The organism is Pseudomonas sp. Irchel s3a18, from assembly GCF_900187535.1.
Classification (GTDB): Bacteria; Pseudomonadota; Gammaproteobacteria; order Pseudomonadales; family Pseudomonadaceae; genus Aquipseudomonas.
Genome location: NZ_FYDV01000009.1, coordinates 113,432 through 170,985, shown reverse-complemented (window position 1 = coordinate 170,985; position 57,554 = coordinate 113,432). Strand labels below are relative to the sequence as shown.

The window sequence follows — 57,554 nt, the reverse complement described above, 5'->3', positions numbered from 1 at the left end:
CTGGCGCACAACGGTAACCTGACCAACGTTGAACAGCTGGCCAAGGAGATTTACGAATCTGACCTGCGCCACGTCAACACCAGCTCCGACTCGGAAGTGCTGCTTAACGTGTTCGCCCACGAACTGGCCCAGCGCGGCAAGTTACAGCCGACCGAAGAAGACGTATTCGCCGCCGTCACCGACGTGCACAACCGTTGCGTCGGTGGTTACGCCGTCGTGGCGATGGTCACCGGCTACGGCATCGTCGGTTTCCGCGACCCGCACGGCATCCGCCCGATCGTCTTCGGCCAGCGTCACACCGACGAAGGCGTGGAGTACATGATCGCCTCCGAAAGCGTGTCCCTGGACGTGCTGGGATTCACCCTGATTCGCGACCTGGCCCCAGGCGAAGCGGTCTACATCACTGAAGACGGCAAGCTGCACACCCGTCAGTGTGCGACCAATCCGTCCCTGACCCCGTGCATCTTCGAACACGTTTACCTGGCGCGTCCAGACTCGATCATCGACGGCGTATCGGTCTACAAGGCTCGCCTGCGCATGGGTGAGAAACTGGCCGAGAAGATCCTGCGCGAGCGTCCGGATCACGACATCGACGTGGTTATCCCGATTCCCGATACCAGCCGTACCGCGGCACTGGAACTGGCCAACCACCTGGGCGTGAAGTTCCGCGAAGGTTTCGTCAAGAACCGCTACATCGGCCGGACCTTCATCATGCCGGGCCAGGCCGCACGGAAAAAATCCGTACGCCAGAAGCTCAATGCCATCGAGCTGGAATTTCGCGGCAAGAACGTCATGCTGGTGGACGACTCGATCGTGCGCGGCACGACTTGCAAGCAGATCATCCAGATGGCGCGCGAAGCCGGCGCCAAGAACGTCTACTTCTGCTCCGCGGCCCCTGCCGTACGTTACCCGAACGTTTACGGCATCGACATGCCGAGCGCCCATGAACTGATCGCCCACAATCGTTCGACTCAGGACGTGGCTGACCTGATCGGCGCCGACTGGCTGATCTATCAGGACCTGCCTGACCTGATCGAAGCGGTTGGTGGCGGCAAGATCAAGATCGAGCACTTCGATTGCGCCGTGTTCGACGGCAAGTACGTTACCGGCGACGTTGACGAGGCTTACCTGAACAAGATCGAGCAGGCACGTAACGATGCCTCCAAGGTCAAGACGCAGGCTGTCAGTGCGATCATCGATCTGTACAACAACTGAGTTTCCACCGGCCCTGAGGGGCCGGTTTTGTATCTGTCAAAGACGGTTTATCTATCAAGAACGGGGCAAGGAGTGACAGCATGAGTCAGGATTGGGATGCCGGTCGGCTGGACAGCGACCTCGATGGCGTAGCGTTCGATACCCTGGCCGTACGTGCCGGCCAGCACCGCACGCCCGAAGGCGAACACGGTGATCCGATGTTCTTCACTTCAAGCTATGTGTTCCGTACCGCGGCCGATGCGGCGGCGCGTTTCGCGGGCGAAGTACCAGGCAACGTTTACTCGCGCTACACCAACCCGACCGTTCGTGCGTTTGAAGAGCGCATTGCCGCTCTGGAAGGCGCGGAGCAGGCCGTGGCGACCGCCACTGGCATGGCGGCGATCCTCGCCGTGGTGATGAGCCTGTGCAGTGCCGGCGACCATGTACTGGTGTCGCGCAGCGTATTTGGCTCGACCATCAGCCTGTTCGAAAAGTACTTCAAGCGTTTTGGCATCGAAGTCGATTACGTGCCGCTGGCGGACCTGTCCGGCTGGGATGCCGCGATCAAGGCCAACACCAAATTGCTGTTCGTCGAGTCGCCGTCCAACCCGTTGGCCGAGTTGGTGGATATCGCCGCGCTGTCTGAAGTGGCCCATGGCAAGGGCGCGATGCTGGTGGTCGACAACTGCTTCTGTACGCCTGCCTTGCAGCAACCCCTGAAGCTCGGCGCGGACGTGGTGGTGCATTCGGCCACCAAGTTCATCGACGGTCAGGGCCGTTGCATGGGTGGCGTGGTGGCGGGTCGTAGCGAGCAGATGAAAGAAATCGTCGGCTTCCTGCGTACCGCGGGCCCAACCTTGAGCCCGTTCAACGCCTGGATCTTCCTCAAGGGCCTGGAAACCCTGAGCCTGCGCATGAAGGCGCATTGTGCCAATGCCCAGCAACTGGCTGAGTGGCTGGAGCAGCAGGACGGCATCGAGAAGGTTCACTACGCCGGCCTCAAGAGCCATCCACAGCACGAACTGGCGTTGCGCCAGCAGAAAGGCTTTGGGGCGGTGGTGAGTTTTGAAGTCAAGGGCGGCAAAGAGGGCGCTTGGCGCTTTATCGATGCGACCCGCCTGATTTCCATCACTGCCAACCTGGGTGACAGCAAGACCACCATCACCCATCCGAGCACCACCTCCCATGGGCGCCTGGCGCCGCAGGAGCGTGAGGCTGCCGGTATTCGCGACAGCTTGATCCGGATCGCGGTCGGCCTGGAAGACGTGGCCGACCTGCAAGCGGATCTGGCGCGCGGGCTGGCTGCCTTGTGATCGAGTTGTCCACGTCTGTCGGTGCTACCAACGGTCGGGTCGCCCTGGTCACGGGTGCGGCACGGGGTATCGGCCTGGGGATTGCCGCCTGGTTGATCAGCGAAGGCTGGCAGGTGGTGCTGACCGATCTCGATCGTGAGCGGGGCTCCAGGGTGGCCAAGGTGCTGGGTGAACACGCGTGGTTCATCGCCATGGATGTGTCCGATGAGCAGCAAGTGACCCTGGGCGTTGCCGAGGTGCTTGGGCAATTCGGTCGTCTCGATGCGCTGGTGTGCAACGCGGCGGTCGCCGACCCTCGCAACATCACCCTGGAAAGCCTTGACCTGGGGTACTGGAACCGGGTGCTGGCGGTCAACCTCAGTGGGCCGATGCTGCTGGCCAAGCACTGTGCGCCCTATCTGCGGGCTCACGGCGGTTCCATCGTCAACCTGGCCTCGACCCGTGCGGGTCAGTCGGAACCGGACACCGAAGCCTACGCGGCGAGCAAGGGCGGTTTACTGGCCCTGACTCACGCGCTGGCCATCAGCTTGGGGCCGGAGATTCGGGTCAACGCAGTCAGTCCGGGCTGGATCGATGCCCGTGACCCTGCTGCCCGGCGTGCCGAGCCGCTAAGTGACGCCGATCACGCCCAGCATCCGGCGGGCAGGGTAGGGACGGTCGAAGACGTTGCGGCGATGGTGGCCTGGTTGCTGTCCAGGAATGCCGGGTTCGTCACGGGCCAGGAGTTTGTGGTCGACGGTGGCATGACCAAGAAGATGGTCTATCAGCAGTGAGAGGCAGCTTTAAGCTACAAGCTACAAGCGGCAAGTAAAAGCCGTTCAGTGTTGGGCCTGTCTGCGCGGCACGGCTTTTGACTTGTAGCTTGCCGCTTGAAGCTGTTTTTGAAAAAAATCCAATCCTGCTATTGACTTAGCTTCGGTATCTGCGTAAATTTCGCGGCCTCGGAGAAGCAAACGGGTGATTAGCTCAGCTGGGAGAGCGTCTGCCTTACAAGCAGAATGTCGGCGGTTCGATCCCGTCATCACCCACCACTTCTTGAGACTCTTGCGAAAGCAGGAGGGAAGCTGAAAAGCCTCCACCGACGCGCAGCGGTAGTTCAGTCGGTTAGAATACCGGCCTGTCACGCCGGGGGTCGCGGGTTCGAGTCCCGTCCGCTGCGCCATATTTTCCGAATCAGGTTTTCCTGGTTCGAGATTGAAAAGCTTCGAAGCTTGGCAATCAGACGAGTTAATTGGGCGAAAGTCCAAAGCGATACGCAGCGGTAGTTCAGTCGGTTAGAATACCGGCCTGTCACGCCGGGGGTCGCGGGTTCGAGTCCCGTCCGCTGCGCCATATCTGCCTCAAGGCCCACTGAACGCCTTGGAGCTACGAAGAAAGCCACTGGCAAAGCCAGTATCTACTTCGCGTCGATAGCAAAGACCCTGGTCGAAAGACCGGGGTTTTTTGTTTCTGGCATTTCACTTTTGTCGTGCGCGAATTCACCGACGCTTGATCATATGTCGGCCTGTCCCCGGCGATGCCTGGACCTTGTTCTATTCTCAAAGGTACACCTTCAGCTCAGGAGGAGGGTCCATGGCCACTGAAAAGCAGCATGAACATGACGACGATGGCGACGAGGAGCGGCCGGATGAGGCCACCCCGCAAGAGAATCCGCCACCGCAAACCTGGAAACACCCGGATGATGGAAAAAGCCTGTCGGACCTCGACGAGGAATGGCCGCTGAAACCCTGAGTCCATTGCGTTTTGCACACTGCCCCTGGTTAACCGCCAGGGGCAGTGTGCTGTCTGGGTCATTCCAGGGCGGTCGCCGCAGCGGATGGGCTGCGTAGCAATACGCTGTAGGGCACGCGCGGGATACCCGGCAGTCGAAGGTCCAGTAGCAGGCTCAACGACTCGTCCGCACGCAGGTAGGCATCGCCAAAGTCGCTGTCGAGCTGGGTGGGGTGGGCGATGATCTCCAGCAGTCCGTCCGTGGGGGGAGCGGCGTTGCGTAGATCCACCGGGGTGCATACATAATCGGCCGTTGCGTTGGCGAGGCGGCGCAAGCGTTGGTTGAGCAGGTGTTTGAACACCCGTTTTGGCAGGCTGAGGTTTTGTCCCAGATTGCGCGCCAGCCGAACCGGTACTCCTTGGCGGGCGGCAAACCGCGCGACGATCTCGCCGATCGGCCAGATATTGTGAACGTGTTGATGGGAATCCAGATGGCTGGGTTGCAGGCCGTTGTCCAGGCAGTGTTGCCACTGTGCCTCAAGCTCCTGCAACACCGCTTCACGTTGTTCGCGCCCGAGCCACAAGTGGTGGCGCGCAAGGTTCAGGTCGAACTCGCCAGCGGCGCTGCAGAAGGTTGACTGGCGGACGATCGCCTCGCTCAAGGGGCGGCCGTAGGTGAGGTTGAAATGCAGGCCGACGCGGCCCTTGAGCAGCGGTTGTTGCGCCAGCTGACAAGCGGCGTGGAAAGCGGGCATGTTGGCCATGGCGGTGGCGGAGCTGATCACCCCGGCCTGAAAGGCCCGCAGGATGATTGCATTCTCGTTCGGGCTGAGGCCGAAATCGTCAGCGTTGACGATGACTTGACGAGGCATGTTCGCCCTCCTTGGGGTGTGTACCGCCCACAGGGTTTTTCGCGCCGACGGGCTCGCGGGTGGCCACCCGCCAGGCGCGCCAGGCGTGCAGTCGCGGTTTGAGGTAGTGCCAGCACCGCAGGCCAAGGCCCAGGCAGATGCCACTGGGGCGCCAGGAATAGAAACTCCAGCGCCAGTGTTCGAGTTGCCCGGTCATGCGTTCATGCAGTTGATGGGTGGAGTTGTTCAGGCTCACGCGCGAGGCATCGATCCACTGCCAGCCTTCGTCCAGCCCCCAGAGAATCCATTCCTCAAGCAGTACGCGGCCACTACTCAGGTCCGCATGTTGCGGCAGGAACGCCAGGTTGTAGTCATACAGCCGGCCTTGTTCCAGCAGCCCGAGACGATAGCTGATGCAACGCCCATCGAGCTCCAGCACCACGGCCCGTACCAGGCCAAGGGCGGCGAGGTGGGTGAACGCTTCGTTCATCCATAGTCGGCGGTGCGCGTCGGAGAAGATTCCGACGCCTTCGTCACCTTTCCAGCTGGCCGCTTCGACCTCGCTGATCGCTTGCAGCAAGGGGCCGATGGTCAGCGCGTCCGGGGCCAGGCGCTTGATCTGCGCACCGCAGGCCGTGATACGGTTGCGCGCCCGACGCAGTTTGTAGCGATGATTGCCCGAGACTGCCTGGCGGTCACTGTCGCTGATCAGGAGCACCGGTACTCGACAGCTGAGGCGCCGTTCGCTGGTAGAGCTCAGCGGCATCCAGGGCGTCAGTGTGCCTGGCTGATCCGGGGGCTGCGGCAACTCATTGAGTTGCAACACGGCGTGCGGCAAGTGCTGGCGGATCGCCCTTAGCCCTTGTTGCAGGCTGTCGCTGTCCAGGCAGGCGAGCAGGGCGATCCGGTCGGCCATCGGATAGCCCAGGTGACGAACGACGCGAAATGGCAACCCGGCAAACCGTTCACGGCAGGCGATCAGCGGCAGGCACAGGCACAGTTGGTCGTCCTGCCAGCCCAGCAGGACCTGCAACGTCGTACCGTCTTGCAGGGCGTGTTCGGCCGCGCGCAACCAGGCCAGGGTATTGAAGGGTGTCGCGTCCGGCACGCGCTGGCGTAGCGCTTCGTACGCGACTTGCGGAAAGTCAGGGGCACACAGTGACATGCACCATTGCAATCGCACCGCCATAACGGTTGAACTCCCTGTGCTGCGATGGCGAGGTTGCGCGACGGCAACCGGTTCGATGGAGGGGCTCATGAAGCATTCCAGCTCAAGGCAAACAGCGTTTCGCCGGGCAGCTCGAACTTCACCCGGCCGTCCTCACAGTTGAACGTGGCCGGCCGGCTCTGGCTGTCGGCGCCGAAATACACCAGCGCGCCAGGCTGCAACGGACATGAGGCGGCGATGCCCTGCAAGGTGACATGCTGCAGGCGTGTGGTCTTGTTGACGCCCAGCACACTGCGTTGTCGATCGCTGGCCATGGCCAGCACGTCAACCTCGAACGCGTCATTGTCCAGGCGCACCACGTCCTTGAGCCAGTAGCGAGCGATGAATTGCTGAGCGTAGCCCACCGGCTTGAGTTCGAAGCGATCGCCTTCCAGCACGCGCAACATGCCCTTGCGGTGGTCGCCTTCGTCATCGATCTGGAACCAGTTGAGCATGTCGAGCAGGCCGTCCTGGGCCGAATTGATGGCTACCGAGGCCCACCACAGCGAAGCGAAATGGGTTTCCTGGTCGTAGGGGCTCAGGCTCGAACCGCTGGACATATTGGTCTGGTCCAGCAGCAGCGCCTTGCGGGGCCGACCTTGTTGATCGAGGCCAACGAGCTCGGCGGCGCGTCGCACGCCGTCGCGGTACACGCGGGTGGCCAGCAGGTCGCGGATCATCCATTCGTGCCAGGCCAGGGCGTCGATCCGCTCGCCTGATGCCTGTAGCAGGCGTCGCGCCCAGTCAATGCCACAGCGTTCGGCGGCGTTGTCGGCGAGGGGACCGTTGATCAGCCGCGAACTGGCCGGCATAGCGATGCGCACACCGGCCTGGAAGTTGGCGGGATTGCTTTGCACCTGGCGCACCATGCTGTCGAAGAGTGCTTGATAGTCGGAAAAGTCCGCGTAGCTAAGGTTCGGTTCATCGGCAAAGGCGATGTAGTGCAGGCCTTTGCCCCCCAGGGCGCGGGTCCCGGCGAGCCAGGCGTCAAGGCCGGCGTTGCTGACCGCATCGACGCGCAGGATGGAGCCCCGTTGCGTGGCGGAAAGCAGGGTGATGTCGTGGGTAATGCCCAGGCGTTCCTGGTAAAAGCGCCGGAAGGGGTCCTCGTACTGCGGCCTTTTCGCGGTCAGGTCGACAAAACTGTAGTAGCTGCCCGCGCGCGGCTTGAGTGCATCGAACAGCGAGTGGCTGTCCGGTGGCGGCAGTGTGTAGGGCAGGGCGAGGCCCAAGTCCGGGGTTCGGCCGACGATCTGGGCATGCAGGGTAAGCCGGGTCTGGCCGGCATCTTCGCGCACGGGCTGGAGCTGCTGCGGGTTTTGCGCGAACAGATTGGCGGTGCCGTCGAGCCAGAATGCGGCTTTGCCCGAGCCCTGCAGGCGCAGCCGCCAGACCTGTTCGACGCTGGCGACAGGCAGCGCCACCTGATCGAATTGCCAGTAGTAGCGATAGGGCTTGAGCGCCAGGCTCAGCGGTTTGCCATCGGCCAGTCGCTCTGCTTGCAATGCCCTGACACCGCCATGGAATTTGCCGGCCAGGATCGCCCGTTCGCCGGGTGCGACCTTGAAATACAGCTCGTCGCCATCCCGGGTTGAGGCGCTGAAGTGAACCTTGGCCGGGGCCAGCAGCGCGACGGTGTGTTCATCATGTTCGATCCGATAGTTGCGAAAGCTGTAGCCGGGAATCTCCAGTCGATAGCTGGAGGCACTCGGCGCCAGGTCCCAGCGCTGGCTGCCACGGGTTTCGCTGGCCTTGATGTGCCGTTCGCCCGCGAGCTTGCCCTGACCGTCAAGCAGGTACAGTTGCTCTTCGTTGGCATCCGCTTGCCAGGCCGGGACCCAGCTCACGGTCAGGGTGTCAGGCTGCCCGGCCTGCAGGTACAGGCTGGCGTCACGAATGTCGCCCCAGCGCATGGGCGCGGCTTGCGCGCTCAGGCCCAGGCCGAGGCTGATCAGTAGCAGTAGGTGCTTCATGCCGGTTTACGCATCAGCAGTTGACGCATCGGCACCAGATCGCTGGGCAGGATGATCAGGGTTTGCCACACCGGCACGCCGCTGAGGCGACAGTACAGCCACAGCAGGGCGACGGTCACCGCCAGGTAAGCAACGGAGGACGCCACGGCGGCGCCGACAATGCCATAGGCGGGAATCAGCAGCAGGTTCAGCGCCAGGTTGAACAGGGCGCAGAGGCCCATCACCAGCGAAATGCTGCCGGGCCGGTTCTTGCCCAGCAGATCCAGGCGCAGGATGCTCACGTAACACAGCCCAAGCAGGCCTGGCAGCAAGGCCAGCAGCGCCGGGTACGCCGGCTGGTAGGCCTCTCCGAACAGGGTGACGATCAGCCATTCGCCGACCAGTGCCATGCTCACGCAGGCGGCGATCATCACCGTGGCGGTCAGGCGCAAGGCCAGAGGGGTCAGGCGCTCGATACCTTGTTCCTGCTGCAGCAGGCGCTTCATCAACGGTGTGGTCACCGCTTCCGGTACGATAAACAGCAGTTCGCCAGCGGCGGTGGCCATGGCGTATTCACCCAGCGCGGTGCTGCCCAGCAAAGCGCCGATCAGCAGGTAATCGGAGCGCAGGATCACCTGCTGAAACAGCAGGTCGGGATGGCTTCTGGCGCTGTAGCGCAGCAGTTCATTCTGCCCCGCGCGATCCCATTGCAGGCGCAGCGGGTGATCGCGCTTGAGCCAGTACCAGCCCACGGCGACCACCAGGCAGATGCCCGCGAGCCAGCTGATCAGTGCCGCCTCCAGCGCCGCGCTCTTCCACATCCAGAACAAGGCAAGAAACAGCAGCAAGGGGGTCAGGGACTCGATCAGCCGCAAGACGTTGAAGGCGACCACGCCGCCGGAGGCATTGTGCAGGGTCAGCAAGCCGCTCTTGAGCACGGACAGCGGCACGGCCATCAGCAGCAGCCAGGCCAGCAGGCCCAGTTGGCGGGTGATGTCCAGTTCACCGCCGAACTCGCGCGTCAGCGCCACCACCAACAGCGTCAGCATCGTTGCCAGCAGGCAGCCGAACACCAGCACCTGGCTGAGCAGCAACCCCATGGGGCGTTGTTTTGCCGCCTGAAACCCGACGGCCGAATTCAGGCCGCCGCTGGTGGCGGCGCTGATCAGGTCGGGCAGGGTACTGAGCAACGCGAACAGGCCCCGTTCGCTGGGACCGAGGATGCGCGCCAGCAGCACGTTGCGCAGCAAGCGAAGGGCGATCATCAACACCGTGGTGCCCATGCTCAGCGCCAGGTGCTTGAGGTACTGGTTCAGGGTCATGCGCGGGCCCCTTGGCTGATTCGCCAGGCCAGCAGTTCCGGACGGCTGGCGTTGCGCTGGCTGACACCGAATCGCGGCAGGGCCAGGGGGTCGCCAGTGCCACGGTAAAGGCCGGCGCCGGTGCCCAGTGCAAAGGGGTAACGGTGCGCCGCCAACTGCTGGCGCACCCGTTGATCGTGGTCGCCGTTGGGGTAGCAGTACACCGGCAGGGGCTGCAGGCAGCCGTTGTCCAGGGCGTCGCGGCTGCGCCGCAGTTCCTGTTCCAGGCGCTGGTCGTCCAGCCCGGTCAGGATGGCATGGCTGGCCCCGTGGGGGCCAAAGCTGATCAGTCCTGAACTCTCCAGGGTGCGCACCTGATGCCAATCCAGCGCCTGGGGCGATGCATCCTCGGGGCAGGTCCCGGCGAGCTGGCAGAGAGTGTCCGGCGACAAGCGCTTGAGTGTTTGCAGGTAATGCGCCAGGGCCAGGCTGCGGCGCTGTTCGTCGGCCTCGCCGAGCAGGCTTTCGGGCAGCGTATGACCCGACTGTTGCAGGTGATCGATCAAGTTCTGGCGCGGCACTTCGCCGTGACTGCCCCACAGGGTTTCCCCCAGGCTTTCCCACCAGAAGCGCTGGCGGCTGCCAATAAAGTCCGTGGACAGGAAAATGCTCGCCGGTACCTGATGCTGTTGCAGCACCGCAAAGGCATTGAGCGCGTTGTCACGCCAGCCATCGTCAAAGGTCAGTGCCACCCGGGGCCGGACTGACTGGCGCAGGCGGGCGTCGGGCTGCAACAGCGACATCAGCGGCACGCAGTCGAAATGCCGCTTGAGCCAACCGAGCAGGTGATCGAAGGCCAGGGGGCCGACACACAACTCATTGCGGTGCGGCAGTGCCGCCGCCGCGTCGTCGGCCAGTACCCGGTGCAGCATCAGGATCACGCCGGTGCCGCGCAGTTGATGACGGCCCAGGGGGGAGTTCATGTACAACCAGCCGCTGGCACGCTTGATACAGGTTTTGATCGGCATGTCAGGCACTCATCGAGTCTGGTCGGGGTTCCATTGGTTGTAGCTGTGCCCGCGCAAGAACTGCCACAGGCCGATGCTCATGCCGGCCAGGGTCACCAGCACGAACGCGGCGAGGCGAAACGGCTTGGGCAAGCGGTGACGCACATCCAGCAGGCCGGCCACGGCGCAGGCGTAGCCGAGCAACTGGGCGGCCAGGGTCAGGCGGTAGAAGCCATGCTCATCGAGCAACCAGAGGTTGGCCGCGAGCAAGGGCAGTAACAGTACCGGCGCCAGCCGGCGGATCAGCTTGTGGCTGATCAACGCGATGGCGTACAGGCCATGGTGCAGCGGGTTGAGCAGCTCACGCCGGGCCGCCAGGCTGATCAGGCCGCCGACGGTGACACGCTGGCGGCGGCTGAACTGTCGGTCGGCCTCGTCCACGCCCCGATCGAGCACCTTGGCGTCGTCGACATAGATGACGCGCTTGCCCGCGACCGGTGCGCAGGTGTTGATAAAGAAATCGTCGTTGACCAGAGCTGGAATCGGTTGGTACAGCTCGCGGCGCAACGCCTGCAGGGCGCCGTCGGCCGAGACCGTGCAGCCGGTTCGGCTTTCCACCCGGCGCAGCCAGGCTTCGTAGTGGCGATACAGGCTTTCGCCCAGGCTCAGGCCTGAGCCCGGGACGGGGATGTTCATGTTGCCGACGGTACCACCGACCTCAGGGTCGGCAAACGGCGCCAGCAGCCGCTGCAAGGTGCCGTCGATCCAGTGAACGTCGGCATCGGTAAACACCAGGATATCGCCTGTGCAGTGGCTGACAGCGGCGTTGAGCACACTGTTCTTGCCTTGGCGCGGCAGGTCGAGCACCTCGATGCGCGGGTCGTTGAAGCTGCGCGCCAGGGCCACGGTCTGATCGGTGGAGCCGTCGCTGGCGACGATGATCTGCAAGCTGGCGGCGTGATAGTCCTGGGCCAGCAGATTGCGCAGTTTGTTCTCGATATTGCGTTGCTCGTTGTGCGCGGCAACCACCACACTGACCCGTTGCGCAGGCAAGGGCGCTGGCCTGTGTCGAGGAAAAAACGGCCCTGCGACTGTCAGCAGCAGCGGGTAACCCAGGTAGGCGTACACCGGCAGCAACAGGCACAACCAGAAAATGAGTTTAGCCACGAGCAGGTCTCCTGGCGGTCCAATGACAAAGGCTGAGGGCGAAGGCCGCGCCGGTCAGGTGCAGACGCAACCAGTGCAGGCCCCAGAGTTGTAGGGTCAAGCCGAGGTGGTGGTGTTTCAGGCTCTGGCGCAAGCTCAGTGCGAGCGCCGGCAGGCTGCTGATCAGCAGAAGCGCCAGGGCCAGATGCGGCATACCGTCGAGCAGTGCCGCAATGGCCAGTCCGTCCAGCCCCCAGGCGCCGATCGAGAGCAGGGGAAAGCGCAGCAAGCGCAAGCTCACACCTTGGCTGCGCAGCAGTTGCAGGTGACTGCCCTGGCGCCACAACTCCTTGCCCATCCACTCACGCCAACTGCCTTCATAGCCCCAATGCAGGGCGACACTTTCATTGACCGACAACAGTCGCGCCCCCGTCCCGCTCAGGCGCAGGGTCAGGTCCTTGTCCTCTCCGGTACGCAGGCTTTCGTTGAAGCCGCCGATGGCGACAAAGCGTTCGCGGCGCATCAGCAGGTTGGCCGAGGGCAGCCATTGCACCGGGTGCATCGTCTGGGTGGTCGGGCGCAGGGTGCGGCGTTGCCAGGCATGGGCAAACCACGGCGCCTGGAGCGGGATGTGCAGATCCAGCGCCAGCACATCGGCCTGCCCGGCCAGTTCCAGCCCTGTCAGCAAGGTCAGCCAGTTGGTCGGCATTTCGATGTCGGCATCGATAAACGCCAGCCATTCGCCGCTGGCCAGCGCTGCGCCGCGATTGCGCAAGGCGCCGATGTGCAGGCCGGGCAGGCTCAACACTTGAGCACCCAGGGTGCGGGCGATCTGCGGTCCCTGATCATGGGAGCCGTTGTCGACCACAATCAGCTCGCACTCAAGCCCTGCCGATTTCGCCGCCAGCCGGGCCGCCTGCAAGGTCCGCGCAATGTGTCGGGCCTCGTTGAACATGGGAATGATAATGCTGACGCAGCTCATGCCTGGCGCTCCGGCAAGGGGCTTTGTTCGGCCGTCTGGCGCAACACCCAGGACATTGCCAGCATGATCCACAGGTATTTATGGTTCGCGGCGCTGAGGAACAGCAGAAACAGCATCAGCGACACCAGGCTCATGGCCAGGTGCGTGACCAGGTCGGCCTGTTCCCACTCATGGCGCTTGAGCCAGGCTGCGCGGGCGCGTTGCAGGTTGAACAGGCCCGTGCCGAGCAGACCGACAAACAGCAGCCCGGCCGGAATACCCAGCTCACTGAACGTTTCCAGGTAGGTGTTGTGGGCACGACGGTACAAGTCGTTGGCTGCGCCCTTGATCGAGAATGCCTTGGCGTAGCCGGTGACCGAGTAATGCAGCGGGAAGGTGCCCGGGCCCGAGCCCAGCAGCGGGTTTTCCTGGATCATCTTGCTGCCGACCACAATGTACGACGCGCGACGGCCCAGCGACTCGTCACGGTGGGCACTGGCACCGGAACTCAGAATGCTCAGCGACTGGATCCGCGCCAGGTACCCGGCCGGCATGGCGTAGATGGCCAGTGGAATCACGATCGCCGCGCCGAGCATGGCAAACCCCAGATGACGCGGACGAACGCGTGGTAACTGGGCGCGGTAGTGGTACAGGCCTATGAGCAGGGTGATGAGCAACACCACCAGCCCGGAACGGGACTCGGTCTTGGTCATGCCGACCAACAACAACAGGCAGCAACCGCCCCAGAGCAAGCGTTGCCACAGGCCAGGACTCTTGAGCAGCAGCAACAGCGCCAGGGGAACGGCGAAAGCGATCAGCAGGGCAAAGGTGTTCGGGTCGGCCAGCAGGCCGGCGGCGCGACCCTGGTCCTGATACTGGGTGGAGAGCATCGCGAGGGCGCATGTCAGCGACACGCTGAGGGTCACCAGTCGACAGAACATCATCATGTTCATCTCGCGGCCGATCAGCAGGGTGATCACGAACAGCACCAGGGCGACGCTGATTTCATGCAGGCTCACCAGGGATCGATCCAGGTTATCGGTCAGTAGCATGCTCAGAAAGTACAGCACCATGAACCCGATCAAAAAGCGCCACAGGTTACTGCGCAAGCGCTCGGACGGAATCTGGTGCACCGCCAGTTGCAGGCACAGGATCAGCGCCAGGGACGCTCCCAGGAGTTTTGCCCCGGTCGGCGTGCTGTCCTTGAACAGGCCTTCAAGCGGAACCATTGCCACGATCCCCAGCAAGCCCCAGGCCGGCCGGCGATACAACACCGCCACGCCAACGATACCCAGCACGGCGCCGGGGGCCAGGTACGGCCAGGGACTGGCCAGCAGCACGAGAGAGACCAGCCCCAAAAGACTGACCAGCGACAGAGGGATGATCACGCGCGAGCCTCCTGTGCAGTGCGGATATACAACTGCGACCAGCGCTCGGCGAGAGCCCGCAGGTCGTAGCGGTCGAGTTGGGTGCGGCGGGCGTTTTCCGTCAGCGTGCGAGCCAACAGCGGTTCGTTGAGCAGGGTTTCCAGTTGTCGCGCCAGTGCCGGGCTGTCGGCCGGTGCGGCGAGCAACCCGTTGTGCCGGTCTTCGAGTACATCGGGAATGCCACCGACCCCGAACGCCACCACCGGTACTCCGGCTTGCATGGCCTCCAGCAGAATCATCGGTGTGCCTTCAGTGCGTGAACTGATCACCAGTGCATCGAGCTGCGTCCACCAAGGGCCCATCTCGGTCTGGTAGCCCGGCAGCGTAATGCGTTCCAGCAAGCCGGCAGCGTCGATGCGTGCCACCAGGGCGGGCCGCTCCGGGCCGTCACCGAGCATCACCGCGTGCAACTGTGGATATTGCTGGCACAGCGGGATCAAGGCATCGAGGAACAGGTCCGGGCCTTTCTCACAGCTCATGCGCCCCACGTAACCGGCCAGCCAGCGTTGCTGATCGGCGGTGCGTTGGGGCAGGGCATTGGCCGCCGGCAAACCGTTGGGAATCACCTGGAGCTTGTCCGCCCGGACACTGGCATGCCGGCACAGCACCGCAATGCTCTCGGCCACGCAAACCACCCGGTCCACCGACGCGGTGCGGCACAGTTGCAGGCTGAGCCAGGTGTAGAACTTCTGTTTGCGGCTGCGCGGGGTGAAGCCGTGCTGGGTAATCACCAGCGGCAGGCGCAGCAGGGTCGCGGCCACCCAGCCCAACACCAGGCCCTTGAAGTTGTGGGTGTTGAGCAGCGGACGTTCGTCGCGCCGTTGACGCAGGTGTCGCATCAATTCACCCAGTCCCGCGCAGGCACGGCAATCGACCCCGGCGGCGCGAAACCGGGCGATGAGTTCGGGCGGCGCATCGAGAAATAGCACCTGGTGCTGGCCGGGCGTTGCCAGGCAATGGTCCAGCAACATCCGCTCGGCACCGTAGAACCCGCCGCTGCCGAGCAGATGAATGATCGGCAGCGCAGGTGCGGTCTGCCCGTTCAATTGCGCATCCAGTGCAGGAAGCTGGGGACGGTCCAGTTCGGGTGCGGATTGTTCGGCAACGCTTTCTGGTCGTTGATCACCAGCAGCACCGGCAAGCCCAGTTCGCGGCTGATTTGTGCCGGGTGTTTGAAGCGATGGTCGAAGAACTCACGCACATAGACCAGGGCGATCGCCAGCAGCAGCCCGCTGAGCAGGCCGAACGGAATGATCAGCAACGGTTTGGGAAATGCCGCCTCGGTGGGTTCGAACGGTGGGCTCAGGACCCGTGCGTTCGACAGGTCGTTGTCGAGCAGGCGCGCGGTACTGCTTTCGGCAAAACGCTGGGCGTAGGTGGAGAACGCGGAATGCAGGGCGTTGATTTCGGTGTCCATCTGCCGCAGCTTGCTCTGGGTTTCCTGCAACTGGTGGATACGCTCCTTGTACTCAGCGATGCGCGCGATTTTCTGATCGATCACCAAGCCGATGACGGCCAGATCGTTGGTGCGTTCCTGAATCCGGTTGCCGACCACTTTCAGGAACTGCTGGCGGCCGCGGGTAATTTGTTCGCGGGTCAGCAGCATCGGTTCACTGCCAGGCTGGAACACTGCCAGGTCGTTGTTGTAGCGCGTGACCAGGTTCGTCAGCTGTTCGCCGAGCTGTTTGATTTCCCGGTCCTCGAACGCCACCTTGTCCACGGTGGTGGTGAAGGTGTAGGGGAAGGTGTAATCGCTGAACCTGGCGTTGCTGGCGTTACCCAGGTTGGCCTTCAGGTAGTCGAGCCAGCGTTGGTTTTCCAGCAGGCGGTCGCGGTACAGGTTCAGTGCCTGTTCTTCCGTGTTGATGGCATTCAGGCGGAAGGTGATTTCCTCCTTGGGGTCGGACGAACCGACGCGCTCCAGTAGCCCCAGGCGCGTACCTTCCAGGCCGTCGAGGCGGGTCTGGTATTGCAGTTTCTTGGTTTCATAGAACGTTTGTGGCAAGTCGATCGATTGCAGATCCTGACGGTTTTGCAGGTAGTTCTGCAGCAGTTGCGCGACGAAGTCGGTGCCCTGCTTGGGGTCGCCAAAACTGTAGATGATCGAGATCACATTGGAGCCGGGCAGGGTTTCAACCTTCAGTTTGTCGATGGCCTCTTGCGTCAGCCCGTCCAGGGTCGTATCGCGCACCGGGTCGACTTCCAGTCCGAACAGCTGGCGCGCCGGGTTGATCACGTACTCGCGCAGCGGGTTGATCAGCAGGTTGCGCAGCGGGTCGGTTACCACTCTGGCGAGCAGGCCCGGGGCCGGGTTGTACTCACCCTTGTCGCGCAACTGGCTGATGGTCTGGCGAATCAGCGCCGGTGAACGCAGGATGTTGGCCTCGGTTTCCATGTCCGACAGGGTCGGTGGGACGAAGGTCGCATTCTCCTGGGTCAGGGAGGTGGTGGCATCCCCCTGGGACAGTTTCTTGGACTGCACGATCACTTGCGCGGTGATATCGAAGCTCTGTTTGAGCACCAGCGGTAGCAGCAGGGTGATGACTGCAAAGACCAGGAAGACTCGTTTGACCAACTGTTTGTTGGCGAAAAAGATCCTGAAGAACTCATGCAGGTAGTTTTCCTTTGGATTCATGGCCGGTCACCTGTGAGTTAATTGTTGTTGTCGTCTTTGTCGTCCAAGCGATAGCTGAAGCTCATGCCCACGCCCTGGAAGAGCACGACATCCGCCAGCTGCCGCGCCAGTTCACCGGCGCTGGCCAGCTTGGTCTTGGGCACAAAGAGCATATCGTCCGGTTGCAGGTAGGCGATCTGCGCGGCGTCGCCGGACAGGGCCGCGTCGACGTCATAGTGGCGCGCTTCGACCTGATTGCCGTTGCGCCGCATGATCACCACCGAATCCAGGCGGGCCTTGGCGTTGGCACCACGGGCCAGGGTCAGGGCCTCGAGCACCGAGATCGGCCGCCGGACCGGGTAGGCACCCGGTTGGCCGACTTCACCGAGCACGAACACTTCGTTGCCCTGGGTGGACTTGAGCATCACGTTGACGGTCATCCGCCCCGGCAACTGCGCGTAGCGCGTGTTGAGGAAGGTTTCCAGCTGGCTGACGCTCATCCCTTGCAGGGGCACGGCGCCGACTTCCGGAAAGCTCGCGTAACCGTCGTTGCCCACGATGATTTCCCGGCTCATACCGGTGGTCGGGTGGTTCAGCGTGCTTTTGAGGTTGTTCTCGTTGCTCAGCGGGCTGATCACCTGCACGGTCAACTGGTTGCGGTTGGGCTGGAACAGCATTTTGCGTTGATAGGCACGCTGGATTTCGTCGCGCGCCTGCTCGCTGGTCAAGCCCTCGATTTTCACCGAAGTGTTGGCGCCCGGCAGCGCAATGGTGCCGTCCGGCAACACCAACTGGCTGCCGTTGAGCTGGCTGGCGGCGGTGAAATTCAGGCCGATCTGGTCACCGGATTGAATACGGTAGGCCGATGAGCCTGAGGTGCTGACGTGGAAGATCACGTCCAGTTTGTCGCCCGGGCGCAGGGTCTGTTCGACCTTGGGCATATCGGTGGCCTGGGCATTGGCCGGTGCGGCGGTGAGGATCTGCACCGGCATGCTCTGGGTTTCGGTGTGGCTGGAGCAACCTGCTAGAGGCAGCAACAGCAGGGTAAGCCATTTTGCGTTCATGAGGTCATCCTTTGGCTGCTGTCTTTACAGGTTGTTGTAGAGCCATTTGGGCATGTAGTACTTGCGGCTGTTGAAAATGCTTCCGACCAGCTTTGCCCCGGCCTGGGTCAGGCGCTGGCCGGCCGCTTGTGCGACTTCCCAACGGGTCTCCTCGGCACGCACCACCAGCACCACGCCGTCCACCAGGGTACTGATGACCAGAGTGTCGGTGGCCGAATACACCGGGTCGCCATCGATCACCACAAACCGGTACTGCTCGGCCAGTTGCTTGAGCAGGGGACGTAGCTGCTCCGGTGTGAGGTGCTCGGCACCGCGTCGATGGTGGCCGTTGGGCAGAATCAGGAACGGCAGGCCCGTCAACTGCGTGATGCAATCGTGCAGCGGTGGCGCGCTGTCGTGGTTGAACACCAGGTCGCGAAAACCTCGCTCCTTGTGCAGCCCCAACTGCTGGCTCAGGTTATTGGCGGACTGGCTGGCATCGACCAGCAGCACCTGGCCGCTGCTCATTTCCGCCAGTTGTCGGGCCAGCACCAGGGCACTGGTGCTGACGCCGTCGCCGCTGTTGGCGGCCGTCAGGAACAGGACTCGCAGGTCCTGGTCGAGTACGGTCGAGGTCAGGTTGGACTCGCTCGGATTAGCGATGGTCAAGCTTTTGGTTGAACCGTCCATCTCAACTTGCTCCGTGGCCACTGAAAACCTTGAAGGGTGTCTTGAGCAGGATCTTCAGATCCAGCAGCAGACTCTGGTTGGCGATGTAGCTCAGGTCGAGCTCGACCCGTTGATCGAAATCGATATTGCTGCGTCCGGAGATCTGCCACAGGCCGGTCATGCCAGGGTAAATGCTCAGGCGCGCGAGGTGACTGTCCTTGTAGCGATAGGCGTTGAACGAGGTAGGCCTGGGGCCGACCAGGCGCATGTCGCCCTTGAGTACATTGATCAGGTTGGGCAACTCGTCGAGGCTGCTGCGTCTGAGGAACCCGCCGATTGCGGTGATCCTCGGGTCCTTGTCGATCTTGAAGTCGATGGCATCGGCACCGTGCTTGTTCAGGTGGCGCAGCGACTCCTTGAGGTCCTCGGCGTTGGCGACCATGGTGCGGAACTTGTACATGCCGAACAGGCGCCCACGGTAGCCGGTGCGTTTCTGGACAAACAGCACCGGCCCCGGACTGTTCAACCGGATGGCCAGGGCCAGGGCCAGCAACAGCGGCGACAGCAGCACCAGCAGGATCAACGCGCCCAGTGTGGCGACGATCCGGTTGGTTCGCGACAGGGTCCAGGGTCGCCCGCCGTCACGGCCGGTTATCCAGCCACGACCTTGCATGTGGATCGCTGAATCCAGGCGCATGCGTTGCTCGGGATCGAGGCGCTTGTCACGGCGCATCGTTTGTACCGGCACCTCTTGTTCATGTCCCGTCATAAACGCCTCCGTATTGGCGAGGGCTCATCCGGGAGCGAAGCATCGCCAGCGAGCGACGTCGGGATGACGGGCAGCACGTAATACTCACGGAACCAGGCCACGAAACGCCTGAGCCCTTCATCGAGTGCGATCTGTGGGTGAAAATCGATGTCGTGTTCCAGCTCACGGACATCGGCAAACGTGTTCAGGACATCGCCGGGCTGCAGGGGCAGCAGCTCAACGTTAGCCTGGCGTCCCAGGTGTTTTTCCAGTAGCGCCAGATAATCCTTGAGCTCGACCGGGCGCTCGCCGCCGACGTTGTAGATTTTCCAGGGCGCCATGCTGCTCGAAGGGTCCGGGTGCTTACGGTCCCAGTCGACGACCACCCTGGGGGGGCGGTCAAGCAGGCGCGCAATGGTCTCGATAATGTCGTCGATGTAGGTGAAGTCGCGCTGGTGCCGGCCATGGTTGAATAACTTCAGCGGGCGACCCTGGACGATCGCCTGGGCAAAGCGGATGGGCGACATGTCCGGACGCCCCCAGGGGCCATACACGGTGAAGAAGCGCAACCCGGTGCAGGGAATGCCAAACAGGTGGCTGTAACTGTGGGCCATCAGCTCGTTGGCTTTTTTCGTGGCCGCGTACAGGGACAGCGGGTGGTTGACGCTGTCATGGGTGGAGTAGGGCGTCTGCTGGTTGGCCCCGTAGACCGAACTGGAGGAGGCGTAGATCAGGTGCTTCACCGGATGGTGCCGGCAGTTCTCGAGAATGTTCAGGAAGCCGTTGAGGTTGCTGTCCAGGTAGGCTTTTGGATTATCCAGGGAGTAACGCACCCCGGCCTGGGCAGCCAGGTGAATCACGACCTCGGGTTGCTCGCGGGTGAACAGTGCGACCAGGGCATCGCTGTCCACCAGATCGGCCCGCAGCAGGGGGAATGGGCCCACCTGTTGATGTACCCAGTGCACTCGGGCGTGCTTGAGTGCCGGGTCATAGAAGTCGTTGAAGTTGTCCAGGCCGATGACCTCATGCCCGTCGCGCAACAGCCGCAACACACAATGAGCACCAATGAAACCGGCTGCACCGGTGATCAGGATTTTCATACGGCCGGTCCTTCGGGCATGACATGCCGCAGGCCGATGCCGCGATAGTGCAGGCCTGCATCCGCGGCTTGCTGCGGGTTGTAGAGATTGCGCCCGTCGATCACGACTTTTGCGCGCAACTTGCTGGCGAGCATTTCGAAGTCGACCACGCGGAAAATCTTCCACTCGGTGCAAATCACCAGGGCGTCGGCGTCTTCCAGGGTGTCGTCGCGGGTGGCACACAGGTGCAGGTCATCGCGATAACCATAGAGGCGCCGGCATTCGGCCATCGACTCCGGGTCAAACGCACGCACCGTGGCGCCTTCCTGCCACAGTGACTCCATCAGGTAGCGGCTGGGCGCTTCGCGCATGTCGTCGGTGTTGGGTTTGAAGGCCAGGCCCCAGAGGGCGATCTTTTTTCCGGTCAGCCCTGCCGGAAAGTACGGCTTGAGCTTGCGCAAGAGGATGTGGCGCTGGTCGTCGTTGACCTCGGTAACGCTGCGCAACAGGCGCAGCGGCATGCCGTTGTGCTCGGCGATGTGCAGTAGGGCGCGCAGGTCCTTGGGCAGGCACGAGCCGCCAAAACCGCAGCCGGGGTAGATGAAGTGATAGCCGATACGTGGGTCCGAGCCGATGCCCCGGCGCACGGCCTCGATGTCGGCGCCCAACTGTTCGGTGAGGTTGGCCAGTTCGTTCATGAAACTGATGCGCGTGGCGAGCATGGCATTGGCCGCGTATTTGGTCAGCTCGGCGCTGCGGCTGTCCATGAACATCAGTTTTTCCCGGTTGCGGCAGAACGGCGCATAGAGTTCGGTCAACTGGGCGCGGGCTTCTTCGTCAGTGGTGCCGATGATGATCCGGTCCGGGCGCATGCAATCGACCAGGGCGCTGCCTTCCTTGAGAAACTCCGGGTTCGAGACCACCCGCACGCTCAAGTACGACTTGCCGCGCCGCGCCAGTTCTTCCTCGGCACAGGCCATGACCTTGTCGGCAGTGCCGACCGGAACGGTGGACTTGATGATCAGGGTGCGGTTGGCGTCCATGGCGTTGGCAATCTGCCGGGCGACGCTCAGTACATGGCTGACGTCAGCAGATCCGTCTTCATCTGCGGGGGTGCCCACCGCGATAAAGATCAGTTCGCCATGCTCGACGGCATCGCTGGCCTGGGTGCTGAACAGCAGGCGTCCAGCCTTGATGTTCTCCTCCAGCGCCGAGCTCAGGCCGGGTTCGCTAATGGGCGGTACGGCTTGTTGCAATTGACGGATCTTGCCCGGGTCTATGTCGACGCATAGCACCCGATGACCGACATCCGCCAGTGCAGCAGCTTGAATCAGGCCGACGTAACCCGTACCAAATACGCTCACGTCCATACTGGCGTGCCTCGTGAAACGGTGGATGTAACTCAAATGAGACTGTTAGAAGGGGTATAGACGAGTGCGGGGAATCCGTGCCGGCAAACTGACACGTTCTTCATGTTGAAAAACGGTCAGTATTCGGGCGATCTGCTATCAAGTGCCTCAAAGCACTGGCTTTGGTCAGTTTTTGAGCATTCACAAGGCGAATCAAGAATGCGATAAACGGTCGTATGCCTTGTATTACAAGGGGTGGGGAGAAGGATGTGTGTCAGAAATGAATCAACTTTTTTTTGACGTTTTATCAGTCAAATGACATGTATTACGTTTTTCATGTGCTGTAACGTTGTCGAAAAACGATCAGTATTCAATGGCTGTCACTCCACGACACCGCGTTGGGTGTGTCGTGAACGATAATGCCCCGGCGCACAGTCGAACCAGCGCAGGCAGGCGCGATTGAAACTCTGCACATCGCTGTAGCCGAGCTGGTCGGAAACCTGCACCAGCTCAACGGCCGGTTGCAGCAGCAGGTCTTCGGCGCGGTAACGCCGGTATTCGTCGAGCAACTCGGAAAAACTCCATCCCAGGGCCTTCAGACGGCGGGCGGCGGTACGTTCGAGCAGGTGCTGGGAGGTACAGAAGTCCTGCCAGTGGGCGCCGGGCAGATCGCCGATCAAGTGGTCGCTGACCAACTCCAGCAACGTCGACTCGCTGTTGCGCCGGGTATGTTCCAGCAACTCGACCAGGGTGTCCTCCAGCTGATGGTTGCCCGGTGTCAGCGGCTGCACGAACAACCCTGGCTCAAGGTGAATCACCGGGTTGGCCTGGCACCAACGCACGGGGACGCGAAACGCCTGTTCATGGGGCAGCGTAGTGGCCGGGGCAGGGTGGCTCAGGTCGACAGCGAGAATCGGGTCAGCCCCCAGGCCGCTGGCGAGCAGCTTGCGCCGCAACATGCTGCACACGCTGACCAGGATGTAGTCGGTCAACGGTGCGGTGGCGCGCAGGCTGCCGCAGTCTCGCAGGTGCAACTGCACCGAGCCTTCACCGCGCACGATCCGCGCCTGGAAATGACCATTGAAGAACGGGAAGAACCTGACGAAATAGGCACAGGCACTTTCCAGCGACGCGGCGACATCAAACAGGTAGGTCAAGCCATTGGTCGAGGTGGACACGAAGCGCCGGCCCGCCGCCAGACCCACCAGCGGATCATCGGTACTGGCCTGGGCAAAGGCCCAGAAACGTCGAGAGAGAAACAGCGGAACGCGCATGAACGGGGTGCGCAATTCAAACAGGCTGCGGTGAAACAACGCCTCGATCTGTTCGCGCGCAACCCCGCGGGCCAACAGTTCTTCAATGGCCGGCAGCAGGCTGGGGGCGTAGAACGCGTTGGGTATCGGCTGATCGCTTTTTGTCATTTAGGGCTCACAGCATGTTTCGGTTCACTGGTTAGGCTGCCCGACGTTAAGCGATTTGCCGGAGCAAGACCATGCTTGATTTACGCCAGCTCGACCTCAACCTGCTGCTCGCCTTTGATGCCATCTACCAGCAACGCAGCGTCACCCGCGCCGCCGAAGTCATGTGCCTGTCGCAACCGGCGATGAGCAACGCGCTGCGTCGGCTGCGTGACCTGTGTGGCGATCCGTTGTTCATCAAGAGTCGCCTGGGCGTCACCCCGACCCTGGTGGCGCACCGTCTGGCCGACTATGTGCGCAATGCCCTGGAGAGCCTGCGTGACGGTTTGAAAATGATTCCCGCCGCCCGCCAGAGCACGCCGTTGCTGCGCATCAGTTGCCTGGACTGCCTGCAGCCGGTGCTGCTCGATGCCTTGCTCCTGGCGCCCCATGCCGATTGGCAAGTGCGTTACTTCCAGCCTCGGCGGCGCGATGCCTTGCAGGAGCTGGCCTCGGGAAAGCTGGACATCCTGATCGACCTCGATCAACCGCTGGCGGGGTTGGCCGGCTTGCACAAGCAGGTCTTGCCGGCCGATCACTACGTGTTCGCGTATGGCGATGCACTCAAGGAGCCGCCGCGCACCCTGCAAGCCTATCTGGCGCAACCGCAGATCCAGGTTTCAAGCCGCCGCGACGGGTTGAGCCCGGTGGACCTGCACCTGGGGTTGAAGAGCCTGCGCCGTACGATTGCCGTGAGCACCCAAAGTACCCTGGCCGCGAAGATGATCGCCGACCGCCAGCCGTTTGGCCTGAGCCTGCCGAGCCGGGTCGCTTGCGCGCTGGGCATGCAGCAGGCGCCGCTGCCGCTGGACGAGCCGGTGCAGTTGCAACTGGCGCTGTACATCGAGTCGCGCTATCGCTTCGAGCGCAGCCGTGAAGAGGCGATGCACTGTCTGCTTCAGGCGTTGGGCGAACCACGGTCCCCCCAGGCCGTGGCGCGGCGCGCCTGACGCTGCCCTGGCGGGAACTCAGAAGGCGTACGGGATCGTGACCTTGGCCCAGAGCATCTGGCCTTCGGGGCGGTTCTCCACGTCGAACTCCTTGGCCCAGCGTAACTCGGCGCTGGCGTACTTGAGGAAGGTTACGAACATCGCAGGACCGATGGCGAACACCTCGCCACGTACACCGTCGTCCACGTCCTGGCCATTGAACTGCACGGTGTGGCCGTACTGTTTGTCGTCGGTGGTTTGCTTGAGGTAGTAACCGTTCAAACCGAGGTTCAGGTTGTCGGTCACCTTGTAGCTGGCGGAGTAGTCGAAGTGGAAAATCTGCCCGGAACGGTAGTCCGTGTCGTGGTTTTCCTGGTTGAAGCTGTAGGTGGTCTTGACTGACAGCTCGGTTTTTTCCGTCGGTAGCCAGGTGAAGGAAAACAGCGGCTTGTAGGTGTAGAAATTGTTGCTGGTGTTGGCCAGGCGAGTGGCGTCGTACTCACCGGTGGGAATGGTGATCTCCAGCGCGGCGCCCAGTGTCAGGTTTTTCCCCATGTCCCACAGAATGATCGGCGCCACGGTGGTGTCGCCCATGCTTTCGCGGTCATCCTCCAGGCCAAAGGCCGACACCTGCTGCTTGATCCAGGGTTGCGCCGCGTAGAAGCCCAGGCGACCGCCGGCAATGCGCAACGGGCTGAGGTAGTCCAGGCGTGGAACGACCGCCTCGGACTTGATTTCGACGTCCGGCACCTTGCCGCCCAGCGAGCTGATGTTCAGCTCGGTGGCCTTGTAGACGTTGTAGTAGAGGTTGAACGCGACCATGTTGTCCGGGAGGTTGTTGACGTCCAGCGGCAACATGAAGAAGCCATCGGTGCCAGGGCCGATGTTGTCGACCCCCGACTCTGTGGCGTGTGCCGATACGCACACACTCGACAGCAGGGCAACGCTTGCAGCCAGTCGCAGGGGAGAGAACGCACGGGTCGGATTCATTTTTCTGCTCGTTATTATTGTTAGCGGACGCGCCGCCGGCCATCACGCGGGCCGGACCCTAGAAATAAGCCGTCAGCTCCCGCCAGGGCAGGGTATTGGCGGACACAGAGCGGACTTCTGCGGCCAGCCTTGTCCCGTTGTCGACTGTGATCGATGTCACGCGCGCCGGGTTGGCGGTGACGCGGCCAGGCGTGCTAACGTTCTGCGACATAATCGGTTACAAAAATAAGAACTGAACCTGATCCGGAACCTGTCGTCCATGCCAATCAAAGTCATCGATCCCCACTACGAACTGGCGCTGGTTTCACCTTTTTTGCTGCAGACCCTGGCCGAGGTGGCGGGGGAAAAAGGTATCGACCCCCAGAGCCTGTGCCGTGGCCTGGGTTTCAGCCTCGATGACTTGCAGGATCCCGCGCAGCGCATTTCCTATCGTCAGGCCGTGGCGATGATTCAGCGCGCGCTCAGGGTGATTCCCAATCAGGGTCTTGGGCTCTGGGTGGGCAGCCAGAATGTGTTGGGTACCCTGGGGTTGCTGGGGCATGTGCTGTCGTTGTGCAAGACCTTGCGCGATGCGTTCGAACTGGGCATGCGTCATCAGCACACCTCGGGTGGGATTGTGGTGTCGAGTGTCCGGGAAGTGGCCGGCCAGGTGTTTGTCGACGCTGAATGTCGCCTGCCGTTTGCCGATGTGCAGAGGTTTGCCGTCGAAGAGTTTTTTGCCAGCCTGCTGGTGTACGGCCGTGCATTGGTCGGCGGCGATTTCGACTGTGTACGGGTGGAGTTCATGCACGCGGCCCCCGAGTACGTGGCCGAGTATCACCGCCTGGTAGGACCTGACGTGCGCTTTGGCTGCCTGCACAATCGCCTGGTGCTGGAGGCCCGCTGGCTCGATGTGCGGTTGCCCAATCACCATTCGCTGGCGTTACGCCAGGCGGTCACGCTGCTGGAGTTGGAAGGCGCCCAGATTCATCAGAAAGTCGACCTGATCCAGGCCGTGGAGCGGGCCATTGCGCGCGATCTGGCCCAGGGCAGCCATCTCGAGAAAATTGCCGGCGACCTGAACATGAGCGGCCGTACCTTGCGCCGTCGCCTGACCGAACATGCCCTGACCTTTGAAGCCTTGCTCGAGCAAGTGCGCCAGGCACGGACCATGAGCCTGCTGGCCAACCCCGAGATGTCCATCGAGCGTATCACCGAGGAAGTCGGTTACAGCGACGTGCGCAGCTTTCGCCGAGCCTTCCGGCGCTGGACCGGGCAGAGCCCGAGTGCGTATCGGGGCGAGAGCCATTGCAACGAGTGATACCCCGGCACCTTGCTGGGGGCCGGGGTTGGCGAATCAAGGGTTCAGGCGAGGGGCTTCAAACCCAGTTGGTAGGGTTCACAGTCCCGGCTGGCGAAGCTTCGGTAGCGGCCGAACAACCGGAACAGATAGATCGAGCCAATGTTCAGGTAGCCCAGGCGGTAGCAGGATTTCAACGAGTCGAAGTTGCCTGATTCAACGTACGAGACCAGCCCTTGATACCCTTGCTCCAGGTAGTGCTTGAGCGCAAGGTTCATGCCGATCGCGTGCAGGCGCTGGCCGCGATAGTCGTGATGGGTAAAGCCCTTGTACATGTACACGAAGGACGAGCTGAAATGCAGGAGCAGTTCCGGTGGGTCGATAGGCGTAGGTTGTCGCGAGTACCAGCCGTAGGAGGCCAGTCTCTCTCCATCGAAGATGCCAAAACACTGGTCGCCCCTGGCCATGGCTTGATCGATGAAGTGTCCGGGCAGCTCGTTCACGGGATCGAGGGCGTAGTGGCGTAGCATCTGTTCGCTGAGAAACATCGGCGTGAAGTGTGGCGGGTAGTCGAGGAACCTGGGGTCGACTTTTTTCAGGGTCAAACCGCGCAGGATCTTGAACAGGGTGAAGATGTTGATCAGTTTCAACAGCATCTGGAGCAGGGTGTTGAACAAACCGTTCTGGCGAATTTTCGTCTGGCTTTTCTGAAGCAGTTCCTGCACGACCATGCCCATGCCCTCCCGAGAGGATGCGGATGTCGATTAAGGGAAGGCGGTGATAACCAACTGCCACCTCCTTGTGTGTTGTTCCAGGATGTTAGCAAAGGAATTGATCCGGCGACCCGCGCCAGTGGCGGGAAACGACCCCGATCGCCCATCGATAGCGGCCAATGGCTAATCAACCGGCAGCTATCTTGTTGAGCCATAAGTGATTCATTTCACCGGGGCCGATGAAATTTATTTTTTCGAAGAGCACCACCGCTCATCGACTCGGTGCACACGTGGGCGCCGCGCTCGTTGACCCCCGTACTGCGGTTTTCCAGGGGCAGAGTCCGGCAACAGCACAGTTCGCCCGTGCACCGCTGTTATACCGTTCAACCGACACAAACCCCGATGTGCCGGGTAAACTGCGCAGCTTTCCAGAGGAGTTCTCATGACTTACTACCAGCCGGGCATTCTTGCCACCCCTGTTCCGCCTCAGGCACGTCATCTGTTTTTTGCACTCGAATCCGCCGAGGCTCTGCCGGCGGTACTCGAGAAACTGATGCAACAGGTGGACGGTACGTCGGCGGTGGTCGGTTTTGGCAAGTCGCTGGTCAATGCCCTGGGGGCGAAAGTGGCAGGGCTGCGGCCATTTCCGGCGATGATCGGTGTGGGCGTTGATAACCCTTCGACCCAGCACGCGCTGTGGCTTTGGTTGCACGGTGAAGACCGTGGCGAACTGCTCAACCGCAGCCACGCGTTCGAAGCAGCACTGGCTCCGGCGCTGCGCCTGGTGCAGATGAACGAAGCATTCCGCCACATGGACGGCCACGACCTGACCGGCTACGAAGACGGCACTGAAAACCCCCATGACGAAGCGGCCGTTGCCGCCGCGCTGGTGGCCGAAGGCGACGACGGCATGGTCGGTGGCAGCTTTGCCGCGATCCAGCAGTGGCAACATGACCTGAGCGGCTTCCATGGGCTGGCGTCCCATGAGCAGGACAACATCATGGGTCGTCGCAAGAGCGACAACGAAGAGCTAGACGACGCGCCGGTTTGCGCCCACGTCAAACGCACCGCGCAGGAAAGTTTCAGCCCCGAGGCCTTCATCGTGCGCCGTTCGATGCCGTGGATCGAAGGTGATCGCGCGGGCCTGATGTTCCTGGCCTTCGGTCATTCCTTCAATGCCTTCGAAGCCCAGCTGCGCCGCATGAGCGGCCTGGAAGACGGCATCACGGACGCCCTGTACCGCATCAGCCGGCCGATCACCGGCGGTTACTACTGGTGCCCGCCGCTCAAGGACGGGCATCTGGATCTGCGCGCCCTGAACATCGGTTAAGCGCTGGGCATCGGGGCAGGGAGAGGTTTATGAGGGTGGTACGCTGGGCAATGATCGGCTGCGGCAGCGTTGCCGAGCGCAAGAGTGGCCCGGCGTTCTACAAGGCGCCGGGTTCGGCGCTGGTGGCGGTGATGGGGCGCCGGCATGACGCGGTGCGCGATTATGCCGCGCGCCATGGCATCGAGCGGGTGTACACCGACGCTCAGGCACTGATTGCCGACCCCGAAGTGGATGCGGTGTATATCGCCACGCCCCCTGACAGCCACCACGCCTACAGCCTCATGGTGGCAGCGGCCGGCAAGCATTGCTGTGTCGAAAAGCCCATGGCGTTGAACCTCCGGCAAAGCCAGGCGATGCAACAGGCCTTTGCCGACGCGGGCCTGCACCTGTTCGTGTCCTACTACCGGCGTTCGCTTCCGCGTTTTCAGCAGGTGCGTCAATGGTTGCAGGACGGACGTATTGGCGAGGTTCGGCACCTGACCTGGACCCTGACCAAGGCGCCTTCGCCAGCGGACCGGGACGGCAGCGCCAACTGGCGCACCGACCCGCGGATTGCCGGTGGCGGTTATTTCGTCGACCTGGCCAGCCACGGCCTCGACCTGTTCCAGTACCTGCTGGGCGACATTGTCGAGGTCGCCGGGTTCACCGCGCGGCAGGCCGGGTTGTACGCCGCCGAGGATGCCGTGACCGCCAGCTGGCGCTTTGCCTCGGGTGCCACCGGCATGGGCTGCTGGAACTTCGTCGCCGACCGTCGTGAAGACCGTGTCGAGCTGATCGGCAGCCTGGGTCGCATCAGCTTCTCGGTGTTTGATGAGCACCCGGTGCAATTGCACGGCGAACACCCCCAGAGTCTGCACATTGCCCACCACGAACACATCCAGTGGCATCACGTGCTCGGCATGAATGCGCACATTCGCGGCGAATCGCAGCACGCTGCGACCGCGGACCAGGCGTTGAAAACCGACTGGGTGATGGACCGCATCCTCAAGCGCGACAGCCTCTGAACCGCAGTCTCCGAGCGTAGGCGGCACACACAGACTCACACAGCTACCACGGTCACCCGTTGCAGACCGCACGCCTGCTCAGCATCAACCGCAACATCGTGCGCGCTCATCTGGAGAGGCTCGGCGAGCTGAACAAGCCCGTCACGGTGGAGGATTAGCCGGATTTTTCGTCCTGGGGTACCGAAAGGTCCGGGCGATTATTGAAGAGGGTACCTGTCAACTCTGACAGTAGACGAGTCCTGCCGTTTGGAGTTTCCATTAAGACGCTTGTAGCACTTGCTCCAACGATGGATAGCAGTGCCCCCACGAGCGGGTGGCTTTGCAAGGATGAGTGTCTATCTGTTCCTGTCTCTATGGCGTTGATGCCATGTCGTGGTCATGCAGTGGAACCGTATTGGAAGACATTTCACTAAACGCCGGGTTGGCTCGTCCCTCTGTGGCCAGCTGCTCCGGGTCAGGTGGTTCGCCGCGCCATGCTCAATGAGCAGGCTGCCCGCGGTCATGAAGCGCTTGGCTGACCAACGAGGCTTGCGTCATGGATACGTCTGTCGGTGTGCGTCGTTTGCTGTGGATCATGTGTCTGGTGGCGCTCGGCGTGATCATCGCGCTGGTGGTTTTTTCCAGCGCATCCGAATCATCTCCCGTTGCGCTTCAGTCATGCACGGCGCCCGCTTATGAGAAGGGCACGGTCTATCAACCGGGACAGCAGGTTCAGCATAAAGACCAGCAATTCGAGTGCTGGAGAGACGAGGACGGGCCGCCTTTGGGGACAGGCAGTTGGGCGTGGTGCCAACTGCCCGCCTATGAGCCTTTGCTTCCGGGTGGGCCCTGGAAGGACGCCTGGAAGGAACTCGGCGAATGCGGTGGTTTCGAAGGCAATCGCCTGACCCTGAGCTTCGCCACCCTGAGTGGCAAGGCGCCCCTGAAACCGGCGGTACCCGGTGTGGCGCGGGCCGATGAGGTGGTCACCGGAATCTTGCGTTGCAACGCCGAAGAAATTCCGATCAGCGCCAAGGCCAGTGAAACGATCCATTTCGATAATTTGAAAGCCTGCGATTATCAATTGGTGATGAATGTCGCTGACGGTTTCATTCCGCTGAATACGCCACGCATCGTTTCCTTCAAGCAAGCAGAGGGTGACGAGCAAACGGTGACAGTGAAGTACCGGCCACCGGTGGAGGTCGGCAAGCTCAGCGGCTTGCCAGGGATCAAGATCGAGTTGTTTGCCCAGGGGCTGATCCAGCCTCGGCAAATGGCCATGGGCAAGAACGTGCTGTATGTCGGCTCCAGCGCCATTCCGTCGTACGTCTATGACGGCAAGATTGCCGACATGATTTATGCGTTGCCACTGGATGGGGCGGGTAAACCGACGGCCATCCATGTGATTGCCAGCGGCCTGGAAGAACCCCATGGCGTGGCCTGGCGCGACGGTGACCTGTATTACTCGACCACAGGCGGGCTGTATCGCTTGCGCGATGCCGATAACCACTACAAGGACCCCAAGCCGGAACGGGTCTTCAACTTCCCGGCCGACGACACGCTGTTTCCCTTGCCGCCCCTGGCCTCCGGCTCCAACACCCGCATCTGGCACATGAAACACCCCTTGCGCTTCAATCCGCTGGATCTGTCGGACAAATGGCTGTACACGGCGGTCGGCACTCCCTGCAACCTGTGCATGATCCCCGCCGATCAGCGCTACGGGACACTGTTGCGTTACTCCCTGGAAACCGGTGAATCACAAATCCTGGCCAAGGGCGTGCGCAATTCGGTGGGTTTTGACTGGAACCCGCAGAACGGCAGCCTCTGGTTCAGCGACAACAATCGCCAGGGGTTTCCCAACCCTGATGAGGTCAACTGGATCAGCGGCCCCGGCTTGCATTTCGGCGTGCCTTACCTGTTTGGCAAGGGCACACCCGGCTTCACCCAGGAGGAGTACCAGAACCCGGGGGTGATCCAGCCGCCACTGGTGCCTGGCGCCATTGTCTCCGACAAGGCTCCGGCCCAGGTCAGTCCGGCGGACTATGTGCCCGCCGCCTTTGAGCTGGGGACCAACACCGCGCCGCTCGGGGTCAAGTTCTGGAAGGGTTATCCGGCTGCCAATGGTACCCAGCGCCTGCTGGTGGCCGTACACGGTGCCGGCTCAGCCGCAAGCCCTGGAATGGATGTGCAGATGCTGACGATCCAGGGCGGTACGCGGGTGGTCAATCAGATCCCGCTGATCAATGGGTTTGTGCAGGACCCTGATCGTTTTGATGTGTATTGCCTGGATAATTCCTGCATTGGCCGGCCCGCAGAGTTTCTCGAGTTGGCGGATGGCAGCCTGCTGATCAGCGACGACGTTGCCGGGGTGATTTATCGCGTGCGCTACGATGCCAGCGAGTTGCTGCCCACGCAGTTGGCGTTGCGGCCCATGCTGCCGCCGCCGGGGTTTGAAAAAGAAATGATCAGCGGCTACCTGACATCCCCCGATGGCAATCGCCGGCTGGTTCAGCTGTCATGGAACCCCGAGGACAACGCGGCCGGGATAGTCCTCAACGGGCTGCCCTACGGCGACTATCAGCTCAGGCTCAATGATGTAAAAGACTGGATTCCCCAGGTTCGCAACACGGCCTTCACCCTGTCTGAAACCAACAAAAGTAAGACCATCAATCTGAGTTACCGCGAACGGCCAATAAAGATCGAGGTCAAGGTGACGATCAAGGCCCCGAGCAAACCTACGTCGGTGACCGATGCGCAGTGGCATATCAGCCTGGTCAACGAGGCACAGAGTGGCGCCGAGCCCCAGGTGATCCAGGTGCCCTGGGGCGCCAGCACCACGCAGATCCTGGACTACGGCAAGTACAAGGTCATCTACCCGTTTTATTCGAAGGCCAAGCCTGAACCTGAGTTGGAGCAGGTGGTGATTGATGAGTCCAGTGAGGACGGTCAATTACCAGCGGTCTCATACCGTACTGTCGAGAACCTTGGGGCGACGGTGCTGGCCCAGTCCTGTACCAAATGTCACGCGGTCGAGTACTTCGACAGCTTGCGAATGGCCCTGGCCTGGAGCGTGGCGGGGCAGGATGCATTGGTCAAACAGATCAAGAGCATGCCGGTGTCCGGGCATTGCGACACCACCTGTGCCACCGAAATCAGCAAGTACCTGTACAACGTCGTGTGGAAACCTTATCTGGATCCGTCCGAATCCCATGGGGTGCGGCAACTGCGCTTGCTGACCCCGGATGAATATGCCGCCAGTGTCAGGGATATCCTCGCGGTCGAGATCAATCCAGAGAAACTACCGGCCGACAAGTCTGAGAAAGACTTCAAGTACCCAGGTGAGGCGGACAAGGGCATTCTGCAGGCCGAGGACGTCAAGCAGTTTTACGACATGGCGCTGTGGGTGGCAGACAAGGTTCCGCCGTCGCGGTTGAGCGTCCTGGCGCAATCGAAGGCCGGGTCTGACCTGGTGACGTCGTTGGGTTATCAACTGTTCCGCCGTCCTGTCAGTGATGCCGAGCGTTTGCGCTATCAGGCGTTGTTCGACGAGCAAGGTGCGCCGGGACTGATCGCCGCGCTGCTGCTGTCGCCCCATTTCCTTTATCGCTCGGAGTTGGGGTTGGCGACGGCAGAGGGGGGCAGTGTGTTCAAGCTGACACCGTTCGAGTTGGCGACTGCGCTGTCCTATGGATTCCTGGGCACCACCCCGGACGCTGAACTGTTGGCCAAGGCCCAGCGCAATGAGCTGCAGACCCCACAACAAATCTCGGCAGAGATCGAGCGCATGATGCGCACGGACAAGGGGGTCGAGCAGTTCAACCGGTTTGTCAGCTACTACGCCAAGACCATTCGCGGCGTCCAGGAAAAGCCGGGGTTGAGCGCGCAAACGATTCAACTCATGGCGCAGGAGCAGTACCTGTTGAGTCGCAACCTGATCTTGAACGCAGGGACTTTCGAGGAGTTGTTCAACCCACGCTACACCTACCTCAACCAGGTCCTGGCCGCGCATTACGGGATCGGCGGAGTCTCTGGCAGTACCATGCAAAAGGTCGCGGTCGACGAGAAACGCGGAGGGTTGCTGCACCTGGGGCTGACTCAGGCCGCTACTTCGGACTACCAGAGCACCTCGTTGGTCAAGCGCGGCATCATGATTCGCGAGCAGATGTTTTGCCGTGAGTTCGGCGCCCCGGTGGAGGCGGATCCTACTGAGCCGGTTTATCCACCTCGAGCCATCACCACCCGGGAACACTGGGACCTGGTGAACGGCGAACAGGCCTCGGGCGGACGCTGCTGGCAATGCCACCAATACATGAATGACACCGGGTCCTCGATGGAGCATTACGATGCGGCCGGACGCTATCGCGTCGAGGATAAGGCCCACAACTTCAACCAGTACCCACAGATGTTGCCGATCAAGGCTTCCGGTCCCTTCATCATGGCGACCGGCACCGAGCCGATCAATGATGTTCGCGATATTGCCAAAATCATTCCGCGCAACCCGGCATCGCAGTTCTGCATGGCCGACAGTTATTTCCGGTTTGTCTTCGGTAATAAATCCGATGTGTCGACGTCAGGGACCGTCAAGGCGGTTGCCGACGGGTTGAACACCTCAGGCTCCCTGGTCGAGATGTTGAAAACCTTAGGCACGTCCAAAGCGTTCACCTACAAGACCGAGAGGAACTGAACATGGGCATTCTGAAAAGTCGTCGGCGTTTCCTGGCGGGCCTGGCTGCGGCGAGTGTCTATGGTCCGTTGACTCAATTCGGCCTGGCGCGCATGGCGTTGGCGGGGCAAGCCGAAGAATCCAGGTTGAAGGTGGTGTTCGTAGTCGTGCCCGACGGCCTGGCGGTGGATTCCTTTCAGGGCGGTAATTTTGGTGACGGCCGCGGGTTGTGGCACCCCACGGCACAGGGCATGGACACCACGGCCTTCACCTTGAATGAAGTCAGTGCAGAGCTGGCGGCCTATCGCAGTCAATCGCTGTACCTGCGCGGGATAATTCTCGGGCTAGGAAATGCGGGTCATAACGCCTGGAATTGGGTATTGCGCGACAGTCATTCTAACCATTCGTCCATCGACATCCTGTTGGGACAGGCGCTGCCGGGCACTGAACCGTCTCACCGCAGTCTGTTTGCCGGCCCGCATGCGGGTATCGACGCTTTCCCTTGGTTCGTGTCGTTTCAGGGCGGAGCGATTCGTACACCTCATCGCGATCCGGTGCTGATGGCTGAGGCACTATTCAAGGATCCTGTCCGGCTGTCCTCGGGTCCGCAGCCCAGGAGCCGTGGGTTACTGGAAACTGCCCTGGCGGATATCCAGGAAATCAAGGGCAAGCTGTCCGGTGCCGAGCGGCAAAAGCTCGATGTCCATCTGGACTCAGTGGAGCAGGTGATCAAGGATCTGGATATGACACAGCCTCCGGTGGGCGAATGCAAGCCAGTGACCCTGGAGCCCCTGGACTTCCGGTCGGCGCGGGACCGCACGCGTGTCCAGGCCAACCATCATCAGGTGGTAGCCACCGCCTTGAGTTGCGGGATCACCCGGGTCGCGACAATTCAGATCGGGCGTTCGGCGGAGTCGCTGAACATTATCGACGTTACACCTTCCAGCAATCCCCATGAGTGTGCCCATCGAAGCTCCGGCGAGGCATTCTGGAAGGGCACACGGCAATGGTATGTCCGCCAGGTCAAACTGTTCATGGACGAACTGGCCCGTTATCAGGACCCCCATGTACCCGGTGACAGCCTGCTCGACCATACCCTGGTGGTGCTGACCAGCGAGATGGCTGACGGCGCACCTGAACATACGATTGACATGCCTTTGGTGCTGATGGGTGGCGCGAGTGGATTACTGAAAAGTGGAGAGGGCGCCGGGCGCTATTTCAATATCACCGGGCAGGCTGATCATAAGCATCATGCGGGGAACCCGGTCATTGGCCGGGACTTCGTCGATATGCAGCGGATCTGGGCAACCCTTGCCAAAGCCGCCGGAACCAGTGTGCCCTATGGCGGCAATATCGAGCCGGTCACCGGGATTTTCAACAATGTGTGAATGAGCGTCCGACGGTTTTGAGCGTGAGTCAGACAGCCTGATAAGGCCTACGAGCGGCCATGAATCAAGGTTTTTGATTCGAGCAAAATGCCTGTCATGCTTGTGCTTGAGCGCTTGCCAAACATTTGTAACGGTCGCGAAACATTTGGATACATGTTGATTCTGTTGTCCGTGTAGGACTTTTGTATATTTCATAACGCTTACGTAAACGTAAACATGAAAGCAAGTGTGTCAGCAGCGCCATAACCAATAAAAACAATCAAGGTTAGAGGGCTCCACATGTCACCAGAGTTTGTGTTGGAAACACGCGGCCTGACCAAGGAGTTTCGCGGCTTTACCGCCGTGGATTCGGTTGATCTGCGTGTGCAGAAGGGACACATCCACGCATTGATCGGACCTAACGGCGCCGGCAAAACGACGGTTTTCAATCTGCTCACCAAGTTTCTCCCCCCCACCCGAGGTGAAATCCTCTACCTGGGCAAGCCCATCACCCACCTCAAACCCAACGAGATTGCCGGCCTGGGGCTGGTGCGTTCATTCCAGATCTCGGCGGTGTTCGGCCACATGAGCGTGATGGAAAACGTGCGCGTGGCGCTGCAGCGCAAGCAGGGCGACTCTTTCCATTTCTGGAAGTCCGAGCGCAGTCTCGACGCACTCAACGAACGGGCCATGCAGATGCTGGATCAGGTGGGCCTGCTCGACTATGCCCACACCCAGACCATCGAACTGCCCTACGGCCGTAAACGTGCACTGGAGCTGGCCACCACCCTGGCACTGGACCCTGGCGTGCTGCTGCTCGACGAACCGACCCAGGGCATGGGGCACGAGGACGTGAACATGGTCATTGAGCTGGTACGCCGCGCGGCAGTGGGGCGCACGGTGCTGATGGTGGAGCACAACCTCAGTGTGGTCAGTGAGCTGTCCGACCGCATTACCGTGCTGGCCCGTGGTGCGATTCTCGCCGAAGGTGACTACGCCAGTGTTTCCGCCAACCCGCAGGTGCGCGAAGCCTACCTGGGCAGCGAAGCCGCCATGCTCGAGGAGGCCCACGCATGAGCAGCCTGCAGACCCCGGAATTCGAACAACTGCGTATCGCAGACCTGCATGCCTTCTACGGCGAGTCCCACATCCTGCATGGCATCGACCTGCAAGTACGGCGCGGCGAACTGGTTACGCTACTGGGACGCAACGGTTCAGGACGCTCCACGACGCTGCGCGCAATCATGAATATGGTGGGGCGCCGGACCGGTTCCATCGTGGTCAACGGCAACGAGACCATCGGCCTTTCCGCGCACCTGATCCCGCGCCTGGGCGTCGGCTATTGCCCGGAAGAGCGGGGCATTTTCGCCAGCCTCAACGTCGAGGAGAACCTGCTACTGCCGCCGATGGTACGCAGTAACGGCATGAGTCTCGATGAGATCTACGAGATGTTCCCCAACCTGTACGAGCGCCGTTTCAGCCAGGGCACGCGCCTGTCTGGCGGTGAGCAGCAGATGCTGGCCATGGCGCGGATCCTGCGTACCGGCGCCAATCTGTTGCTGCTGGACGAGATCACCGAGGGCCTGGCGCCGGTGATCGTGCAGAAGCTCGCCGAAGTGTTGATCAAGCTCAAGCACAAGGGCCTGACCATCGTTCTGGTGGAGCAGAATTTCCGTTTCGCCGCGCCCTTGGCCGACCGTCATTACCTGATGGAACACGGCCAGATCGTGGAGCAAATCAGCGCCGCCGAACTGGGCGCCAAGCAGGAACTGCTGCACAGCTGTCTCGGCGTCTGAACCCCGTTTTACCCCGCGCACTACGCACGTCGCCGTGGCCCAGAGCCCGACGGCACGGGGCCGCTTTGCCTGGAACAATAAAAATAAACTCGGACAGTGGGTGAACTACATGAAGGTTTTTCAGCACACAGCAAGCGCCATCCTCGTCTCCAGCCTGATCGCCAGCGCGGCCCAGGCCGAGATCAGTAACGACGAAATCCGTATCGGTTACCTGGCGGACATGTCGGGGACCTACCGTGACCTGTCCGGCCCCGGTGGCCTGGAAGCGTTGAACATGGCCATTGAAGATTTCGGCGGCCAGGTCAATGGCAAGAAGATTGTCGTGTTCAGCGCCGATGACCTGAACAAGCCGGATGTCGGCGCCAACACCGTGCGCCAGTGGGTCGATGAGCGCAATGTCGACATGGTCACCGGCATGGTGGCGTCCTCGGTGGTGCTGGCGGCGAGCAAGGTGGTGGAGCAGTCCGGGAAACTGGCGCTGATTTCCGGCGCAGCGGCCTCCAGCCTGACCAATGAATACTGCTCGCCCAATCACATTCACTGGACCTACGACTCCTACGCCCTGGCCAACGGCACCGCCAAGTCGGTGCTCGCCGACGGCGGCAAGAACTGGTTCATCCTCACCGCCGACTATGCCTTCGGTCACGCGATGGAAACGGACATCAGCAAGGTCGTCGAAGCGGATGGCGGCAAGGTGGTCGGCAAGGTTCGGCACCCGTTCCCGAGCAGTGACTTCTCCTCCTACATCTTGCAGGCCCAGGGCTCGGGGGCGGATGTGATCGCCTTCGCCAATGCCGGTGCCGACACCGTCAACTCGTTGATGACCGCCAGCCAGTTCGGGGTGGCCCAGTCCGGGCAGAAACTGGCCGGCATGGTGGTGTTTCTCAACGACATCCATGCCATGGGGCTGGGCGTGACCCAGGGGTTGATGCTGACCACGGGGTGGTACTGGGACATGAATGACGAGAGCCGTGCCTGGGCCCAGCGCTACCACCAGCGTTTCGGCAAGATGCCGGGCATGGTGCCGGCGGGTATCTATTCGGCCACCATGAACTACCTCAATGCGGTCAAGGCCACGGGCAGCGACGAGGCGCAGGCCGTGCGCACGCAGATGATGGCGACGCCGGTCAATGACATGTTCGCCAAGAACGGCAAGGTCCGCGCCGATGGCCGCATGGTCCATGACATGTACCTGGTCCAGGTCAAGACCCCGGCCGAATCCAAGGGCGAGTGGGACCTGTACAAGATTGTACGCACCATCCCCGGGGACGAGGCTTACCGCCCGGTGTCCGAAAGTAAGTGCAAGCTGCTGACCAAAAGCTGATCGATGCGTGACTGAAGTTATTTGCCCGGCTGCTGGCAGCCGGGCGTCACGGACTTTTGCGAGTGGTAATTCATGACTCTGATATTCGGTATTCCTCTGAGCGTACTGTCCGGGCAGTTGCTCCTGGGGCTGATCAACGGTGCGTTCTATGCCTTGCTCAGCCTGGGCCTGGCGATCATTTTCGGCCTGTTGCGGATCATCAACTTCGCCCACGGCGCCCAGTACATGCTCGGCGCCTTCACCGCAGTGCTCGGGCTCAACTACCTGGGCGTCAACTATTGGGTGGCGCTGGTGCTGGCGCCGTTGCTGGTGGGCGTGATCGGCGTGTTGATCGAGCGCTTCCTGCTGCGGCGCATCGCCGGTGAGGATCACCTGTATGGCCTGCTGCTGACTTTCGGCCTGGCGCTGATCGTCGAAGGCTCGTTCGTCAAACTGTTCGGCGTGTCCGGATCCCCCTATCCGATGCCGGAGCAACTCAAGGGCGGCTACAACCTCGGCTTCATGTTCCTGCCGACGTACCGCGCCTGGGTCATCGTGGCCGCGCTGGCGGTGTGCCTGGTCACCTGGTTCATGATCGAGCGCACCCGCCTGGGTTCCTATCTGCGCGCCGGTACCGAGAATCCGAAGCTGATGCAGGCCTTCGGCATCAACGTGCCGTTGCTCATCACCCTGACCTATGGCTATGGCGCCGCCCTGGCGGCCTTTGCCGGTGTGCTGGCCGCGCCGATCTATTCGGTCACGCCGACCATGGGCGCCAACCTGCTGATCGTGGTGTTCGCCGTGGTGGTGATCGGTGGCATGGGGTCGATCATGGGGGCCATTGTCACCGGCCTGGCCATGGGCCTGATCGAAGGGCTGACCAAGGTCTTTTATCCAGAAGCGGCCAATACCGTGGTGTTCCTGGTCATGGTGCTCGTGCTGCTGGTACGTCCCGTGGGACTGTTCGGAAAGGAGGCATGAAGATGACAAGTCTGGAAATCAAGCAGGGTGTTGTGCACTTGCAACCGCAAGTGGTGCAGGAGCGACGGCAGGCAGCCGTTCGGCGCAAGCGCTGGTTCTATCTGGCGCTGTTCGCCGTCGCGCTGGTGGCACCCATGGCGGTGTACCCGGTGTTCCTGATGAAGTTGCTGTGTTTTGCCCTGTTCGCCTGTGCCTTCAACCTGCTGCTGGGCTACGCCGGACTGCTGTCCTTTGGTCATGCCGCGTTTCTCGCGACCGGTGGCTATGTCACCGGGTTCCTGCTCAGCCACTACAGTGGCCTGGGGACTGAACTGGGGATTCTCGCCGGGACCCTGACCTCGGCGGTTCTGGGGCTGTTGTTCGGTCTGTTGGCGATCCGTCGCCAGGGCATCTACTTCGCGATGATCACCCTGGCGCTGGCACAACTGGTGTTCTTCATCTTTGTACAGGCGCCGTTCACCGGTGGTGAGAACGGCCTGCACGGCGTGCCGCGCGGCCAGTTGTTCGGGGTGTTCGACCTGAGCAACAACCTGACGATGTACTACTTCGTGCTGGCGGTGTTCGTGTTCGGTTACGCCGTCATCCAGCGCACCATTCATTCGCCCTACGGCCAGGTACTCAAGGCGATCCGCGAGAACGAGCCACGGGCGATTTCCCTGGGTTACAACGTCGATGCCCACAAGCTGCTGGCGTTCGTGATTTCGGCGGCGCTGACCGGCCTTGCCGGTTCGACCAAGACCGTGGTGTTCCAGTTGGCGTCGTTGACGGACGCGCACTGGCACATGTCCGGCGAGGTGATTCTGATGACCCTGCTCGGGGGCGTCGGCACGGTCCTTGGCCCGCTGGTGGGCGCCACCGTGGTGGTCACCCTGCAAAGCTACTTGTCCAACGGACCGTTGGGGGAGTGGGTGCATGTGATCCTGGGGATGATCTTCGTCATCTGCGTGCTGTTGTTCCGGGTCGGCATCGTCGGCTGGGTACTCAAGCTCAGTCGCCGCAATTTCTAGGGCCTGATTCGATTCCACCGTCGTTGTGAACCGCGCAGATCCAGGTTTGCGCCGGGCGGTGGCGTCTGTCTGCTTGCAAGTAATGTCTGGAGCCCAGGGTGTTTGCCCGGGTGTGCTAACCCACAACAATAAAAAGAGAGTCTTATGCACGTCATACGTTCTGTCCGTATTGTTCAGTTGTCTGGTCTGGCCGGGGTCATGGGGGTGTGTGCTCCGGCTTCAGCCGCATTCCTGGATGACAGCAAGGCCAGTGTGGATACCCGAAACTTCTACATGAACCGGGACTTCCGCCAGTCAGGCGCCCCCCAAAGCAAGGGCGAGGAATGGGCGCAGGGTTTCATTCTGCGCTACGAGTCCGGTTTCACCGAAGGCCCCGTGGGTGTGGGGGTCGATGCCCTCGGACTGCTGGGGATCAAGCTCGATTCGAGCCCCGATCGCGCCGGTGTCACGGGTTTGCTGCCACAGGGTCCAACATCGAAAAGGGCACCGGACGACTACAGCGAACTGGGCCTGACCGGCAAGCTGCGGGTCTCCAAGTCGACCCTCAAGCTGGGCACCCTGATTCCCAAGTTGCCGGTCTTGCAGCCCAACGATTCGCGCCTGTTGCCCCAGACGTTCCAGGGCGGTTTGTTGAACTCGATGGACCTGGAAAACTTCACGTTCAACGGCGGTCGCCTGACCCAGGTCAGCCAGCGCAACTCGTCAAACCGCGAAGACATGACAATCATGAAGGGGCCGCGCCGTAACATCGTCACCGGGGCCAATGCCACCACCGACGAGTTCGACTTCATCGGAGGCGATTACAAATGGAACAGTGCGCTCACCACCGGTTATCACTATGCGAACCTGGACGGCCTGTACAAGCAGAACTACCTGACGCTGACCCACGTGTTGCCGGTGGTGGAGGGGCAGTCGCTGAAATCCGACCTGCGCTGGGCCGATTCGACCGACGACGGCAACAGCAACGTCGACAACCGTATGCTCGGCGCCATGTTCACCTACTCATTGGGGGCCCATGCCTTTGGCCTCACCTATCAGAAAATGAGTGGCGATACCGGGTTTGCCAACGTCAACGGCGCCGACCCCTACCTGGTCAACCTGGTGCAGATCAACGATTTCGCCAACCAGGACGAGCGCTCCTGGCAAGCCCGTTACGACTTCAACTTTGCCGGTCTCGGCATTCCCGGCCTGACCTTCATGACCCGTTACGTCAAGGGTGACCAGATCAATCTGGGCGCGGCGCCAGGCGACGGCAAGGAGTGGGAGCGCAACACCGACATCGGCTACGTGATCCAGAGTGGTCCGATGAAAAACGTGGGCTTGAAATGGCGCAATGCGACGTATCGCACCAGCTTCGCCAGCGACATCGACGAGAACCGTTTGATCGTCAGCTACAGCCTGCCACTCTGGTAAGCGCGAACAGGCCGGCCACCGTCGCCGTGGCCGGCCTGGAAGGCGGGCGGGTTATTTCAGGTACCAGCCCCACGGCTGGTCACTGATGTACTCGGTCACCTGCTTGACCTCCAGGTAGTTGTGCAACCCCCACTGGCCCAGTTCCCGGCCTATGCCGCTGTGTTTCATGCCGCCCCAGGGCGCTTCGACAAAGGTCGGCTGCGAGCAGTTGACCCAGACAATGCCGGCCCGTAGCTGGTTGGCGATGCGTGTGGTGCGCTGCGGGTCGGCGCTCATGACGGCGGCGGCGAGACCGAATCGGCTGGCGTTGGCCATCTGCACGGCCTGGTCTTCAGTCTTGAAACGCTTGATGCACAGCACTGGGCCGAATACTTCTTCGCGCCAGAGGATGCTGCTGTGTCCAGGCTCATCGAAGATCGCCGGCTCCACGAAATAGCCCTGGGGCAGGTGGGCCGGACGGCGGCCACCGGTCAACAGCTGGGCTCCACTGGCCAGCCCCTGGTCGATGAACCCCAGCACCTTGTCGTACTGGCTTTGACTCACCAGCGGACCCAGCAGTACGCCGGGCTGCAGGCCCGGGCCGATGGTGATCTTGCGCGTTTCCTCCACCAGTCGTTCGATCAGTCGCGCAGCGATGCGCTCTTGCACCAGCAAGCGTGACGTGGCGCTGCACACCTGGCCCTGGTTCCAGAAGATCCCGAACAGAATCCATTCCACGGCCGCCTCGACATCGGCATCGTCGAACACGATGAACGCCGACTTCCCTCCGAGTTCCAGGCTGATGTTCTTGATGTCTCGGGCAGCCGCCGACATGATTTTCGCCCCGGTCGGCACACTGCCGGTAAAGGCCAGCTTGTCCACACCGGGGTGTTCGGTCAGTGGGCTGCCGGCCTCGGCGCCAAGGCCGGTGACCAGGTTCAGCACGCCGGCGGGCAGGCCGATGCGATCAGCGGCGGCGGCCAGTTCCAGGGCGGTCAAGGGCGTCAGTTCGGACGGTTTCAACACCACCGTGGCACCGGCGGCCAGGGCCGGCGCGACCTTCCAGGCGGCCATCAACAGCGGGTAGTTCCACGGGATGATCTGTCCCGCTACGCCAATTGGCTCGTGACGGATGCGGCACCGGAAGCGGGCATCCGGCAGGGCCAGCGGCTGGTCCTGGCGTTCGTCCAGTTCACGGGCAAGGCCGGCGTAGTAACGAAAGCAGCCAATCGCATCGCCGATGTCCCATTGCGCTTCGGGCAGCGGTTTGCCGTTGTCCCGCACTTCCAGTTCGGCCAGTGCCGGCTGGCCACTTTCCAGTTCATCGGCCAGCGCCTCCAGCCACTGCGCACGCTCGGCGCCCGAGGTCCGGCCCCAGCCGTTGTCGAACGCGCGTCGGGCCGCCCGCACAGCGTGGTCGATGTCTTCCTCGGTGCCTGCCGCCACTTGATGAAAGGCCTGTCCGGTGGCCGGGTCGATGACCTCCAGGTAACCGCCCAGGTCCGGGCTGACCCATTCGCCGTTGATGTAGAGCTGATCATGCATGGTGAGACTCCTGGCCGCCGGCGCGACGGTTTTGCAGGTAGCGGGAAGTGAACAGCAGGGCCAGCGAGACACAGATGATCACGGTCGAGACCGCGTTGATCTCTGGCGTCACGCCACGGCGGATCGAGGAAAAGATGTAGATCGGCAAGGTCGTTTCGGACCCGGCGACGAAGAAGGCGATGATGAAATCGTCGAAGCTGAAGGTGAACGCCAGCAGGAAGCCGGCCATGATGGCCGGGCTGATCTGCGGCAGGGTCACCCGCCAGAAGGTGGCCATGGGCGGCGCGTACAGGTCGGCCGAGGCTTCCTGCAAGGCCTTGTCCAGGGAGTCGACGCGGCTGCGCACAATAACCATCACCAGGGCCATGGTGAACAGCGAGTGGGCGGCGATCACGGTGAAAAAGCCCATGTTCAACCGGGGCATATCCGGCAGCCAACTGGCCAGCAGCGGGTTGATCAGGTCGAACAGGCTGATGAAGGCGATCAGCGTCGAGATGCCGATGACGATGCCGGGGATGATGATCGCGCAGTAGGTCAGGGCATCGAACAGCAGGCGCACTTTGCGCCCGGCCCGTTGCAGGCCGAACACCGCCAGGGTGCCGAACAGGGTGGCCAGCACCGCCGAACAGAAGGCAATGAACGCGCTGTGCCCCAGCGCCTCCATGATGAACGGGTTGCCGAAGGCGCGGCCGAACCATTGCACCGAGCAGCATTCGAAGGCCAGGCCACTGCGTCCGGCGTTGAAGCTGAACAGCACGATCAGGGCAATGGGGGCGTAGAGGAACAGGTACAGCGAGGCGGAATAACTGCGCAGCCACATGTCACAGGCCTCCGTCTGCAGGGCGGCCGCCGTAGCGCGCCACGATCTTCAAATACAGGCCGATGATCACCAGCATCATCGCCACCAGGGTCATCGCCAGCGCGCTGCCGAACGGCCAGTTGCGCGATTGCAGGAACAGGTCGACCAGCGCATTGCCGACAAAGAACACCTTGCCGCCGCCGAGAATGGCCGGGATCAGGAACTCACCCATCAGCAGGATGAACACCAGCATCACTCCGGTGATGACTCCCGGCGCGGACAGCGGCAGGGTGATCCGCCGAAAGCTTTCGAAGGCACTGGCGCCGAGGTCGGCGGAGGCTTCGAGCAGGCGTTTGTCGAGTTTTTCCAGGCTGACGTAGATCGGGAAGACCATCAGCGGCAGGTAGCCGTAGACGATGCCGATCAGCACCGCCCACGGCGTGTTGATCAGCCGTACGTCCTCAAGGCCCAGGCTGGCCAGCAGCGCCGGAATCCCCTTGCCGCTGAGGATGAAGATCCAGGCATAGGTGCGGATCAGGAAGCTGGTCCAGAACGGCACGATGACCAGTGTCAGCAACAGCGAGCGGTTCCGACTGACCTTGACCGCCAGGAAGTACGCCAACGGGTAGGCCGCCACCAGGCACACCAGGGTGCCCAGCGGCGCCAGCAACAAGGTGTTGCCGAGCGCCGCGGCCCGCGAGCCAAGGTTCAGGTAGTTGCCCAGGGTGAAGCCGCCGTCATACCCGCCGACGGCGCTGCGCTCACCGAAGCTGAACACCAGGATAATCACCAATGGCATCAGCAACAGCAGCAGGAACCACAGGGTCGAGGGCAACAGCATCAGCAGGGTGATCCGCCGACCGAGGCTGCGCCGTGGGCGGGCCCCGGCGGACAGGGCATTGCCCGGCAGCACCGTCTGCGGGTGGGTGGCGGCATTCATGGGCGACTCCTCGTGGGCCATGGCAAAGCGATCAGGCGGACTTGAAGCGGGCCATCAGCTCGGCGCGCGCAGGGCTGGTGAGTGTCGCGGCGGCACCGAACTCCAGGGGGCTCAAGGCTTCGGCAGCCGGGTACATGATCGGATCGTCGAGCATGGCGACCGGCAGCAGGGCATCGACGCGCTTGTCACCGCTGGGGTAGCCGTGGCTCAACACTTCGAGCTTGTTGTGTTGCGGGTCCATCAGGTAGTTGATGAAGGCATAGGCCGCGTCCTTGTGCTCCGAACTTTTGGGGATGGCGAAGAAGTCGCTCCACAGCTCGCCGCCTTCCTTGCCCAGTTCGAATTGCATCTGCGGGTTGTCGCGATGCAATTGCGAGGCGTCGCCGGTCCAGCACATCGCCAGCCAGGCGTCGCCGCTGCGCATCGAGGGCTGGATATCGGAGTTGATGGCGAACAGGTGGGGCTTGACCTGGATCAGCAGTTTTTCCGCATCGGCCAGTTCTTTCGGGTCCAGAGAGTTGAAGCTGTAGCCGAAGCTTTTCAGGGCGTTGCCAATGGCCGTCAATTGGTAGTCATGCACTATCACCCGGCCGCTGGCGGGGCCTTGGGCGGCTTCCCAGAATTGCTTCCAGCTGGTGGGGCCGTTCTTCAGCTTGCCGCTGTCGTAGAGCATGCCGGTGGTGCCCCAGTTCTTCGGCACCGCATAGACCTTGCCGTCCACCGTGCCCTGGGCCATGAACTTCTGCTGGAAGGCGGCGGCATCGAAGTTGGGAATGCGCGACAGGTCCAGCGGTTCGATCAGGCCCAGGCCGACATAGGTACTGATGGTGTAGTTGGTCGGCACCAGCACGTCCCAGCCACTGCCGCCGGCCTGGAGTTTGGCGAGCATTTCTTCGTTGGAACCGAACACGCTCATGGAGACCCGGGCGCCGGTGGTTTTGGCGAAGGCGTCGAGGTTCTCCTGACTGTGATAGTTCGGCCAAGTGGCCAGGGACAGGCGATCGCCGAGCTTGGTCGACTCGGCCGCCTCGGCGGTTGAGGTCAGCAGGCCCGGCAGGTTGCTGGCGACCACTGCCGCGGCAATGCCCAGGCCCGTGCGGCCGAGGAATTCACGGCGGCTGATCGAGCCGTTCTGCCAGCTGCGCAGGGTTTTGATAAACGTCTTCTGGTCCATGGCACGCTCCACATCCGGTTGATGAAACGAATCGATGATTTACAACGCCATGGCCAAGCCATTGGCGTGATCCCAGCCGACGCTGACCGCAGCGCCGTGTTCGAATACGTTGGCGCCGTGATCCTGCTGGCGCGGCACCCGCACGCAGACCACGCCAAAGGCCCGGGTGCGCACCCGGTATTCGGTGGAGTTGCCCAGGTAGATGCGGTCCTCCACGCAGCCTTGCAGGGTCACTTCGCGGGTCATGTCGGTGTTGGCGCCGGCGATGCTGATCAGCTCCGGGCGCACGGCGATGCAGCCGTCGGCGTCAGCGCTCAGGGGTTTACCGGTGGGTGTCAGCGGGCTGGTCAGCTCCAGGCCCTGGGCGGTGCGCAACACCACCGAGTTGCCGTGCAGCCGGTGTACCGTGCCGTTGAACAGATTCGATTCACCGATAAAGTCGGCCACGTAGCGACTGGCCGGGGCTTCATAGAGTTGTTCGGGGGTGGCGGTCTGGATGATTGAACCGTTGTGCATCACGCTGATGCTGTCGCTCATCGACAACGCTTCTTCCTGGTCGTGGGTGACCAGCACGAAGGTGATGCCGACCTCCCGCTGCAGGCGCAGCAACTCGGACTGCATTTCCTTGCGCAGCTTGCGGTCGAGGGCCGCCAGCGGCTCGTCGAGCAGCAATACCGTGGGCTTGTTGACCAGCGCCCGGGCCAGGGCCACGCGCTGTTGTTGACCGCCGGACAGCTCACTCGGCTTGCGCTGGCCGAAGCCGCTCAGGCGCACCATTTCCAGGGCCTCATCGGCCATGCGCGCCTGGGTGTTCTTGTCCGGCCGTGGAGTGCGATAACGCAGGCCGTAGGCGATGTTCTGGGCCACCGTCAGGTGCGGGAACAGGGCGTAATGCTGGAACACCATGTTCACCGGGCGTTCGAAGGCAGGCACTCCGGCGACGTTTTTACCGGCCAGGCGCACCTCACCGCTGGTGGGCTGCTCGAAGCCGGCGATCATGCGCAGGGTGGTGGTCTTGCCGCAGCCCGAACCGCCAAGGAAGGAATGGAACGAGCCCCGCCGCACGGTGAAGTTCAGGCCATCGACGGCCGGCACCTCGCCATAGCGCTTGACCACATTGCAGAATTCGATATCGCTTGGCTGGCTGTCGTTCACGGTCCGGCTCCCTTGCAGTGATGCATCAGTGCGTCGAGGGCCAAACTAGCAACGGGGGTTTTGCCGTGTATATATCCCTTGGGGGATAGGATAGGGGCAGCTACACGCTGATGGTACGGCTGCGATCTTCTTGCAGCTTGTAGCTTGAAGCTTGCAACTGATCCTCAGTGAGCTCGCGGATGAACAGCCCCAGCAGTTCGGACTGGCTGCCGATGCCGAGCTTGGCGTAGATGTTCTTGCGGTGGATCTTCACCGTGCCGGGACTGATGGTCAGTTGTTCGGCCACCGAGGCGCTGGAGTGGCCGCGCAACAGCAGCCGTACGATTTCCTGTTCGCGGCCGGTGAGGGTGTGTGCGCCGAACTGGTCGAAGGCTTCGCGGATCTTGAAGTCCAGGTCCTGGGCCGGGCGTGGTTGCTGGGCCTGGCGCTGGTGCCAGGCTTCACCGATGACCTGTTCGACCACGGCCTGGGCACACTCGATCAACTGCATTTCATCGCGGCTGAAGGCGCAGTTGGCGCTGGAGCGCATCAGCGAGAGCACCGCCATGGCACCGTCGCCCAGGTCGACGAAAAACGCCACTTCTTCGGCCAGGCCGGTTTGCTGGTAATAGGTCAGGTAATACTCGCCGAGGTAGAAATGGTCGGGCGCGAACTGGCGCAGGCGCCACAGGCCAGGCGCCTGCCGGCGGGTGCAGGCGAGGTAGAAGGGGTCGAGCAGATAGGGCCCGCACTGATAGTCATCGACATACACCGCGCGCTTGTCGGCGGGGAAGGTATCGAACAGGGCCAGGGGGCGGTGGTTGCCTTCGTAGACGAACAACACGAAATGATCGACCGGGCACACCTGCCGCAACCAGTGGCTCAAGCCCGCCAGCCGTGGGTGCCCGGCGGGCAGGTCCAGCAGGTGGGCGACACCGGTGGTCCAGAGTTTCAGTTCCTTGGGGCGCATGGGAGCTTCGAACATAATGGAGTCGCCAAGACATGCACAAAATACGCCACGGCGCCGGGGCCCTCTTGCTTGACGGATAGAGCAAGGGGGCTTCGGTGTCCGGGCGCACCTGGATGGGGCGCGATGTTACCGACGGCTACAGCCGAGGTATCAGAACTCGGCTGCCGGTTGGCTGAGCACGTGGGCGCACTCCTGGCGAATGCACTCGCGCAACCAGCGGTGGGCGGGATCGGCGTCCATCCGTGGGTGCCAGATCATCGACAGGGTGATCGGGGGCACCGGCAGCGGCAGCACGAAGCTGTACAGGCCGGCACGCAGGTGGTGGGTGTGGCGTTCGGGGACGGTGGCGATCAGGTCCGAAGCCCGCGCCAGTGCCAGCGCGGCCGAAAAGCCACTGACCAGGGTGACGATGTCCCGTGTCAGCCCCAGGGACTGGAATCGCTCGTCCAGCAGGCCCTTGGCCAAGCCCCGGCGCGACACCAGGATGTGCTGGCCGGCCCCATACCGGGCCGGGGTGATTTCGCCCTGACTCAAGGGATGGGCACTGTTCACCACGCCAATGAATCGATCCTCGAACAGGGCCCGGCTACGCAGCTCCGGGCTGGTCGACTCGCTGACCACGCCGGTTTCCAGGTCGACGCTGCCGTCGCGCAGCGGCGCGCTGTCCTTGTCGAGTTTCTGCAGGAAAAACAGGCGTACGCCGGGGGCTTCGGCGCGCAGGCGAGCGATCAGGCCAGGGCCGAAATTTTCCACGAAACCGTCGCTGGTGCGCAGGGTGAAGGTGCGAACCAGTTGCCCAAGGTCCAGCTGTTCGGCCGGACGCAGCACCGCTTCGGCGTCGTGCACCAGTTGCCGGACCTGTTCGCGCAAGGCGATGGCACGCGGGGTTGGCACCAGGCTGCGTCCGGCCCTGACCAGCAGCGGGTCGCCGGTGGTGCTGCGCAATCGCGCCAGCGCCCGGCTCATCGCCGAGGGGCTCAGGTGCAGCCGCTGGGCCGCGCGCGCGACACTGCCTTCGGCGAGCAGCGCATCCAGGGTAATCAGTAAGTTCAGATCGGGCGTCGACATGCTTGTACGGTAGCACGGCCGGACCCTGGCATGGCGTCTGGTGCAGGTATTGAGTGCAAATGCTGCGTCTTCCGCCTTGCCAGCAACCGGCATAGGCTCTGGATCACGACTTTTCTGGAGCCACTAACCATGAATGCCATGACCCAGGCCAATACCGCTGAAGGCGCGAAGCCGACACCTGCTGCCCGGTGGGCGCTCGCCAGTCTGTCGCTGTCGATGGTGTTGCCGTCACTGGATACCAGCATCGCCCATGCCGGCTTGCCGACCCTGGCCCGGGCGTTCGACGCGTCCTTTGCCCAGGTGCAATGGATTGTCCTGGCCTACCTGCTGGCCATCACCACCTTGATTGTCAGTGTCGGCCGGCTCGGTGATCTGGTAGGGCGCCGGCGCTTGCTGCTGGTTGGGATCGGCATCTTCACCGGCGCTTCACTGGCGTGCGGCCTGGCGTCGACGCTCGGCTGGCTGATTGCTGCCCGCGCCGTGCAGGGCCTTGGTGCCGCGATCATGATGGCCCTGACCGTGGCCTTGGTCGCTGACACCGTGCCCCAGGCCCGAACGGGCAGGGCCATGGGCTTGCTGGGGTCGATGTCGGCGCTCGGCACGACGTTGGGGCCGTCCCTGGGCGGGGTGTTGATCGCCAGTGTCGGCTGGCAGGCGATCTTTCTGGTCAATGTGCCGCTGGGCATCATCAGTCTATTGCTTGCCTGGCGATACTTGCCCGTGGACCGTCCACGCACACCACGCAACAAAGCCGCTTTTGATGCCGTAGGCACGCTGGTGCTGGCGCTCACGCTCGCCGCGTATGCGCTGGCCATGACCCTCGGCCAGGGCCACTTCGGCGCGCTCAATGGCATTCTGCTGCTGGCGGCCGCCTGTGGCGTCGGGCTCTTTGCCTGGGTCGAGTCACGGGGTGAAGCACCGCTGGTTTGCCTGGCGCTGTTGCGCAATCGGTCCTTGAGCGCGGGCCTTGCCATGAGCCTGCTGGTCTCGACGGTGATCATGTCGACCCTGGTGGTCGGGCCGTTTTACCTCGCCCGTGGGCTGGGGCTCGATGCCCTGGCGGTCGGGCTGGTCCTGTCGGCGGGCCCCTGCGTCGCGGCGCTGACCGGGGTACCGGCCGGCCGCATCGTCGACCGTTTCGGTGCCCGCCGGGTGACGGTGTTCGGGCTCGTGTCCATGGCCCTTGCCGCGAGTGCGCTGGCGATGCTGCCGGCCCATCTGGGGATCGCCGGCTATGTCGTGCCGATGATGGGCCTGACCGCCAGTTATGCGTTATTCCAGACGGCCAACAACACCTTGATTATGGACGGCGTGAGTGCGCAGCAGCGGGGTGTGATCGCCGGGTTGCTCAGTCTGTCACGCAACCTTGGGCTGATCACCGGGGCGGCGTTCATGGGGGCGGTGTTCGCCCTGGGCTCGGGGGTGTCCGACCTCACCCGTGCTCAGCCGCAGGCCATTGGGACCGGCATGCAGATCACCTTTGCGGTTGCCGTCGTGTTGATCATGGTCGCGTTGGTCATTGCCGGTGCCAGTCAGGTGCTGGCGCGGCACTTCAGGGGCTCGGAAGCAGGCGATACGGGGCGTTGACCGACTTCGAATCGAGTGGGTGGTGATGGGGCGATGCAGGTGAAAGAGGCTTGCGGCGGGGGTGGAGTTACTCAGGCAACGTTGGCCTGAACAGCGGCCATCTGGGCGTCATCCCACAGCACGCGTTCAATGGCACCGACCATCAGGCTTTCCAGCAGACGGTTGCGTTCCCAGGTTTCCAGCGGGTGCTGCGCCAGCCAGTTGGGCGCACCGTTGAGCAGGTTGGCGATGGCGTGTCCGGTGGCCTGTGAGCGGAGGTCGGGCAGGCGCTGGGTGGTGCAGAGCAGGCGCATCAGATGCTGCTCATAGCGTTCCTGCAACTGCTGGACGCGGGCTTGCTGATCCTCGTTCAGGCAACTGCTGTCGCGTTCCACCAGGCGGTAGTGGCAGGGCATCTCCTGATGCAGGCTCAGGTGGGCCTGGATGAGGGCGTGCAGGCTGTCGCGCGGGTCCCGGGGTTGCCGCTCGAGGCGGCTGAGGGTGGTCAGCAGTTCCTCGTAGAACTCCTCGATCAGGTCCAGCAGCAAGTGCTGCTTGCTGGGGAAATGGTGATACAACGAACCTGGGGTAAGCCCCAGGTACGTTGCCAGCTCACGCATGCCGACCTGGCCGAACCCCTTGCTGGCGAACAGCTCCAGGGCCTTGTCCCGGCTCTCGGCAAAGCGTGAGCAGCGATCAGTCATAGCGATGGAAACCACGACCGGTCTTGCGTCCCAGATAGCCCGCGGCAACCATTTCCTTGAGCAGCGGGGCAGGGCGGTACTTGCTGTCGTTGAAGCCGTCGTAGAACGCCTGCATGATCGCCAGCAAGGTGTCCAGGCCGATCAGGTCGGCCAGTGCCAGCGGTCCGATGGGCTGGTTGCAGCCCAGGCGCATGCCGGCATCGATGTCTTCGGCGCTGGCCAGGCCTTCATCGAGCACCTGGATGGCTTCGTTGATCATCGGCACCAGGATCCGGTTCACCACGAAGCCCGGGCGATTGCCGGCGGTGATGGCGGTCTTGCCCAGGGCCTTGGCCATTTCCAGGGCCAGGGCGTGGGTCGCGTCGCTGGTTTGCAGGCCGCGAATCACTTCGATCAGCGCCATGACCGGCACCGGGTTGAAGAAGTGCAAGCCAATGAACCGCCCCGGCTCGCTGACGCTGGCCGCCAACTCGGTGATGGACAGCGACGAGGTGTTGGAGGCAATCACGCAGTCGCTGCTGACCTGGGCGGCGATCTGTTGCAGCACGCGCAGCTTCAGGTCGAAGTTTTCGGTGGCGGCCTCGATCACCATTTGCGCACCGTGCAGGCTGCCGTAGTCGGTGTCGGTGCGGATCTTGTCCAGGGCCGCGAGTTTCTGCCCTTCGCTCAGCGTGCCTTTGGCCACCTGCCGGTCGAGGTTTTTGCCCACGGTGGCCAGCGCCTTCTGCAAGGCGCTCTCGCTGATGTCCAGCAAGGTCACGTTGAAGCCGGCCAGCGCGCAGACCTGCGCGATGCCGTTGCCCATGGTGCCGGCGCCAATCACGCCGATGTGCTGCAGATTCATGCTCATGTCCTTAAACGCGTTCGAACAGCACGGCAATGCCCTGGCCGCCGCCAATGCACATGGTCGCCAGCGCATAGCGGCCCTGGCTGCGATGCAGTTCGTGGATGGCCTTGGTGGCGATGATCGCGCCGGTTGCACCCACCGGGTGACCCAGGGAGATACCGGAACCGTTCGGGTTGACCTTCTCCGGGTCGAAGCCCAGTTCCTGGGCAACGGCGCAGGCTTGCGCAGCGAAGGCTTCGTTGGACTCGATCACATCCAGGTCGGCGACGGTCAGGCCGGCGCGCTTGAGCGCCAGGCGGGTGGCGGGAATCGGCCCCAGGCCCATCATCGACGGCTCGACACCCGCGTGGGCATAGCTCACCAGGCGGGCCAGGGGCTTGAGGCCTTGCTCCATCACCATCTTGCCGGTGGCCAGGACCAGCGCGCCGGCGCCGTCGTTCAGGCCGGAGGCGTTGCCTGCGGTGACGCTGCCGTCTTTCTTGAACGCAGGTTTCATGCGCTCCAGTTGCTCCAGGCTGGCATCGGTGCGCACGTGTTCGTCGGTGGCGAAGGTCACTGTGCCTTTGCGGGTGGCGATTTCAATCGGCACGATCTGCCCTTCGAAACGTCCTTCGGCAATGGCTCGTGCAGCACGCTGCTGGCTGACCAGCGCCAGTTGGTCCTGGGCCTGGCGGGTAATGCCGTAGTGTTCGGCGATGTTTTCCGCGGTGATGCCCATGTGAATGCCGGCGAACGGATCGTGCAAGGCGCCGAGCATGTAGTCGACGGCCTGCATGTCGCCCATCCGCGCACCCCAGCGTGCCTGCGGCAGGATGTACGCGCCGCGGCTCATGGATTCGACACCACCGGCCAGTGCCGCATCGGCATCGCCGAGCATCAGGCTCTGGGCGGCACTGACAATGGCCTGCAGGCCGGAACCGCACAGGCGGTTGACGTTGAACGCCGGGGTTTCCTTGGTCAGGCCGGCATTGATCGCCACGGCCCGGGACACGTAGGCGTCGCGGGTTTCGGTCGGAATCACATGGCCCATGACCACGTGGCCGATGAGTTCCGGTGCCAGGCCCGAGCGCTCGATGGCGGCGCGGCTGACGGCGGTGCCCAGGTCGATGGGCGAAACGTCCTTGAGCGAGCCACCAAAGGCGCCAATGGCAGAACGGACGGCGCTGACTACAAAAATATCGGAAGGGTTCATGGTGGATTCCTCGGTACGTCTTCAATTCGTTGGCTAAACATCGTGGACCGCCAGCCGCTCGCGTACTATGGGCGACGTCTGGCGGGCTGCGCTGCAGTGCCGGTTGATATGGCCGCGAGTCTAGAGTCAGGCACGTCAGTGGCCTATGCCAAAACTGTGCAAGGGTGGTGGCGTTTTTTGCCATGTTTGGATGATGAGCCAGAGAGGAACACATGCGGGAAACGGATTCGGTGGCGGTCTACTTCATGTACCCGATGATCCATGCGCTGCGTGACCAGCCGCAGCGCCTGCGGTCTGTACTCGAAGTCGCCGGCATCGATCCGGCCCTGATCGACCAGCCGGCCGCGCGGGTGCCCGCCAGCGCCTTTGCCGCCTTGTGGCTGGCACAGATCCGCGAATTGAACGACGAATTCTTCGGGCTCGACTCCCACGGCATGCCCCCCGGCAGTTTCGCCTTGATCTGCCGCGCGCTGATCCAGGAGCCGACGCTGGAAAAAGCCATGCGCCAGTGCCTGGTCAACTTCGGCCTGTTCCTGCGCGACTTTCGCGGCACCTTGACGGTGCGCGGCAAGCGCGCGGTGATCAGCGTGCAGACCCAGGCCCGCGACGATGAAGTGGCGCGTTTCGCCGAAGAGACCTTCCTGGTGTTGATGATCAGCCTGCTGTGCTGGCTGGGTGGGCGGCGGATTCCCATCGACCGCGCGGACTTTCGTCATCCGCGTCTGTCCCTGAGTGACGATGCGTTGCTCTGGGGCAACAACCTGACCTTTGGTGCCGAGCGTACCGAAATCGAATTCGACAGCCGTTTTCTGCACTTGCCGGTGGTGCAGGACCTGGCCTCGCTCAAGTCGTTTTTGCGCACCGCGCCGCAATGGCTGGTGATCCGCTTCCGCAATCAGCATGGCCTGGCCTCTCAGGTTCATCAGCGGTTGCGCAACAGCCACTACAGCCAATGGCCGACCTTGCAGGCGTTCGCCGAGGAACAGCACCTGAGCCCCAGTACCGTGCGGCGCAGGCTGGAGCGCGAAGGCGGCTCGTACCAGGAAATCAAGGACGAGGTGCGCCGCGCGGTGGCGATCGAGCAACTGCGCCGGACCCCGGCGAGCATCACCGCGATTGCCGAGCAGATCGGCTTTCAGGAACCCAGCGCCTTCCATCGTGCCTTCAAGAAGTGGACGGGTGAGAGCCCGGGGCGTTACCGGGCGCGGTTCCAGGGCAAGTCGCCCGACCACGAATGAGTCGGCAAGCCGTCGGGTAAACCCCCATTGAAGGTGCTCGATGCCGGGGTGGATTGCGTACGTGAAATTTATACTGTAGTTTTTCATGAAATTATAAAAACATAATTTCATGGTGCCCCTATGTTCCAGCAGTCCACCCAGCATGTCGCCAGCTATTACGCCCACAGTTGTGCGGAGCGTTTGCTGGAGCGTGGGGCGCTCGAGGGCGAGCACCGTACCGAGGTTGTGATCATCGGGGCCGGCTTCAGTGGCTTGCACACGGCCCTGCGCCTGGCCCTGGCGGGCAAGCGGGTGACGCTGCTGGAGGCCAGTCGTGTGGCCTGGGCCGCATCGGGGCGCAATGGCGGGCAGGCAATACTCGGTTGGTCGTGTGACATGCCCCCTCTGGAGGCCGCGCTCGGGTATGAGCGTGCGCGCCGGCTGTGGGACAGCATGTGCTGGGCCGCGCAGGAATTGCGCGAGCTGCCGGCCCGCCATGGTTTTGATTGCGATTATCGCCCCGGTCATCTGTGGACCTCGGTCATGCCGCGCCGGGTCAGGCTGCTCACCCAGTGGCAGCATGAGGCCAGTCACAAGTGGGGCTACGATGGGCTGCAGTTCATCCCTCGCGACCAGTTGCCCCAATGGGTCGCCAGCGACCGCTATCAGGCGGGGCTCTATGACCCCGAAGGCGGGCACCTCAACCCACTGAAACTGGCCCTGGGCCTGGCCGCGGCCATCGAGCGCGCGGGCGGGCGCATCTTTGAGCAGAGCAAAGCCCTGAGTTATCGAGAGGAGGGCGGTGAGTACCGGGTCACCACCGAGCGCGGGAGTCTCCGGGCGGACGTGCTGGTGCTGGCGTGCAATGCCTACCTCGACCAGCTCGATCCGCAACTGGCCAGCCGTGTCCTGCCGGTGGGTACCTACCAGGTGGCCACCGTGCCGCTGCCCGCCGGGCAGGCCAGCGCCTTGCTCCCGGGCAACGTCTGCGTCACCGATAACCAGTTCGTGCTCGACTACTTCCGCCGCACACCGGACAACCGCCTGCTGTTCGGTGGCGGCTGCACCTACTTGGGGGGCATGCCCCGGGACATCGCCGCGGCGACCCGGCCGTTTCTCGAGCGAGTGTTCCCCCAGCTCAAGGGGGGCGAACTGGAATTCGCCTGGGGCGGGCATATCGACCTGACCCTCAAACGCACGCCCGATATCGGCCGGCGGGGCGATCTCTATTGGCTGCAGGGCTATTCCGGGCATGGCGTGCTGCCGACCCTGGCCGCTGCCCGTGCGGTGTCCGACGCAATCCTCGGTGACGCGGATGGGCTGGCCTTGTACCAGGGCCTGAACAATGAGCGTTTCCCCGGTGGCCAATACCTGGCGGCGCCCCTGGAAGCCATCGGCAAGGCGTGGTACCGCCTGCGTGACAGCATTTGATGAATTCTCTTTGGGAAACCCTGGCATGAACAAGCAAGAAGAAATCGCCGCACTGGCGATCCTCATCCACGACCTGCGCAAGCACAAGAAGTACACCCTCAAGGAACTGGCCGACAAAATCGACCGATCCGTGGGCTTCCTGTCGCAAGTCGAGCGCGGTCTGTCACGGCCCACGGTGGCGGACCTGACGGCCATCAGCGAGACCCTGGGCGTGCCCACTACCTACTTCTACAGCTTGCCCAAGCCCAAGGTGCTGCCCTGGGTGACCCGGCCCGACGAGCGCCGCACGCTGTACTACGCCAATGGCATTACCGACATCCTCGTTTCACCGAAAATCAGGGCCTCGTTCTCCATGCTCGAAAGCCGCCTGGAAGCCGGTGCCAGCAGTGGCGAGCGGCACTTGAGCGACAGCTCGGAGCAGGGCGGCTACGTGCTCGAAGGCGAACTGACGCTGTGGCTGGACGAAGACGACGAGCCGGTGACCCTGGTGGTCGGCGACAGCTTTCAACTCGACAGCCATACCCGCTGTCGCTACGGCAACCTCACCGACCAACTCACCCGCGTGCTGTGGGTTTACACCTGATGACAACACAGGAAACTTTGATGATGGACGCTACCTGTTCCGACCTGCTGGCTGAAGTACGTGTTTTCCGCCAACGCTACCCTGAGGTGCGCTACGTCGACCTCATCTCCCTGGACATTCCCGGGCATTTCTACGGCAAGCGCTACCCGATCGAGATGCTCGAAAAAGTGGCGGCCGGCAGTGCCCTCAAGTTGCCGCAGAACTGCGTGCTGCTGGGGGTGCAGGGCGGGCTGTTCAAAATCGGCGACTACTGCTTCCACGACGGCGACCCGGACGCGGTGCGGCGCCTGGTACCGGGCACCCTCAAGCCGGTGACCTGGGAAGCGCAGCCGATCGGGCAGATGCTGATCACCTCCGACGGCACCGAAAACCCCATCGAGTTCGAACCCCGCGAAGTGCTGGCACAAGTGCTGGAGCGCATGCGGCGCAAAGGCATTCACCCGGTGGTGGCGTTCGAACTGGAGTTCTATCTGTTCGACAAGCAACTGCGTGACGGCCAGCCGCAGTTCCCCCGCGACCCTCTGACCGACGATGCCGACGACCAGCCGAACATGCACATCGAGCGCCTGTCACGGTTTGCTCCGGTCCTCGACGAAATGGTCGAGGCCGCGCGCGCCCAGGGC

At 62.5% G+C, this 57,554-nt stretch carries 49 protein-coding genes and 3 tRNA genes (2 of these 52 running past the window's edge); 24 read left to right on the top strand and 28 right to left on the bottom strand.

All coding sequences use genetic code 11. The features are described 5' to 3' along the window. The 7 genes from purF to CKW29_RS25800 form a co-directional block, all read left to right on the top strand. Window positions 1-1,215, top strand: the 3' portion of a protein-coding gene (purF, locus tag CKW29_RS14985) for an amidophosphoribosyltransferase (protein WP_095146340.1). The gene continues 291 nt to the left of window position 1, outside the view; only the last 1,215 of its 1,506 coding nucleotides appear in the window; its start codon lies off the left edge, out of view; it ends in the stop codon at window positions 1,213-1,215. A gap of 80 nt (window positions 1,216-1,295) precedes the next feature. Further along, window positions 1,296-2,507, top strand: coding sequence for an O-succinylhomoserine sulfhydrylase (locus tag CKW29_RS14980; RefSeq protein WP_095083040.1), 1,212 nt, complete (start codon window positions 1,296-1,298; stop codon window positions 2,505-2,507). Further along, window positions 2,504-3,280, top strand: coding sequence for an SDR family oxidoreductase (locus CKW29_RS14975; protein WP_095146341.1), 777 nt, complete (start codon window positions 2,504-2,506; stop codon window positions 3,278-3,280). The genes CKW29_RS14980 and CKW29_RS14975 overlap by 4 nt, the downstream gene beginning before the upstream one ends. Window positions 3,281-3,462: 182 nt before the next feature. Next, a tRNA-Val gene (locus tag CKW29_RS14970) sits at window positions 3,463-3,538 on the top strand. A gap of 54 nt (window positions 3,539-3,592) precedes the next feature. Then, window positions 3,593-3,669: transfer RNA gene (locus CKW29_RS14965), tRNA-Asp, on the top strand. 93 nt (window positions 3,670-3,762) lie between these two features. Next, a tRNA-Asp gene (locus CKW29_RS14960) sits at window positions 3,763-3,839 on the top strand. 240 nt (window positions 3,840-4,079) lie between these two features. Next, window positions 4,080-4,238 carry a hypothetical protein gene (locus CKW29_RS25800; RefSeq protein WP_176465336.1) on the top strand — a complete coding sequence of 53 codons (159 nt, stop codon included), beginning with the start codon at window positions 4,080-4,082 and terminating at the stop codon, window positions 4,236-4,238. Between the two features lie 59 nt (window positions 4,239-4,297). Here the strand turns inward: CKW29_RS25800 and CKW29_RS14955 are convergent, their stop codons facing one another. From CKW29_RS14955 to CKW29_RS14880, 16 genes are all read right to left on the bottom strand, one after another. Further along, window positions 4,298-5,089 carry a ChbG/HpnK family deacetylase gene (locus CKW29_RS14955; protein ID WP_095146342.1) on the bottom strand — a complete coding sequence of 264 codons (792 nt, stop codon included), beginning with the start codon at window positions 5,087-5,089 and terminating at the stop codon, window positions 4,298-4,300. Beyond that, on the bottom strand, window positions 5,061-6,257 hold the full coding sequence (locus tag CKW29_RS14950; RefSeq protein ID WP_095146343.1) for a GNAT family N-acetyltransferase: 1,197 nt from the start codon (window positions 6,255-6,257) through the stop codon (window positions 5,061-5,063). Before CKW29_RS14950 ends, CKW29_RS14955 begins: the two co-directional genes overlap by 29 nt. A 65-nt stretch (window positions 6,258-6,322) precedes the next feature. Further along, window positions 6,323-8,248, bottom strand: coding sequence for a hypothetical protein (locus CKW29_RS14945; RefSeq protein ID WP_095148770.1), 1,926 nt, complete (start codon window positions 8,246-8,248; stop codon window positions 6,323-6,325). Further along, window positions 8,245-9,549, bottom strand: coding sequence for an oligosaccharide flippase family protein (locus CKW29_RS14940; RefSeq protein WP_095146345.1), 1,305 nt, complete (start codon window positions 9,547-9,549; stop codon window positions 8,245-8,247). Before CKW29_RS14940 ends, CKW29_RS14945 begins: the two co-directional genes overlap by 4 nt. Then, window positions 9,546-10,556, bottom strand: coding sequence for a polysaccharide deacetylase family protein (locus tag CKW29_RS14935; RefSeq protein ID WP_095146346.1), 1,011 nt, complete (start codon window positions 10,554-10,556; stop codon window positions 9,546-9,548). The genes CKW29_RS14940 and CKW29_RS14935 overlap by 4 nt, the downstream gene beginning before the upstream one ends. A gap of 9 nt (window positions 10,557-10,565) precedes the next feature. Next, window positions 10,566-11,702: a glycosyltransferase family 2 protein gene (locus CKW29_RS14930; protein WP_095146347.1), complete on the bottom strand. Its 1,137-nt coding sequence runs from the start codon at window positions 11,700-11,702 to the stop codon at window positions 10,566-10,568. Then, window positions 11,695-12,663: a glycosyltransferase family 2 protein gene (locus tag CKW29_RS14925; protein ID WP_095146348.1), complete on the bottom strand. Its 969-nt coding sequence runs from the start codon at window positions 12,661-12,663 to the stop codon at window positions 11,695-11,697. The genes CKW29_RS14930 and CKW29_RS14925 overlap by 8 nt, the downstream gene beginning before the upstream one ends. Next, on the bottom strand, window positions 12,660-14,030 hold the full coding sequence (locus CKW29_RS14920) for an O-antigen ligase (RefSeq protein ID WP_095148769.1): 1,371 nt from the start codon (window positions 14,028-14,030) through the stop codon (window positions 12,660-12,662). Before CKW29_RS14920 ends, CKW29_RS14925 begins: the two co-directional genes overlap by 4 nt. Further along, window positions 14,027-15,127 (bottom strand): glycosyltransferase family 4 protein, encoded by a 1,101-nt coding sequence (locus CKW29_RS14915; protein WP_371850795.1) that lies wholly within the window; start codon window positions 15,125-15,127, stop codon window positions 14,027-14,029. The genes CKW29_RS14920 and CKW29_RS14915 overlap by 4 nt, the downstream gene beginning before the upstream one ends. After that, window positions 15,112-16,704 (bottom strand): Wzz/FepE/Etk N-terminal domain-containing protein, encoded by a 1,593-nt coding sequence (locus CKW29_RS14910; protein ID WP_095146350.1) that lies wholly within the window; start codon window positions 16,702-16,704, stop codon window positions 15,112-15,114. Before CKW29_RS14910 ends, CKW29_RS14915 begins: the two co-directional genes overlap by 16 nt. Window positions 16,705-16,721: 17 nt before the next feature. Beyond that, on the bottom strand, window positions 16,722-17,747 hold the full coding sequence (locus CKW29_RS14905) for a polysaccharide biosynthesis/export family protein (RefSeq protein ID WP_095148768.1): 1,026 nt from the start codon (window positions 17,745-17,747) through the stop codon (window positions 16,722-16,724). 24 nt (window positions 17,748-17,771) lie between these two features. Continuing rightward, on the bottom strand, window positions 17,772-18,416 hold the full coding sequence (locus tag CKW29_RS14900; RefSeq protein ID WP_095146352.1) for a CpsD/CapB family tyrosine-protein kinase: 645 nt from the start codon (window positions 18,414-18,416) through the stop codon (window positions 17,772-17,774). 1 nt (window position 18,417) lies between these two features. Then, window positions 18,418-19,164 carry a sugar transferase gene (locus tag CKW29_RS14895; protein ID WP_095146353.1) on the bottom strand — a complete coding sequence of 249 codons (747 nt, stop codon included), beginning with the start codon at window positions 19,162-19,164 and terminating at the stop codon, window positions 18,418-18,420. Then, window positions 19,161-20,243, bottom strand: a complete 1,083-nt coding sequence (locus CKW29_RS14890; protein WP_095148767.1) for an NAD-dependent epimerase — start codon at window positions 20,241-20,243, stop codon at window positions 19,161-19,163. The genes CKW29_RS14895 and CKW29_RS14890 overlap by 4 nt, the downstream gene beginning before the upstream one ends. Continuing rightward, window positions 20,240-21,592, bottom strand: coding sequence for a UDP-glucose/GDP-mannose dehydrogenase family protein (locus CKW29_RS14885; protein ID WP_095146355.1), 1,353 nt, complete (start codon window positions 21,590-21,592; stop codon window positions 20,240-20,242). The genes CKW29_RS14890 and CKW29_RS14885 overlap by 4 nt, the downstream gene beginning before the upstream one ends. A 359-nt stretch (window positions 21,593-21,951) precedes the next feature. Further along, window positions 21,952-22,992 (bottom strand): AraC family transcriptional regulator ligand-binding domain-containing protein, encoded by a 1,041-nt coding sequence (locus CKW29_RS14880; RefSeq protein ID WP_095148766.1) that lies wholly within the window; start codon window positions 22,990-22,992, stop codon window positions 21,952-21,954. A gap of 71 nt (window positions 22,993-23,063) precedes the next feature. On the opposite strand from CKW29_RS14880, the gene CKW29_RS14875 reads away from it, so the two are divergent. After that, window positions 23,064-23,978, top strand: a complete 915-nt coding sequence (locus CKW29_RS14875; RefSeq protein WP_095146357.1) for a LysR family transcriptional regulator — start codon at window positions 23,064-23,066, stop codon at window positions 23,976-23,978. Window positions 23,979-23,996: 18 nt separating this feature from the next. Here the strand turns inward: CKW29_RS14875 and CKW29_RS14870 are convergent, their stop codons facing one another. After that, complete coding sequence (locus CKW29_RS14870; RefSeq protein WP_095146358.1) at window positions 23,997-24,947, bottom strand: transporter; 951 nt, start codon at window positions 24,945-24,947, stop codon at window positions 23,997-23,999. A 259-nt stretch (window positions 24,948-25,206) separates the two neighbouring features. Here CKW29_RS14870 and CKW29_RS14865 point away from each other — a divergent pair, with 259 nt between their 5' ends. Further along, complete coding sequence (locus CKW29_RS14865; RefSeq protein WP_095146359.1) at window positions 25,207-26,247, top strand: AraC family transcriptional regulator; 1,041 nt, start codon at window positions 25,207-25,209, stop codon at window positions 26,245-26,247. A gap of 44 nt (window positions 26,248-26,291) precedes the next feature. On the opposite strand, the gene CKW29_RS14860 is transcribed toward CKW29_RS14865, so the two are convergent. Beyond that, window positions 26,292-26,957 carry a GNAT family N-acetyltransferase gene (locus tag CKW29_RS14860; RefSeq protein WP_095146360.1) on the bottom strand — a complete coding sequence of 222 codons (666 nt, stop codon included), beginning with the start codon at window positions 26,955-26,957 and terminating at the stop codon, window positions 26,292-26,294. Window positions 26,958-27,381: 424 nt separating this feature from the next. On the opposite strand from CKW29_RS14860, the gene CKW29_RS14855 reads away from it, so the two are divergent. The 10 genes from CKW29_RS14855 (at window position 27,382) to CKW29_RS14810 (ending at window position 41,782) form a co-directional block, all read left to right on the top strand. Further along, window positions 27,382-28,269: a Dyp-type peroxidase gene (locus tag CKW29_RS14855; protein WP_095146361.1), complete on the top strand. Its 888-nt coding sequence runs from the start codon at window positions 27,382-27,384 to the stop codon at window positions 28,267-28,269. A gap of 29 nt (window positions 28,270-28,298) precedes the next feature. After that, window positions 28,299-29,273, top strand: a complete 975-nt coding sequence (locus CKW29_RS14850) for a Gfo/Idh/MocA family protein (RefSeq protein ID WP_095146362.1) — start codon at window positions 28,299-28,301, stop codon at window positions 29,271-29,273. Window positions 29,274-29,808: 535 nt separating this feature from the next. After that, window positions 29,809-33,936, top strand: coding sequence for a DUF1592 domain-containing protein (locus CKW29_RS14845; RefSeq protein ID WP_095148765.1), 4,128 nt, complete (start codon window positions 29,809-29,811; stop codon window positions 33,934-33,936). 2 nt (window positions 33,937-33,938) lie between these two features. Beyond that, window positions 33,939-35,303 (top strand): DUF1552 domain-containing protein, encoded by a 1,365-nt coding sequence (locus CKW29_RS14840; protein WP_095146364.1) that lies wholly within the window; start codon window positions 33,939-33,941, stop codon window positions 35,301-35,303. A 279-nt stretch (window positions 35,304-35,582) separates the two neighbouring features. Beyond that, a complete protein-coding gene (locus tag CKW29_RS14835; protein WP_095148764.1) occupies window positions 35,583-36,359 on the top strand; it encodes an ABC transporter ATP-binding protein in 777 nt (258 codons plus the stop codon). Next, window positions 36,356-37,078: an ABC transporter ATP-binding protein gene (locus CKW29_RS14830; protein ID WP_095148763.1), complete on the top strand. Its 723-nt coding sequence runs from the start codon at window positions 36,356-36,358 to the stop codon at window positions 37,076-37,078. The genes CKW29_RS14835 and CKW29_RS14830 overlap by 4 nt, the downstream gene beginning before the upstream one ends. Window positions 37,079-37,187: 109 nt before the next feature. Continuing rightward, complete coding sequence (locus tag CKW29_RS14825; RefSeq protein ID WP_095146367.1) at window positions 37,188-38,402, top strand: ABC transporter substrate-binding protein; 1,215 nt, start codon at window positions 37,188-37,190, stop codon at window positions 38,400-38,402. Between the two features lie 72 nt (window positions 38,403-38,474). Then, complete coding sequence (locus CKW29_RS14820; RefSeq protein ID WP_095146368.1) at window positions 38,475-39,362, top strand: branched-chain amino acid ABC transporter permease; 888 nt, start codon at window positions 38,475-38,477, stop codon at window positions 39,360-39,362. Between the two features lie 2 nt (window positions 39,363-39,364). After that, window positions 39,365-40,369: a branched-chain amino acid ABC transporter permease gene (locus tag CKW29_RS14815; protein WP_095146369.1), complete on the top strand. Its 1,005-nt coding sequence runs from the start codon at window positions 39,365-39,367 to the stop codon at window positions 40,367-40,369. Between the two features lie 198 nt (window positions 40,370-40,567). Next, a complete protein-coding gene (locus CKW29_RS14810; RefSeq protein ID WP_256584918.1) occupies window positions 40,568-41,782 on the top strand; it encodes an OprD family porin in 1,215 nt (404 codons plus the stop codon). 51 nt (window positions 41,783-41,833) lie between these two features. Here the strand turns inward: CKW29_RS14810 and CKW29_RS14805 are convergent, their stop codons facing one another. The 7 genes from CKW29_RS14805 to CKW29_RS14775 all read right to left on the bottom strand — a co-directional run bounded on the left by CKW29_RS14805 (window position 41,834) and on the right by CKW29_RS14775 (window position 49,391). Then, window positions 41,834-43,306, bottom strand: a complete 1,473-nt coding sequence (locus tag CKW29_RS14805) for an aldehyde dehydrogenase family protein (protein WP_095146371.1) — start codon at window positions 43,304-43,306, stop codon at window positions 41,834-41,836. Then, window positions 43,299-44,126, bottom strand: a complete 828-nt coding sequence (locus CKW29_RS14800) for an ABC transporter permease (protein WP_095148761.1) — start codon at window positions 44,124-44,126, stop codon at window positions 43,299-43,301. Before CKW29_RS14800 ends, CKW29_RS14805 begins: the two co-directional genes overlap by 8 nt. Before the next feature lies 1 nt (window position 44,127). Further along, window positions 44,128-45,045 carry an ABC transporter permease gene (locus tag CKW29_RS14795; RefSeq protein WP_095148760.1) on the bottom strand — a complete coding sequence of 306 codons (918 nt, stop codon included), beginning with the start codon at window positions 45,043-45,045 and terminating at the stop codon, window positions 44,128-44,130. A 31-nt stretch (window positions 45,046-45,076) separates the two neighbouring features. Beyond that, window positions 45,077-46,219, bottom strand: coding sequence for a PotD/PotF family extracellular solute-binding protein (locus CKW29_RS14790; RefSeq protein ID WP_095148759.1), 1,143 nt, complete (start codon window positions 46,217-46,219; stop codon window positions 45,077-45,079). 39 nt (window positions 46,220-46,258) lie between these two features. Next, entirely contained in the window at window positions 46,259-47,374 is a 1,116-nt protein-coding gene (locus tag CKW29_RS14785) for an ABC transporter ATP-binding protein (RefSeq protein ID WP_095146375.1), read from the bottom strand. A 100-nt stretch (window positions 47,375-47,474) separates the two neighbouring features. Then, entirely contained in the window at window positions 47,475-48,323 is an 849-nt protein-coding gene (locus tag CKW29_RS14780) for a LuxR family transcriptional regulator (protein WP_095148783.1), read from the bottom strand. 150 nt (window positions 48,324-48,473) lie between these two features. Further along, window positions 48,474-49,391, bottom strand: a complete 918-nt coding sequence (locus CKW29_RS14775) for a LysR family transcriptional regulator (protein WP_095148758.1) — start codon at window positions 49,389-49,391, stop codon at window positions 48,474-48,476. 129 nt (window positions 49,392-49,520) lie between these two features. On the opposite strand from CKW29_RS14775, the gene CKW29_RS14770 reads away from it, so the two are divergent. Beyond that, the gene (locus CKW29_RS14770) at window positions 49,521-50,978 is read left to right on the top strand and encodes an MFS transporter (RefSeq protein WP_371850794.1); all 1,458 of its coding nucleotides are present in this window, start codon (window positions 49,521-49,523) and stop codon (window positions 50,976-50,978) included. Window positions 50,979-51,049: 71 nt separating this feature from the next. Here CKW29_RS14770 and CKW29_RS14765 read toward each other — a convergent pair whose 3' ends face one another. The 3 genes from CKW29_RS14765 to CKW29_RS14755 are packed head-to-tail and all read right to left on the bottom strand — an operon-like array spanning window position 51,050 to window position 53,700. Beyond that, window positions 51,050-51,661, bottom strand: a complete 612-nt coding sequence (locus CKW29_RS14765) for a TetR/AcrR family transcriptional regulator (RefSeq protein ID WP_095148756.1) — start codon at window positions 51,659-51,661, stop codon at window positions 51,050-51,052. Then, window positions 51,654-52,505: a 3-hydroxybutyryl-CoA dehydrogenase gene (locus CKW29_RS14760; protein WP_095148755.1), complete on the bottom strand. Its 852-nt coding sequence runs from the start codon at window positions 52,503-52,505 to the stop codon at window positions 51,654-51,656. The genes CKW29_RS14765 and CKW29_RS14760 overlap by 8 nt, the downstream gene beginning before the upstream one ends. Before the next feature lie 10 nt (window positions 52,506-52,515). Then, entirely contained in the window at window positions 52,516-53,700 is a 1,185-nt protein-coding gene (locus CKW29_RS14755) for an acetyl-CoA C-acyltransferase family protein (protein WP_095146381.1), read from the bottom strand. Window positions 53,701-53,912: 212 nt separating this feature from the next. On the opposite strand from CKW29_RS14755, the gene CKW29_RS14750 reads away from it, so the two are divergent. The 4 genes from CKW29_RS14750 to CKW29_RS14735 form a co-directional block, all read left to right on the top strand. Beyond that, complete coding sequence (locus CKW29_RS14750) at window positions 53,913-54,938, top strand: AraC family transcriptional regulator (RefSeq protein ID WP_095148754.1); 1,026 nt, start codon at window positions 53,913-53,915, stop codon at window positions 54,936-54,938. 120 nt (window positions 54,939-55,058) lie between these two features. Then, on the top strand, window positions 55,059-56,348 hold the full coding sequence (locus CKW29_RS14745) for an FAD-binding oxidoreductase (RefSeq protein WP_095148753.1): 1,290 nt from the start codon (window positions 55,059-55,061) through the stop codon (window positions 56,346-56,348). A 25-nt stretch (window positions 56,349-56,373) separates the two neighbouring features. Then, on the top strand, window positions 56,374-56,931 hold the full coding sequence (locus CKW29_RS14740) for a helix-turn-helix domain-containing protein (protein WP_095083345.1): 558 nt from the start codon (window positions 56,374-56,376) through the stop codon (window positions 56,929-56,931). A 23-nt stretch (window positions 56,932-56,954) separates the two neighbouring features. Then, window positions 56,955-57,554, top strand: partial view of a glutamine synthetase family protein gene (locus tag CKW29_RS14735; RefSeq protein ID WP_095148782.1) — the beginning only. The gene runs 747 nt beyond the window's last position; only the first 600 of its 1,347 coding nucleotides appear in the window; the start codon lies at window positions 56,955-56,957; its stop codon lies off the right edge, out of view.

Bases quoted from the DNA above. Each gene is read 5' to 3' on its own strand.
- CKW29_RS14820 (WP_095146368.1), top strand. From the start codon at position 38,475: ATGACTCTGATATTCGGTATTCCTCTGAGCGTACTGTCCGGGCAGTTG.
- CKW29_RS14805 (WP_095146371.1), bottom strand. From the start codon at position 43,306: ATGCATGATCAGCTCTACATCAACGGCGAATGGGTCAGCCCGGACCTG.
- CKW29_RS14895 (WP_095146353.1), bottom strand. From the start codon at position 19,164: ATGACGGGACATGAACAAGAGGTGCCGGTACAAACGATGCGCCGTGAC.
- CKW29_RS14740 (WP_095083345.1), top strand. From the start codon at position 56,374: ATGAACAAGCAAGAAGAAATCGCCGCACTGGCGATCCTCATCCACGAC.
- CKW29_RS14900 (WP_095146352.1), bottom strand. From the start codon at position 18,416: ATGGACGGTTCAACCAAAAGCTTGACCATCGCTAATCCGAGCGAGTCC.
- CKW29_RS14790 (WP_095148759.1), bottom strand. From the start codon at position 46,219: ATGGACCAGAAGACGTTTATCAAAACCCTGCGCAGCTGGCAGAACGGC.
- CKW29_RS14755 (WP_095146381.1), bottom strand. From the start codon at position 53,700: ATGAACCCTTCCGATATTTTTGTAGTCAGCGCCGTCCGTTCTGCCATT.
- CKW29_RS14955 (WP_095146342.1), bottom strand. From the start codon at position 5,089: ATGCCTCGTCAAGTCATCGTCAACGCTGACGATTTCGGCCTCAGCCCG.
- CKW29_RS14950 (WP_095146343.1), bottom strand. From the start codon at position 6,257: ATGGCGGTGCGATTGCAATGGTGCATGTCACTGTGTGCCCCTGACTTT.
- CKW29_RS14780 (WP_095148783.1), bottom strand. From the start codon at position 48,323: ATGCGCCCCAAGGAACTGAAACTCTGGACCACCGGTGTCGCCCACCTG.
- CKW29_RS14855 (WP_095146361.1), top strand. From the start codon at position 27,382: ATGACTTACTACCAGCCGGGCATTCTTGCCACCCCTGTTCCGCCTCAG.
- CKW29_RS14905 (WP_095148768.1), bottom strand. From the start codon at position 17,747: ATGAACGCAAAATGGCTTACCCTGCTGTTGCTGCCTCTAGCAGGTTGC.
- CKW29_RS14865 (WP_095146359.1), top strand. From the start codon at position 25,207: ATGCCAATCAAAGTCATCGATCCCCACTACGAACTGGCGCTGGTTTCA.
- CKW29_RS14925 (WP_095146348.1), bottom strand. From the start codon at position 12,663: ATGAGCTGCGTCAGCATTATCATTCCCATGTTCAACGAGGCCCGACAC.
- CKW29_RS14860 (WP_095146360.1), bottom strand. From the start codon at position 26,957: ATGGTCGTGCAGGAACTGCTTCAGAAAAGCCAGACGAAAATTCGCCAG.
- CKW29_RS14775 (WP_095148758.1), bottom strand. From the start codon at position 49,391: ATGTCGACGCCCGATCTGAACTTACTGATTACCCTGGATGCGCTGCTC.
- CKW29_RS14750 (WP_095148754.1), top strand. From the start codon at position 53,913: ATGCGGGAAACGGATTCGGTGGCGGTCTACTTCATGTACCCGATGATC.
- CKW29_RS14770 (WP_371850794.1), top strand. From the start codon at position 49,521: ATGAATGCCATGACCCAGGCCAATACCGCTGAAGGCGCGAAGCCGACA.
- CKW29_RS14845 (WP_095148765.1), top strand. From the start codon at position 29,809: ATGGATACGTCTGTCGGTGTGCGTCGTTTGCTGTGGATCATGTGTCTG.
- CKW29_RS25800 (WP_176465336.1), top strand. From the start codon at position 4,080: ATGGCCACTGAAAAGCAGCATGAACATGACGACGATGGCGACGAGGAG.
- CKW29_RS14880 (WP_095148766.1), bottom strand. From the start codon at position 22,992: ATGACAAAAAGCGATCAGCCGATACCCAACGCGTTCTACGCCCCCAGC.
- CKW29_RS14840 (WP_095146364.1), top strand. From the start codon at position 33,939: ATGGGCATTCTGAAAAGTCGTCGGCGTTTCCTGGCGGGCCTGGCTGCG.
- CKW29_RS14945 (WP_095148770.1), bottom strand. From the start codon at position 8,248: ATGAAGCACCTACTGCTACTGATCAGCCTCGGCCTGGGCCTGAGCGCG.
- CKW29_RS14835 (WP_095148764.1), top strand. From the start codon at position 35,583: ATGTCACCAGAGTTTGTGTTGGAAACACGCGGCCTGACCAAGGAGTTT.
- CKW29_RS14765 (WP_095148756.1), bottom strand. From the start codon at position 51,661: ATGACTGATCGCTGCTCACGCTTTGCCGAGAGCCGGGACAAGGCCCTG.
- CKW29_RS14940 (WP_095146345.1), bottom strand. From the start codon at position 9,549: ATGACCCTGAACCAGTACCTCAAGCACCTGGCGCTGAGCATGGGCACC.
- CKW29_RS14850 (WP_095146362.1), top strand. From the start codon at position 28,299: ATGAGGGTGGTACGCTGGGCAATGATCGGCTGCGGCAGCGTTGCCGAG.
- CKW29_RS14760 (WP_095148755.1), bottom strand. From the start codon at position 52,505: ATGAATCTGCAGCACATCGGCGTGATTGGCGCCGGCACCATGGGCAAC.
- CKW29_RS14815 (WP_095146369.1), top strand. From the start codon at position 39,365: ATGACAAGTCTGGAAATCAAGCAGGGTGTTGTGCACTTGCAACCGCAA.
- CKW29_RS14870 (WP_095146358.1), bottom strand. From the start codon at position 24,947: ATGAATCCGACCCGTGCGTTCTCTCCCCTGCGACTGGCTGCAAGCGTT.
- CKW29_RS14890 (WP_095148767.1), bottom strand. From the start codon at position 20,243: ATGAAAATCCTGATCACCGGTGCAGCCGGTTTCATTGGTGCTCATTGT.
- CKW29_RS14745 (WP_095148753.1), top strand. From the start codon at position 55,059: ATGTTCCAGCAGTCCACCCAGCATGTCGCCAGCTATTACGCCCACAGT.
- CKW29_RS14795 (WP_095148760.1), bottom strand. From the start codon at position 45,045: ATGAATGCCGCCACCCACCCGCAGACGGTGCTGCCGGGCAATGCCCTG.
- CKW29_RS14885 (WP_095146355.1), bottom strand. From the start codon at position 21,592: ATGGACGTGAGCGTATTTGGTACGGGTTACGTCGGCCTGATTCAAGCT.
- CKW29_RS14910 (WP_095146350.1), bottom strand. From the start codon at position 16,704: ATGAATCCAAAGGAAAACTACCTGCATGAGTTCTTCAGGATCTTTTTC.
- CKW29_RS14825 (WP_095146367.1), top strand. From the start codon at position 37,188: ATGAAGGTTTTTCAGCACACAGCAAGCGCCATCCTCGTCTCCAGCCTG.
- CKW29_RS14980 (WP_095083040.1), top strand. From the start codon at position 1,296: ATGAGTCAGGATTGGGATGCCGGTCGGCTGGACAGCGACCTCGATGGC.
- CKW29_RS14875 (WP_095146357.1), top strand. From the start codon at position 23,064: ATGCTTGATTTACGCCAGCTCGACCTCAACCTGCTGCTCGCCTTTGAT.
- CKW29_RS14810 (WP_256584918.1), top strand. From the start codon at position 40,568: ATGGGGGTGTGTGCTCCGGCTTCAGCCGCATTCCTGGATGACAGCAAG.
- CKW29_RS14830 (WP_095148763.1), top strand. From the start codon at position 36,356: ATGAGCAGCCTGCAGACCCCGGAATTCGAACAACTGCGTATCGCAGAC.
- CKW29_RS14800 (WP_095148761.1), bottom strand. From the start codon at position 44,126: ATGTGGCTGCGCAGTTATTCCGCCTCGCTGTACCTGTTCCTCTACGCC.
- CKW29_RS14935 (WP_095146346.1), bottom strand. From the start codon at position 10,556: ATGCCGATCAAAACCTGTATCAAGCGTGCCAGCGGCTGGTTGTACATG.